General features: G+C 52.9%; 49 protein-coding genes, 3 tRNA genes and 2 pseudogenes (2 of these 54 running past the window's edge). 38 read left to right on the top strand and 16 right to left on the bottom strand.

The annotated features are described in order from the left end of the window. The 3 genes in view from hemX to hemC are tightly spaced (at most 20 nt apart) and all read right to left on the bottom strand, a layout consistent with a single transcriptional unit that may run on beyond the window. On the bottom strand, positions 1-581 hold the beginning of the coding sequence (hemX, locus tag JC793_RS18345) for a uroporphyrinogen-III C-methyltransferase (RefSeq protein ID WP_218426975.1). 772 nt of this gene lie to the left of the window's left edge; the window shows 581 of its 1,353 coding nt (coding positions 1-581); it begins with the start codon at positions 579-581; the stop codon falls past the left edge of the window. A 20-nt stretch (positions 582-601) separates the two neighbouring features. Then, positions 602-1,339, bottom strand: coding sequence for a uroporphyrinogen-III synthase (locus tag JC793_RS18340; protein ID WP_218426973.1), 738 nt, complete (start codon positions 1,337-1,339; stop codon positions 602-604). Beyond that, a complete protein-coding gene (gene hemC / locus JC793_RS18335) occupies positions 1,336-2,277 on the bottom strand; it encodes a hydroxymethylbilane synthase (RefSeq protein WP_166708799.1) in 942 nt (313 codons plus the stop codon). The genes JC793_RS18340 and hemC overlap by 4 nt, the downstream gene beginning before the upstream one ends. A 676-nt stretch (positions 2,278-2,953) precedes the next feature. Between hemC and JC793_RS18330 the strand changes: the two genes are divergently transcribed. Beyond that, the gene (locus tag JC793_RS18330; protein ID WP_218426971.1) at positions 2,954-5,554 is read left to right on the top strand and encodes a class I adenylate cyclase; all 2,601 of its coding nucleotides are present in this window, start codon (positions 2,954-2,956) and stop codon (positions 5,552-5,554) included. A 39-nt stretch (positions 5,555-5,593) separates the two neighbouring features. On the opposite strand, the gene cyaY is transcribed toward JC793_RS18330, so the two are convergent. After that, complete coding sequence (gene cyaY / locus JC793_RS18325) at positions 5,594-5,911, bottom strand: iron donor protein CyaY (RefSeq protein ID WP_046894227.1); 318 nt, start codon at positions 5,909-5,911, stop codon at positions 5,594-5,596. 79 nt (positions 5,912-5,990) lie between these two features. Here cyaY and lptM point away from each other — a divergent pair, with 79 nt between their 5' ends. The 7 genes from lptM to corA all read left to right on the top strand — a co-directional run bounded on the left by lptM (position 5,991) and on the right by corA (position 12,736). Then, positions 5,991-6,182, top strand: coding sequence for an LPS translocon maturation chaperone LptM (gene lptM, locus JC793_RS18320; RefSeq protein ID WP_046894228.1), 192 nt, complete (start codon positions 5,991-5,993; stop codon positions 6,180-6,182). 44 nt (positions 6,183-6,226) lie between these two features. Beyond that, positions 6,227-7,051 (top strand): diaminopimelate epimerase, encoded by an 825-nt coding sequence (gene dapF, locus JC793_RS18315; RefSeq protein WP_107680519.1) that lies wholly within the window; start codon positions 6,227-6,229, stop codon positions 7,049-7,051. 24 nt (positions 7,052-7,075) lie between these two features. After that, complete coding sequence (locus JC793_RS18310) at positions 7,076-7,786, top strand: DUF484 family protein (RefSeq protein ID WP_166708797.1); 711 nt, start codon at positions 7,076-7,078, stop codon at positions 7,784-7,786. Continuing rightward, a complete protein-coding gene (xerC, locus tag JC793_RS18305) occupies positions 7,783-8,700 on the top strand; it encodes a tyrosine recombinase XerC (protein ID WP_166708796.1) in 918 nt (305 codons plus the stop codon). The genes JC793_RS18310 and xerC overlap by 4 nt, the downstream gene beginning before the upstream one ends. Further along, on the top strand, positions 8,700-9,416 hold the full coding sequence (yigB, locus tag JC793_RS18300) for a 5-amino-6-(5-phospho-D-ribitylamino)uracil phosphatase YigB (protein ID WP_218426969.1): 717 nt from the start codon (positions 8,700-8,702) through the stop codon (positions 9,414-9,416). The genes xerC and yigB overlap by 1 nt, the downstream gene beginning before the upstream one ends. Before the next feature lie 94 nt (positions 9,417-9,510). Then, complete coding sequence (uvrD, locus tag JC793_RS18295; RefSeq protein WP_444980428.1) at positions 9,511-11,673, top strand: DNA helicase II; 2,163 nt, start codon at positions 9,511-9,513, stop codon at positions 11,671-11,673. Between the two features lie 112 nt (positions 11,674-11,785). After that, positions 11,786-12,736 (top strand): magnesium/cobalt transporter CorA, encoded by a 951-nt coding sequence (gene corA / locus JC793_RS18290; RefSeq protein ID WP_025154632.1) that lies wholly within the window; start codon positions 11,786-11,788, stop codon positions 12,734-12,736. Between the two features lie 9 nt (positions 12,737-12,745). On the opposite strand, the gene JC793_RS18285 is transcribed toward corA, so the two are convergent. Beyond that, complete coding sequence (locus JC793_RS18285) at positions 12,746-13,255, bottom strand: DedA family protein (RefSeq protein WP_218426967.1); 510 nt, start codon at positions 13,253-13,255, stop codon at positions 12,746-12,748. Positions 13,256-13,307: 52 nt separating this feature from the next. Continuing rightward, a complete protein-coding gene (rarD, locus tag JC793_RS18280; protein ID WP_218426965.1) occupies positions 13,308-14,204 on the bottom strand; it encodes an EamA family transporter RarD in 897 nt (298 codons plus the stop codon). A gap of 367 nt (positions 14,205-14,571) precedes the next feature. On the opposite strand from rarD, the gene recQ reads away from it, so the two are divergent. The 3 genes from recQ to yigL are packed head-to-tail and all read left to right on the top strand — an operon-like array spanning position 14,572 to position 18,236. Continuing rightward, entirely contained in the window at positions 14,572-16,398 is a 1,827-nt protein-coding gene (gene recQ / locus JC793_RS18275) for an ATP-dependent DNA helicase RecQ (protein ID WP_218426963.1), read from the top strand. Positions 16,399-16,409: 11 nt separating this feature from the next. After that, entirely contained in the window at positions 16,410-17,411 is a 1,002-nt protein-coding gene (gene pldB, locus JC793_RS18270) for a lysophospholipase L2 (protein ID WP_218426961.1), read from the top strand. A gap of 21 nt (positions 17,412-17,432) precedes the next feature. After that, positions 17,433-18,236: a sugar/pyridoxal phosphate phosphatase YigL gene (gene yigL / locus JC793_RS18265; protein WP_025154637.1), complete on the top strand. Its 804-nt coding sequence runs from the start codon at positions 17,433-17,435 to the stop codon at positions 18,234-18,236. 83 nt (positions 18,237-18,319) lie between these two features. On the opposite strand, the gene JC793_RS18260 is transcribed toward yigL, so the two are convergent. The 4 genes from JC793_RS18260 to rsgA all read right to left on the bottom strand — a co-directional run bounded on the left by JC793_RS18260 (position 18,320) and on the right by rsgA (position 24,459). Next, the gene (locus JC793_RS18260) at positions 18,320-18,760 is read right to left on the bottom strand and encodes a hypothetical protein (protein WP_218426959.1); all 441 of its coding nucleotides are present in this window, start codon (positions 18,758-18,760) and stop codon (positions 18,320-18,322) included. 249 nt (positions 18,761-19,009) lie between these two features. Further along, a complete protein-coding gene (mscM, locus tag JC793_RS18255; protein ID WP_218426957.1) occupies positions 19,010-22,372 on the bottom strand; it encodes a miniconductance mechanosensitive channel MscM in 3,363 nt (1,120 codons plus the stop codon). 12 nt (positions 22,373-22,384) lie between these two features. Beyond that, the gene (asd, locus tag JC793_RS18250; protein WP_218426954.1) at positions 22,385-23,320 is read right to left on the bottom strand and encodes an archaetidylserine decarboxylase; all 936 of its coding nucleotides are present in this window, start codon (positions 23,318-23,320) and stop codon (positions 22,385-22,387) included. Positions 23,321-23,409: 89 nt separating this feature from the next. Continuing rightward, positions 23,410-24,459, bottom strand: a complete 1,050-nt coding sequence (gene rsgA / locus JC793_RS18245; protein WP_046894238.1) for a small ribosomal subunit biogenesis GTPase RsgA — start codon at positions 24,457-24,459, stop codon at positions 23,410-23,412. A gap of 164 nt (positions 24,460-24,623) precedes the next feature. On the opposite strand from rsgA, the gene orn reads away from it, so the two are divergent. From orn to JC793_RS18225, 4 genes are all read left to right on the top strand, one after another. Continuing rightward, positions 24,624-25,169: an oligoribonuclease gene (gene orn, locus JC793_RS18240; RefSeq protein ID WP_025154642.1), complete on the top strand. Its 546-nt coding sequence runs from the start codon at positions 24,624-24,626 to the stop codon at positions 25,167-25,169. A gap of 214 nt (positions 25,170-25,383) precedes the next feature. Continuing rightward, positions 25,384-25,459: transfer RNA gene (locus JC793_RS18235), tRNA-Gly, on the top strand. A 35-nt stretch (positions 25,460-25,494) separates the two neighbouring features. After that, a tRNA-Gly gene (locus JC793_RS18230) sits at positions 25,495-25,570 on the top strand. Between the two features lie 34 nt (positions 25,571-25,604). Then, positions 25,605-25,680 (top strand) — tRNA-Gly (locus JC793_RS18225). Positions 25,681-26,378: 698 nt separating this feature from the next. On the opposite strand, the gene queG is transcribed toward JC793_RS18225, so the two are convergent. Beyond that, positions 26,379-27,536, bottom strand: a complete 1,158-nt coding sequence (queG, locus tag JC793_RS18220) for a tRNA epoxyqueuosine(34) reductase QueG (RefSeq protein WP_218426952.1) — start codon at positions 27,534-27,536, stop codon at positions 26,379-26,381. Between the two features lie 193 nt (positions 27,537-27,729). On the opposite strand from queG, the gene tsaE reads away from it, so the two are divergent. The 16 genes from tsaE (at position 27,730) to rplI (ending at position 43,509) form a co-directional block, all read left to right on the top strand. Continuing rightward, entirely contained in the window at positions 27,730-28,194 is a 465-nt protein-coding gene (gene tsaE, locus JC793_RS18215; RefSeq protein ID WP_046894241.1) for a tRNA (adenosine(37)-N6)-threonylcarbamoyltransferase complex ATPase subunit type 1 TsaE, read from the top strand. Between the two features lie 13 nt (positions 28,195-28,207). Further along, a complete protein-coding gene (locus JC793_RS18210; RefSeq protein ID WP_218426950.1) occupies positions 28,208-29,503 on the top strand; it encodes an N-acetylmuramoyl-L-alanine amidase in 1,296 nt (431 codons plus the stop codon). Between the two features lie 19 nt (positions 29,504-29,522). Next, the gene (mutL, locus tag JC793_RS18205; RefSeq protein ID WP_218426948.1) at positions 29,523-31,421 is read left to right on the top strand and encodes a DNA mismatch repair endonuclease MutL; all 1,899 of its coding nucleotides are present in this window, start codon (positions 29,523-29,525) and stop codon (positions 31,419-31,421) included. Next, a complete protein-coding gene (miaA, locus tag JC793_RS18200; RefSeq protein WP_112549901.1) occupies positions 31,414-32,352 on the top strand; it encodes a tRNA (adenosine(37)-N6)-dimethylallyltransferase MiaA in 939 nt (312 codons plus the stop codon). The genes mutL and miaA overlap by 8 nt, the downstream gene beginning before the upstream one ends. 106 nt (positions 32,353-32,458) lie before the next feature. After that, on the top strand, positions 32,459-32,764 hold the full coding sequence (gene hfq / locus JC793_RS18195; protein WP_046894245.1) for an RNA chaperone Hfq: 306 nt from the start codon (positions 32,459-32,461) through the stop codon (positions 32,762-32,764). 98 nt (positions 32,765-32,862) lie between these two features. Further along, on the top strand, positions 32,863-34,143 hold the full coding sequence (gene hflX, locus JC793_RS18190) for a ribosome rescue GTPase HflX (protein ID WP_166708787.1): 1,281 nt from the start codon (positions 32,863-32,865) through the stop codon (positions 34,141-34,143). 86 nt (positions 34,144-34,229) lie between these two features. Then, complete coding sequence (hflK, locus tag JC793_RS18185) at positions 34,230-35,507, top strand: FtsH protease activity modulator HflK (RefSeq protein WP_054425248.1); 1,278 nt, start codon at positions 34,230-34,232, stop codon at positions 35,505-35,507. 2 nt (positions 35,508-35,509) lie between these two features. Continuing rightward, positions 35,510-36,523: a protease modulator HflC gene (hflC, locus tag JC793_RS18180; RefSeq protein WP_046894248.1), complete on the top strand. Its 1,014-nt coding sequence runs from the start codon at positions 35,510-35,512 to the stop codon at positions 36,521-36,523. A 191-nt stretch (positions 36,524-36,714) separates the two neighbouring features. Next, positions 36,715-38,013, top strand: coding sequence for an adenylosuccinate synthase (locus JC793_RS18175; protein ID WP_127378461.1), 1,299 nt, complete (start codon positions 36,715-36,717; stop codon positions 38,011-38,013). Positions 38,014-38,217: 204 nt separating this feature from the next. Beyond that, positions 38,218-38,646: a nitric oxide-sensing transcriptional repressor NsrR gene (gene nsrR, locus JC793_RS18170; RefSeq protein ID WP_046894250.1), complete on the top strand. Its 429-nt coding sequence runs from the start codon at positions 38,218-38,220 to the stop codon at positions 38,644-38,646. 27 nt (positions 38,647-38,673) lie between these two features. Further along, entirely contained in the window at positions 38,674-41,112 is a 2,439-nt protein-coding gene (rnr, locus tag JC793_RS18165; protein ID WP_052926771.1) for a ribonuclease R, read from the top strand. 78 nt (positions 41,113-41,190) lie between these two features. Continuing rightward, complete coding sequence (gene rlmB, locus JC793_RS18160) at positions 41,191-41,925, top strand: 23S rRNA (guanosine(2251)-2'-O)-methyltransferase RlmB (protein WP_052926772.1); 735 nt, start codon at positions 41,191-41,193, stop codon at positions 41,923-41,925. Positions 41,926-42,076: 151 nt separating this feature from the next. Further along, positions 42,077-42,466, top strand: a complete 390-nt coding sequence (gene rpsF / locus JC793_RS18155; RefSeq protein ID WP_046894253.1) for a 30S ribosomal protein S6 — start codon at positions 42,077-42,079, stop codon at positions 42,464-42,466. A 5-nt stretch (positions 42,467-42,471) separates the two neighbouring features. Beyond that, positions 42,472-42,789 carry a primosomal replication protein N gene (priB, locus tag JC793_RS18150; protein WP_102831429.1) on the top strand — a complete coding sequence of 106 codons (318 nt, stop codon included), beginning with the start codon at positions 42,472-42,474 and terminating at the stop codon, positions 42,787-42,789. A gap of 4 nt (positions 42,790-42,793) precedes the next feature. Next, positions 42,794-43,021, top strand: coding sequence for a 30S ribosomal protein S18 (gene rpsR / locus JC793_RS18145; RefSeq protein ID WP_004234502.1), 228 nt, complete (start codon positions 42,794-42,796; stop codon positions 43,019-43,021). Positions 43,022-43,059: 38 nt separating this feature from the next. Next, on the top strand, positions 43,060-43,509 hold the full coding sequence (gene rplI / locus JC793_RS18140) for a 50S ribosomal protein L9 (protein WP_025154545.1): 450 nt from the start codon (positions 43,060-43,062) through the stop codon (positions 43,507-43,509). A gap of 75 nt (positions 43,510-43,584) precedes the next feature. Here the strand turns inward: rplI and JC793_RS18135 are convergent, their stop codons facing one another. After that, complete coding sequence (locus tag JC793_RS18135; RefSeq protein ID WP_166708786.1) at positions 43,585-44,166, bottom strand: LysM-like peptidoglycan-binding domain-containing protein; 582 nt, start codon at positions 44,164-44,166, stop codon at positions 43,585-43,587. Between the two features lie 221 nt (positions 44,167-44,387). Here JC793_RS18135 and bamJ point away from each other — a divergent pair, with 221 nt between their 5' ends. From bamJ to JC793_RS18120, 3 genes are all read left to right on the top strand, one after another. Continuing rightward, positions 44,388-45,008 (top strand): BamJ family beta-barrel-assembly machinery protein, encoded by a 621-nt coding sequence (bamJ, locus tag JC793_RS18130; protein ID WP_004241369.1) that lies wholly within the window; start codon positions 44,388-44,390, stop codon positions 45,006-45,008. Between the two features lie 138 nt (positions 45,009-45,146). Beyond that, positions 45,147-45,887, top strand: a complete 741-nt coding sequence (cysQ, locus tag JC793_RS18125; RefSeq protein ID WP_046894256.1) for a 3'(2'),5'-bisphosphate nucleotidase CysQ — start codon at positions 45,147-45,149, stop codon at positions 45,885-45,887. 331 nt (positions 45,888-46,218) lie between these two features. Then, the gene (locus JC793_RS18120) at positions 46,219-46,425 is read left to right on the top strand and encodes a DUF1107 domain-containing protein (RefSeq protein ID WP_004234508.1); all 207 of its coding nucleotides are present in this window, start codon (positions 46,219-46,221) and stop codon (positions 46,423-46,425) included. A gap of 35 nt (positions 46,426-46,460) precedes the next feature. Here the strand turns inward: JC793_RS18120 and paeA are convergent, their stop codons facing one another. Both paeA and msrA read right to left on the bottom strand, forming a co-directional pair. Then, positions 46,461-47,831 (bottom strand): polyamine export protein PaeA, encoded by a 1,371-nt coding sequence (paeA, locus tag JC793_RS18115; protein WP_166708784.1) that lies wholly within the window; start codon positions 47,829-47,831, stop codon positions 46,461-46,463. A gap of 178 nt (positions 47,832-48,009) precedes the next feature. After that, the gene (gene msrA / locus JC793_RS18110) at positions 48,010-48,675 is read right to left on the bottom strand and encodes a peptide-methionine (S)-S-oxide reductase MsrA (protein WP_046894258.1); all 666 of its coding nucleotides are present in this window, start codon (positions 48,673-48,675) and stop codon (positions 48,010-48,012) included. Positions 48,676-48,808: 133 nt separating this feature from the next. Between msrA and tamA the strand changes: the two are divergent. The 3 genes and pseudogenes from tamA (at position 48,809) to JC793_RS18095 (ending at position 54,689) form a co-directional block, all read left to right on the top strand. Beyond that, positions 48,809-50,552, top strand: a pseudogene (gene tamA / locus JC793_RS18105) (autotransporter assembly complex protein TamA). Next, positions 50,552-54,323 (top strand): annotated as a pseudogene (tamB, locus tag JC793_RS18100) (autotransporter assembly complex protein TamB). The pseudogenes tamA and tamB overlap by 1 nt, the downstream one beginning before the upstream one ends. Positions 54,324-54,326: 3 nt before the next feature. Beyond that, positions 54,327-54,689 (top strand): gamma-glutamylcyclotransferase family protein, encoded by a 363-nt coding sequence (locus JC793_RS18095; RefSeq protein ID WP_046894261.1) that lies wholly within the window; start codon positions 54,327-54,329, stop codon positions 54,687-54,689. A 67-nt stretch (positions 54,690-54,756) separates the two neighbouring features. Here the strand turns inward: JC793_RS18095 and ppa are convergent, their stop codons facing one another. Next, on the bottom strand, positions 54,757-55,287 hold the full coding sequence (ppa, locus tag JC793_RS18090) for an inorganic diphosphatase (protein WP_046894262.1): 531 nt from the start codon (positions 55,285-55,287) through the stop codon (positions 54,757-54,759). A 95-nt stretch (positions 55,288-55,382) separates the two neighbouring features. After that, a complete protein-coding gene (gene fbp, locus JC793_RS18085) occupies positions 55,383-56,396 on the bottom strand; it encodes a class 1 fructose-bisphosphatase (protein WP_046894263.1) in 1,014 nt (337 codons plus the stop codon). Positions 56,397-56,563: 167 nt separating this feature from the next. On the opposite strand from fbp, the gene mpl reads away from it, so the two are divergent. Next, positions 56,564-57,671: the 5' portion of a UDP-N-acetylmuramate:L-alanyl-gamma-D-glutamyl-meso-diaminopimelate ligase gene (gene mpl, locus JC793_RS18080; RefSeq protein ID WP_218426944.1), read on the top strand. The gene runs 245 nt beyond the window's last position; only the first 1,108 of its 1,353 coding nucleotides appear in the window; the start codon lies at positions 56,564-56,566; its stop codon lies off the right edge, out of view.

The raw sequence follows: 57,671 nt of genomic DNA, 5'->3' as shown, positions 1-57,671 counted from the left end.
ACCAGAAAATCAGCCTGAGCCAGCAGCCAGCTTTTCACATCAGCACTGGACAGCGCGGTGACACGGCTGCGCAGTAAATCCATTTCGTGTTTCAGTGCTGCTTCCTGCTGCTGATGCTGTGTGCTGAGAGCAGATTGCTGTGCGATAAATTCCTGCATCTGTTTTTGTGTCTGCTGCTGTTCCTGCTGCAATTGCGCCATCTGAGACTTCAGCTGTGCATTTTCCGCTTCCAGGTTTTTCGACAGCGTCTGGGTACCAGCCTGTGAGGCATACCAGACTCCGCCGCCGATCAGCAGGATAACCGCGAGTGCGATTGCGCCGCGCAGAAAACCGGATGCCTGTTTCTGCTCTGCCGCAGGTGCTGTTTTCGGTGACTGCGGAGCTTCAGCTGCGGATTTCGGCGCAGTATCTGCCGGTTTTTTCTCAGGAGCCGCTTTGTCAGTGACATTTTTGGCGGTCGCTTTTTTCCCGGCTGCGGCGTCTTTTTTCTCTGCCTGCGGATCGGTGCTGATTACGGTATCCTGTGTTTCAGGTGTCTCCGGTGTCTCAGCTGACCCGGGTTTTTTTTCGTGTTCCGTCATTCGTGGCGTCCCATGTCTGTTCATTGAAGAGCCTGAAGTAAGGCTTCATTATCTGCACCGGTGGCGATATCAATAGTGCGCCAGCCCAGTGATTGTGCGATAGCTGCCAGTCTGTCACTGACAACAATAATCCGGCATTGTAACAGCCAGCCAAGGTGTGCGGCCGGAATCATCTGCCGCAGCAGGTGCAGCATTTCCCCGCTGGTTACCACCAGCGTCTGAACCTGTTGCTGCTGCCACAACAGGGCGCATTTCCCGCCGTCGTACTTCACGGGTTCGCGGCGGTAGCATTCGCAATAATCCACAACCGCCCCCCGTTCGCGCAGTGTTTGTGCCAGATGTTCTCTGCCGCCGTTACCGCGCAGCAGAAGTACACGGCGACCGGTCATATCCTGCAAATCCGGCAGGGTCAGCAAATGCTCGCTGGTTTCCCCGCCGGGCATAAAAGCCGCGGGTAATCCGGTCAGTTGCTCAAAGCAACGGGCGGTTGACTGACCGATCCCATAATAGCAAAGCTTATCAGACCACAGGTAATTCTGTTGAATAAGCTGTTCATTTGCGTGATAAACCGCATTCTTTGACAGCAGAAAAAGGGCATCTCCGGGGGAAAGTGCGGCTGTTTTGGCAACCAGCAGCGGCAGCTCATGTCCCGGAGAAATGCGGATGAGCGGAGCAGAAAGGGCATTCTGTCCGCGTGAGCGCAGAGCGCTGACCAGGGCTTCACCGGCCGGTAAGGGACGGGTAACCAGGATGGTCATGCAGGAATGTGCCCCTGATAGACGTCCGTCAGGATAGCCCGGGCGCCGTTATCCAGCAGCTCCTCCGCAAGAGAAACCCCTGCGGCGGCGGCATCCTGCGGATCACACAGGCGCTCACCGCGGACAATCTCACTGCCGTCCGGTGCGCCGACAAGTGCCCGCAGCCAGATTTTATCTCCCTGCCAGATAGCATAACTGCCGATGGGCACCTGACACCCGCCTTCCAGCCGGGTATTCATGGCGCGCTCAGCCCGGACACAGATATCGGTTTGTGCGTGATTGAGGGCGCTGAGCAGCGAACGGGTGCGTTCATCATCCAGACGGCATTCAATCCCGACCGCCCCCTGGCCGACAGCGGGCAGCGATTCTTCCGGCGGCAGGGCACAGCGGATGCGTTCATCCAGCTTCAGGCGTTTCAGTCCGGCAACCGCCAGGATAATCGCGTCATAGTCGCCGTTATCCAGTTTACCCAGCCGTGTGCCCACATTGCCGCGCAAATCGCGGATCACCAGATCCGGACGGCGTTCACGTAACTGACACTGGCGGCGCAGGCTGGAGGTGCCGACGATACTGCCGGGCGGCAGAGCATCCACACTGTCATAATGATTGGAAACAAAGGCGTCACGGGGATCTTCCCGCTCACAGATAGTGACTAATCCCAGCCCGTCCGGGAAATCAACAGGGACATCTTTCATGGAATGTACGGCGATATCTGCCCGGTTCTCCAGTAATGCCAGTTCCAGTTCTTTGACGAACAGCCCTTTACCGCCGACTTTCGCCAGCGGGGTATCGAGAATAATGTCACCTTTGGTGACCATCGGGACGAGTTCAACGCGCAGCCCGGGATGAATCTGCTCCAGCTCATGTTTAACAAATTCAGCCTGCCACAGAGCAAGCGGGCTTTGGCGGGTGGCAATACGCAGAGATTGAGTGGTCATGATAATTATCAGGGATCCTTGTTTTTTTATCCGGTGTTTTTTTCAGATGAAACATGCCGGAAAAATAGGAAAAACTGCCTTTGTTTTATCATTTTGCTGATTATTTTTCCAGTTACGCGACGAGACCTGCCCGGCAGATAAGAACAAAAAAGGATGATCAGAGAATAAATAGCGTCAGGGTTGGCGGCTGGTACTTACCGGTAAATAATTAAAACATATTTTAAATAATAAAAATATTTAGTAATTATAAAAAAGTATTAATCAAATCGATTTAATTTAAATAACTATTTCATAGCATTATTAAAATAATTAAATACGCCATGTATGTGTAAGCGGTATTGTTTTTTTTGCTCAGAAAATGAGCGAAAATAGGGGGGCACATGATTTCCCGCATATTTCCTTAGATTTTTTGTGTGTATCCTGGTGATTTTCAACGAAAATATATAATTTACAATTAGTTATCGGACTAATAACAACTTTGAGTAATCGTGCCTTTTTTAGTGCGAAGCTTTACCCTTTGCCCCGAAGGTGTTAGATTGATCACGTTTCCGGCAATTTAACTTTGGCTCCGATTCTTATCATTTTCAGCATCACATTATCAGTCTGTATTCATATTACGTATAAAGCCGGGCATCAGGTCGTTTCCAGTTACATGAAATAAAATCAGGCGAATCCTTTGTATCTTTATATTGAAACACTCAAGCAGCGTTTGGATGCAATAAATCAGCTCAGATCAGAGCGCGCGACCATCGGGATGAGTCGTGCGTTTAAAGACGTGTACAGTCTGTTGCCGGTACTGTTGCACCATCACCATCCGGATATGCCGGGCTATGTGCCGGGTAATGTGCCGCACGGTGTCTGTTTCTGGGCGTCCGATGATGAACAGTCACACTGGCTGGCGGAGTTTTCCCGTCAGCACGGAGAGTGTCTGCCGTGCAATGCCGGCGGTGAATTACCGATTACCGGTATCTATTCTATGGGCAGCACATCGTCTGTCGGCCAGAGCCATTCTTCTGATCTCGATATCTGGGTCTGTCATCAGTCCTGGCTTGACCACGATGAAAAACAGAATCTGCGCCGCAAATGCACACTGATTGAAGAGTGGGCGGCGGCAAAAGGTATTGATGTCACGTTCTTCCTGATTGATGAAAACCGGTTTCGCCACAATGCCAGCGGCAGCCTCAACGGTGAGGACTGCGGCTCGACCCAGCATATTTTACTGCTCGATGAATTTTACCGGACCGCTGTGCGGATGGCCGGTAAGCGTCTGCTGTGGACCATGGTGCCGGCAGAGGAAGAACATCACTATGATGAATATGTCCTTTCCCTTTATGCGCAGGGTGTATTAACCCCGAATGAGTGGCTGGATCTGGGCGGGCTGGGTGAGTTGTCCGCGGAAGAGTACTTCGGTGCCAGCCTGTGGCAGCTCTATAAGAGTGTGGATTCCCCTTATAAAGCCGTGATCAAAAGTTTACTGCTCGAAGCGTATTCGTGGGATTACCCGAACGGACAGCTTCTGGCAACCGAGTTTAAAAAGCATCTGCATGCCGGTGAGATTGTCCATCACGGGCTTGATTCTTACGCCATGATGCTCGACCGCGTGACCCGTTATCTGAAAGCCATCAATGACGAAACCCGTCTTGATCTGATCCGCCGCTGCTTCTACCTGAAAGTGTGTGAAAAGCCGCCTGCGGATGTCAGTGAACGTGCGTCCTGCGGTTGCTGCGGCTGGCGTTGTCAGGTGTTATCCGAGATGGTGAAAGGCTGGGGCTGGTCCCCGGAGCGGTTGTCTGTGCTGGATCGCCGGAATTCGTGGAAAATTGAGCAGGTGCGGGATGCACATAATGAGCTGCTCGACACCATGATGCAGAGCTACCGTAACCTTATCCGCTTTGCGCGCCGTAATAATCTGAGTGTCAGCGCCAGTCCGCAGGATATCGGTGTGCTGACACGAAAACTGTATGCTGCCTTTGAGGCGCTGCCGGGGAAAGTCACCCTGGTGAATCCGCAGATTTCGCCGGATCTGTCAGAAGAGAATCTGACCTTTATTTATGTCCCGCCGGGCCGCGCCAACCGCAGCGGCTGGTATCTGTATAATCAGGCGCCGACTATCCACACGATCATCGGCCATCAGCCGCTGGAATATAACCGTTATCTGAATAAGCTGGTATCCTGGACTTACTTCAACGGCCTGCTGACAGACAGAACGCGCGTCTATATTCACAACGGTGAGTCACACTGTGACGAACAGAAACTGCACGAGCTGGTGCACGATGTGTCTCAGAATTTCCCTATCCGTCTGCCTGCCCCGACACCGCGTGCGCTGTACAGCCCGTGTGAAATTCGTCATCTGGCAATTATTGTCAACCTGGAGCAGGACCCGACCGCCGGTTTCGCCGAGCAGGTTGTGCATTTTGATATGAGCAAGCTGGATGTGTTCAGCTTCGGGCAGGAGCAGAAATGCCTGGTCGGCAGTATTGATCTGCTGTACCGCAACTCCTGGAATGAAGTGCGCACACTGCATTTCAGCGGTGAACAGTCTGTGCTGGAAGCCCTGAAAACGATTCTCGGCAAGATGCACCAGGATGCCGCACCGCCGTCCGGTGTCGAAGTCTTCTGTTACAGCCGCCATCTGCGCGGGCTGATCAGTACCCGTATCCGCCAGCTGGTTTCTGAATGCATTGAACTGCGGCTGACCACCAACCGCCAGGATCCGGGCCGCTTTAAGGCACTGCGTCTGGCCGGTCAGACCTGGGGGCTGTTCTTTGAGCGTCTCAACGTCTCTGTACAGAAACTGGAAAATGCCGTTGAATTCTACGGCGCTATCTCCAACAACAAACTGCGCGGGTTTCCGGTAAAAATCAGTACGGAAACCGGTCATCTTCCGGATGTGGTGGATGGTTATGCCAGTGAGGGGATTATTCAGTTTTTCTTTGAAAACCGTGATGATAACGGCTTCAATATTTATGTGCTGGATGAATCAAACCGGGTGGAAATCTATTCCGGCTGTGAAGGCAGTAAAGAAGACCTGATCCGGGATGTCAGCCGGTTCTATTCCTCTTCCCATGACCGCTTCACGTACGGCTCCAGCTTTATCAACTTTAATCTGCCGCAGTTCTATCAGATCCTGAAAACGGACGGTAAAACCCGGGTTACGCCGTTCCACAGCACGATGTTCTCCCCGTCTGTGACGGAAGAGACGCGTGATGCCGTGCATGCTGATTTCCGTTCGGATGTCAGACCGTTACAGTATCAGGCTGCTGGGCACCGCGGCTGATATGCGACGGCACAGTTTCTGTGCCGTCAGTCTGACAACTCAGAAGCTGAACGGTTCGCCGCTCTGTTCACTGACAGCCTGTGCCAGCATGGCAAACAACTCGCCGCCGCTGCGGTCGCAAATCCATTTATCTGATTTCAGATCAAAATGATAGCCGCCGTTACGCGCAGCCAGCCAGATCTGGTGAAACGCTTCCTGCTTGTTGATGATAATTTTTGAGCCGTTTTCAAAGCTCAGTGTCATCACACCGCCGTTGGTTTCGCAGTCAATATCCGCATCACCGTCGTAATCATCTAATTTTGCTTCAATATCCTGCAACAGCGCATCCGCCGTCTGGTGAAATTCTGTATCGTTCATCGTCATTTCCTATTTGCTTTTCGACATCTAACTGCGATTATAGAGGGTATTGACCGATGATTAACAGGCATGACTGTAAATGAAGAAAAAAATGATCTGCGCGGTATCCGCCGTGATGCTGCTGACCCTGTCCGGCTGCGGACTGAAAGGCCCTCTCTACTTCCCGCCGGAAGAGCCGGCCGCCGGAAAAAGTGCTCCTGCGGATAAGCCTGCAACGGAACAGTCTGCTGTACAGACAGACAACGCTGAGAACGGCAAAACGCAAAAATGACCGCCGGATAACCCCGGTTACTGAGGCGTAAACAGGATCTGAACATGCAGTTCACCAAAATGCACGGCCTGGGTAATGATTTTATGGTGGTGGACGCCGTCACCCAGAATATCTATTTTTCACCGGAGCTTATCTGCCGTCTGGCAGACCGGCACACCGGCGTCGGCTTTGATCAGCTGCTGGTGGTGGAAGCGCCTTATGATCCGGAACTGGATTTTCACTACCGCATCTTTAACGCGGACGGCAGCGAAGTGGCACAGTGCGGCAACGGTGCACGCTGTTTCGCCCGCTTTGTCCGTCTCAAAGGGCTGACTAATAAACGGGATATCCGTGTCAGTACACAATCCGGCCGTATGGTGCTCAGTATCGCGGATAATGATAATGTCCGCGTGAACATGGGCGTGCCGGAGTTTGAACCGGCGCTGGTGCCTTTCCGCGCGGTAAAAGAAGAGAAAACCTATATTATCCGCGCCGCGGAACGCACTGTCCTGTGCGGTGTGGTGTCGATGGGTAATCCGCATTGTGTTATCCAGGTGGAAAGCACAGAAACGGCGGAAGTTGAGGTTATCGGTCCGGTTCTGGAGAGCCACGAACGTTTTCCTGAACGGGCAAATATCGGCTTTATGCAGATCCTGTCACGTGATCACATCCGTCTGCGGGTGTATGAGCGCGGCGTCGGTGAAACACAGGCCTGCGGCAGCGGTGCCTGCGCGGCGGTCTCTGTCGGGATACGCCAGGGTCTGCTGGCAGAAAATGTGCAGGTGGATTTACCCGGTGGTACTTTGTTTATCAGCTGGGAGGGTGAGGGTAAACCGCTGTTTATGACCGGCCCGGCCACGCATGTATATGATGGTGTTATCCATCTTTAATCATCATAAAGAGGATAAATAGCAATGGACAGTCAACAGGATACCGCCGTATTCGCCCCGTCCGGAGAACCGGATGAAGCGGCGGTGCTGGCGTATCTGAAAGCGCATCCGGATTTTTTCATCCGTAATGCCGCGCAGATCACCGATATGACCATCCCGCATCCGGTAAAGGGTGCGGTGTCTCTCGTTGAGTGGCAGCTCGGACGCCAGCGTGAGCGGATTGGCACGCTGACGGATGATCTGATGCAGCTGATGATACAGGCCCGCGAAAACGAATATTTGTTCTCGCGCCTGCTGAAACTGCTGGCGTCGCTGTCTTCTGCCACCTCTCTGGATGATTTTTCCGAACGTCTCAATCAGTGGGCGAAAGGGCTGAAGCTCAGCCATGCCAAAATCCGTCTGTTTACCGACAGCTGGCGGCTGGGGGCACCGTTCCGTCATCAGGAACTGGCCTTATCCCGTGCTCACTTTGAAGCCATCCGCCTGTCCCGTTTCGGGGACCGCAATCACTATCTCGGGCAACTGACTGCACCGGAAATACAGCTGTTACTGCCGGACAGTGCCTTTGTCGGCTCGGCATCGGTGTCGCTGCTGGGCGGGCAGCATGATCTCGGTGTGGTGATTTTTGTCAGCCGCGATAAACAGCATTATCAGAAAGATATGGGCACCGCGATGCTGGAGCAGGTCGCGTATTTCCTGCCGCAGCTGCTGCAACGCTGGGTGGAGCTGGCATGACGGATAGTGCGGCAGACGACCTGCTGGTCACGGCAGAGCAGTTTCTGCAGTATCTGCGGGTGGAGCGCCGGTTAAGTCCGGTGACTATTACCAATTACCGCCGTCAGCTCACCACACTGGCAGAGATGATGGTCAGCAGCAAAATCCGCAGCTGGGCACAACTGGAACCGGCAACGGTACGGATGCTGGCCGCGAAAAGCCGCCGTAACGGTTTGCAGCCGGCAAGCCTGGCACTGCGTCTTTCCGCCCTGCGCTCCTTTCTTGACTGGCAGGTCAGTAACGGGTTGATCCCCGCTAATCCGGCCAAAGCCGTCAGTGCCCCGAAACAGGGGCGGCACCTGCCGAAAAATATGGATGTGGATGACATTGCCCGGCTGATGGATATCAGCGGTAATGACCCGCTGGCAGTGCGTGATCGCACCATGCTGGAAGTCATGTACGGCGCGGGGCTGCGTTTATCGGAACTGGTCGGGCTGAATACCGGGGATTTTGACCTGGTTACCGGCGAGGTGCGGGTTCTCGGGAAGGGCAGCAAAGAGCGTAAAGTGCCGCTCGGCAAAACAGCCGTGGCTTGCCTGGAACGCTGGCTTCCGTTGCGTGAACTGTATGATCCTGAGGATAAAGCTGTTTTTATCTCCACCAAAAGCGGTAAGCGGATCTCGGCGCGCAATGTGCAGAAACGGTTTGAATACCGGGGCCTGCATCAGGGGCTGAACAGCCATCTGAATCCGCATAAGTTGCGTCACTCCTTTGCGACACACATTCTGGAATCCAGCGGCGACCTGCGTGCGGTGCAGGAATTGCTGGGGCATGCTAATCTGTCCACCACGCAAATCTATACCCATCTGGATTTTCAGCATCTTGCCAATGTGTATGATGTTGCACATCCGCGGGCCAAACGAGGAAAATCGTAATGCGTTTCTACCGCCCCCTTTCGCCTGTCCGCGCCATGACATTCGATCTTGACGACACGCTGTATGACAATCGTCCGGTGATGGATAGAACCGAGGAGGAGGTGATTGCGTTTATCCGTCAGTATGATCCGCGTTTCCGTGACTTACCGGCTGATTACATTAATGTATTCCGTGATCGTATTCGCCGTCAGCAGCCGGAGATTTTTCATGACGTCAGCCGCTGGCGTCTGCTCTCCTGGCGCACCTTTTTCCTGCATTACGGCTATACCGCTGCCCGTGCACAGACCGGGGCGGATGCGGTTATGGCGCATTTCGCACAGTGGCGCAGTCGTATCGACGTGCCGCAGTCCACGCATGATACCCTGGCCGCGCTGGCGGCAAATATTCCGCTGGTGGCTATCACCAACGGTAATATGGAGCCGGAGAAATGCGGGCTGGCGGATTATTTTGCCTTTATCCTCAAAGCCGGTCCGGACGGACGTGCAAAACCGTTCTGCGATATGTACCGCACGGCGGCGCAGCGGCTGGCCATCCCGGCAGAAAATATCCTGCATGTCGGTGATAACCTGAATACGGATGTGGAAGGTGCGCTGTGCAGCGGTATGCAGGCCTGCTGGATAAACCTTGACGGACGCGATGTTTATCACGACCCGGAAACCCGCCTGCTGCCGCATATTGAAATTACACAGTTGGATTCTTTAACCGGACTGTTATAATTTTATCTGTATAAAAAACCAGTTCTTCCGGAACCGGCTGTCCGGAAGTCGCTTTTTCTTTCGCGGCGCTGCCGCACAACCACTGATGGAAATTATGGACGTCTCTTATCTGCTTGAAAGCCTTAATGATAAACAGCGCGAAGCGGTGGCGGCTCCCCGCTCAAACATGCTGGTGCTGGCGGGTGCCGGTTCCGGAAAAACCCGGGTGCTGGTGCACCGTATCGCCTGGCTGCTGGCAGTGGAGAACGCCTCTCCGTTTTCGGTGATGTCAGTGACCTTTACCAATAAGGCGGCGGCGGAAATGCGCCACCGTATTGAAGAACTGGTCGGTACCAGTGAGGGCGGGATGTGGATCGGGACATTCCACGGTCTGGCACACCGCCTGCTGCGCGCGCATCACCTCGATGCCGGGCTGCCGCAGGATTTCCAGATCCTCGACAGCGAAGATCAGATCCGCCTGATCCGCCGTCTGATCAAAGCCATGAATCTCGATGAAAAACAGTGGCCGGCCAAACAGGGCTGCTGGTATATCAACGGCAAAAAAGATGAGGGGCTGCGGCCTCAGCACGTTGAGAGTTACGGCAACCCGGTGGAAGCCACCTGGCTGCGGATCTACCAGGCCTATCAGGAAGCCTGTGATCGCGCGGGACTGGTGGATTTTGCCGAACTGCTGCTGCGGGCGCATGAGCTGTGGCTGAACAAACCGGCGATTTTACAGCACTATCGTGATCGTTTTACCAATATCCTCGTGGACGAATTCCAGGACACCAACAGCATCCAGTATGCCTGGGTACGCATGCTGGCGGGCGATACCGGTAAAGTGATGATTGTCGGTGATGATGATCAGTCTATCTACGGCTGGCGCGGCGCGCAGGTGGAAAACATCCAGCGCTTCCTGAAAGACTTCCCCGGCGCGACCACCATTCGTCTCGAACAAAACTACCGTTCCACCAACAATATTCTGAAAGCGGCGAACGCCCTGATCTCCCATAACAGCGACCGGCTGGGGAAAAACCTCTGGACGGATGGCGAGGACGGCGAACCTATCTCCCTGTACTGTGCTTTTAATGATCTGGATGAGGCGCGTTACGTGGTCGGACGGATCAAACAGTGGCATGAGAACGGCGGTGCGCTGGCGGACTGCGCCATTCTCTACCGCAGCAACGCCCAGTCACGTTTACAGGAAGAGGCGCTGTTACAGGCTGCATTACCGTACCGTATTTACGGCGGTCAGCGCTTCTTCGAGCGCCAGGAAATCAAAGATGCTCTTGCGTATCTGCGGCTGATTTCAAACCGTCATGATGACGCGGCATTTGAACGTGTGGTAAACACCCCGACCCGCGGAATCGGCGACCGTACCCTGGACGTGGTGCGCCAGACTGCCCGTGAGCGCGAACTGACCCTCTGGGAAAGCTGCGGTGTACTGCTGGAAGAAAAAGCACTCGCGGGGCGCGCTGCTTCTGCGCTGGGGCGTTTCCTCGAGCTAATCAATCTGCTGGCACAGGAAACGGACGGCATGCCGTTGCACGTGCAGACTGACCGCGTGATCCGCGATTCCGGCCTGCGGGCACACTATGAGCAGGAAAAAGGGGAAAAAGCCCAGGCGCGGATTGAAAACTTAGAAGAACTGGTCACCGCAACCAATCAGTTCAGTTATCAGGATGCTGACGAAGGGCTGACGCCGTTACAGGCATTTCTGTCCCATGCCGCGCTGGAATCCGGCGAAGGCCAGGCGGACAGATATCAGGATGCGGTTCAGCTGATGACGCTGCACTCCGCCAAAGGACTGGAGTTCCCGCAGGTCTTTATCGTCGGGGTGGAAGAGGGCATGTTCCCGGGCATGATGTCGATGGAGGAGAGCGGGCGCCTGGAAGAAGAGCGGCGTCTGGCCTATGTCGGCGTGACCCGTGCCATGCAGAAGCTGACACTGACTTATGCTGAAACCCGCCGTCTGTACGGCAAAGAGGTGTATCACCGGCCGTCCCGTTTTATCGGTGAACTGCCGCCGGAGTGTGTGGAAGAGGTGCGTCTGCGCGCCACGGTATCACGGCCGGTCAACCACCAGCGGCTCGGTACGCCGATCACCGCCAATGACAGCGGATATACCCTCGGACAGCGTGTCCGTCACCCGAAATTCGGCGAAGGCACCATTATCAATATGGAAGGCAACGGCGAACATACCCGCTTACAGATAGCGTTTCAGGGGGAAGGGATCAAATGGCTGGTGGCCTCCTACGCCAAACTGGAAAAACCCTGATCTTCCGCAGAGTAAGGTGTTAACCGGAGAATAACCGGTTGACACCCTTTTTCATCTGCGCATAACATGCGCACACTTTTTCTTTTCCTTTCGTTTCCGGAGGCCGCACACTATGCTGAGCGCATTTAAAGTTGACAATAAGCGTTTGCAACGTCTTGATTTAGAAGAGGGCGACGCCCTGACAGATGCGCTGTGGGTGGATATTTCGGAGCCGGAAGAGCATGAACGGCAGCTGATTCAGACGCAGTTTAACCAGGAACTGGCAACCAGTCCTGAGCTGGACGATATCGAAGCCTCCGCACGCTTCTTTGAGGATGACGACGGTCTGCACGTCCACTCCTTTTTCTATTACGAAGATGCGGACGACCATGCCGGGAACTCCACGGTGGCATTTACCCTGCGTGACGGGCGTTTATATACGCTGCGTGAGCGGGAACTGCCCGCTTTCCGGCTGTACCGCATGCGTGCCCGCAAACAGACCATGCAGGACGGCAACGGCTATGAAATCCTGCTGGATCTGTTTGAAACCAAAATCGAGCAGCTGGCGGATGAAATCGAAAACATCTACAGCCATCTGGAAACACTCAGCCGGGCGATTATGAAAGGCAAACAGGATGATGAGTTCGATAAAGCCCTGTCGGCTCTGGCCGAACAGGAGGATATCGGCTGGAAAGTCCGTCTGTGTCTGATGGATACGCAGCGTGCGCTGAATTTCCTGGTCCGCCGCACCCGTCTGCCGGCCAATCAGCTGGAGCAGGCGCGTGAGATCCTGCGCGATATTGAATCCCTGCTGCCGCACAATGAATCCCTGTTTCAGAAAGTGAACTTCCTGATGCAGGCGGCGATGGGCTTTATCAATATCGAACAAAGCCGCATTATCAAAATCTTCTCAGTGGTATCCGTGGTGTTCCTGCCGCCGACGCTGGTGGCATCCAGTTACGGGATGAACTTCAAATTTATGCCGGAGCTTGACTGGTCGCTGGGCTATCCTGCCGCGATCGGGGTGATGGTTGCTGCTGCACTCGCGCCGTATCTCTACTTCAAACGCAAGAACTGGCTGTAACATCCTTCCTCAGAAAAATGTGAATTCAATGCCCTTTGCAATCAGCATGTAAAGGGCTGTCCAGACCCCGGCAGAGAGCAGACAGGTTACCAGCACGCGGGTTTGTGTGAAACGCAGCAATCCGGCGGCCATCGGGATCAGATACCGCAGCACCGCAATAAACCGTGAGGTAAACAGGATCAGCAGCCCGCTGGTCTGAAGCCGTGCCTGAGCTTTGCCGAGGGCGGTTTTGTATTTCACCATCAGCCCCGGAAAATAATTGCGGGTGACAATCAGACGCCCGAGATAATACGAAATCATTGAGCCACAGGCCGCTCCCAGCGTAATCACCAGCCAGATAATCACGACCGGTACAACCGGAAATGCCAGAGTCACCACGGTCATCAGCATGACGGAGGCAGGCGGCAGGACAGATGAGAGAATAATCGTGGATTTGCTCAGGGCGATACAAAACAGAATGGCCAGCAGCCAGAGCGGATGGTTGTGCAATATTGCCAGATGATGCGTGATCCAATCCATGTTTATCCTCCCGGAGACAGCACCGGCAGACCCGGCGCTGTCTTACAGAGTATCACGCTTTTTTGTAACGGTGGCGCTGGGTGTAAAGTGCATCCAGTGTAAAGACAATCAGTCCCGCCCAGATAAAGGCAAACGTGATCAGCCGTTCGGCGGAAATGGCCTCGCCATACGCGGTGGTTGCCAGCACAAACATCAGGGTCGGGCCGATATACTGGAAGAAGCCGAGCGTGGAGAGACGCAGATGATTAGCGGCCTCAGTAAACAGCAGCAGCGGTACGGTGGTGATAATCCCGGCCGCAATCAGCAGCAGATTCAGCGTCAGACTGTTCATGGTCATATTGCTGGTGGCGCTGTTGGCGAAGAAAAGCAGATAAATACCGGCAACCGGCAGCAGCCACAGGGTTTCCACCAGCATACCCGCCTGGGCATCCACCCCCAGCTTTTTACGCAGCAGACCATACAGACCGAATGTCATGGCCAGACTCAGCCCGATCACCGGCACGGTGCCGAACTGCCAGAGCTGGATCAATACGCCGGTAAAGGCGAGACACACCGCAAACCATTGCAGGCGGCGGAAACGTTCACCGAGAAAGAGCATCCCGAACAGAACGTTGACCAGCGGGTTAATAAAATACCCGAGACTCGCTTCCAGCATATGGTTGTGGTTCACCGCCCAGATATAGATCAGCCAGTTTGAGGCGATAATACAGGCGGTCAGCGCGAGGATCATGATTTTCTTCGGCTGGCGGATAATCTGACGGATACGCGGCCACTGGCGTGATACGCTGATCAGCAGGATCATAAAAAAGAATGACCAGATAATCCGGTGGGTCAGGATCTCATCCGCCGGTACCTGTTGGATCATTTTGAAGTATACCGGGGCAATACCCCAGATAAAGTAAGCGCCGAGAGCACAAAGGACGCCTTTTACGGTCTGTTGCTGGCTCATGATAGTCCAAGTCTGAAAGAAAAAAGGAAAGAAGATACCTGCCGGTGCGATCACTTTCACATTGAAATCACATCGCCTTGAAATTATATAGTTACAACGTGATTAATCACGTCATTAATTAATTATTCGTAAAATGTGATCGCCTGCGATACGCCGGATAGCAGTAAAGACGTTAAAAAGATGTGAAAGTCTAACGTGCATCACAAAATTACACCAGCAGGTGTGCGTAAAAAAACTCAGCACCGATCGAATATTATCACCGTCCGTGCGGATAGTCTGTTATCTGATGGCAAACTGAGCTAGCATAGAAGCATCTTTTCACCGGCAGAATGCACTGCCCGGATTTCTGTTTCACCTGAGGAGCTGCGTGTCTACCGCTGAAGTCATCAATACCCTGCCCGACGCTGACGCTATCCTGCGCCAGGTCTTTGGTTATCAGCAATTCCGTGCCGGACAATCCGATATTATCGATACCGTGACCGGCGGACGCGATTGTCTGGTGGTCATGCCGACGGGGGGCGGGAAATCACTGTGTTACCAGATTCCGGCACTGATGCTGCCGGGGCTGACAGTGGTGGTGTCACCGCTGATTTCCCTGATGAAAGATCAGGTCGATCAGCTGCGCCTGCTGGGCGTGAATGCCGGTTATCTGAACTCGGCGCAGACCCCGCAGGAACAGCAGAAGGTACTGGAAGGGTGTCACAGCAACCGCATCAAACTGTTGTATGTGGCGCCGGAACGCCTGCTGATGAGCAGCTTTATCCGCCAGTTACAGCAGTGGCAGCCGTCGCTGCTGGCAGTGGATGAAGCGCACTGTATCTCACAATGGGGTCATGATTTCCGTCCGGAATACTGCGCGATAGGTGAATTACGCCAGCATCTGCCGGGTGTGCCGGTGATTGCCCTGACAGCGACTGCTGATAACACCACGCGCTCTGATATCTGCTCGCGGCTGCGTTTAAGCGACCCGCTGATCCACATCAGCAGCTTTGACCGCCCGAATATCCGTTACACGCTGGTGGAAAAATATAAAGCGTTTGATCAGCTCTGGATGTTTGTCCGCGGTCAGAAAGGCCAGTGCGGCATTATTTACTGTAACAGCCGTAATAAAGTGGAAGATGTCGCCGCCCGCCTGCAAAAACGCGGGCTGAGTGTTGCGGCGTATCATGCCGGCCTGGATAATTCACAGCGTGAATGGGTTCAGGATGCCTTTCTCAAGGACAACTTGCAGGTTGTGGTGGCCACGGTGGCGTTTGGTATGGGGATTAACAAATCCAACGTCCGGTTTGTCGCGCACTTTGATATCCCGCGTAATATTGAATCCTATTACCAGGAAACCGGCCGCGCCGGACGTGACGGCGTCAGTGCGGAAGCGGTTCTGTTTTATGATCCGGCGGATATGGCGTGGCTGCGCCGCTGTCTGGATGAAAAACCGGCCGGACCGCAGAAAGATATCGAGCAGCACAAACTGAATGCGATGGGCGCTTTTGCCCAGGCTCAGACCTGCCGCCGTCTGGTATTACTGAATTATTTCGGCGAGAACCGCCAGACGCCGTGCGGTAACTGCGATATCTGTCTTGATCCGCCGAAACAGTATGACGGGCTGCTTGAGGCTCAGCAGGCGTTATCCTGTATCTACCGCGCCGGACAGCGCTTTGGTCTGGGGTATATTGTGGATGTGCTGCGCGGCTCGAATAACCAGCGGATCCGCGAATACGGGCACGATAAACTCGCGGTTTACGGTATCGGTAAAGACAAAAGTCAGGAGCACTGGGTCAGTGTGCTTCGTCAGCTGATCCACTTAGGGCTGATAACGCAAAACATCGTCAATTATTCTGCGTTACAATTAACCGAATCCGCCCGCCCGGTGCTGCGGGGTGAAGTTCCGCTGCAACTCGCGGTACCACGGATACAGAATATCAAACCACGCCAGACCGCCCGCAGTTACGGTGGTAATTACGACAAAAAACTGTTCGCGAAACTGCGCAAGCTGCGCAAATCCATCGCTGACGAAGAAAATATCCCGCCGTTTGTGGTCTTTAACGACGCCACACTGATTGAAATGGCGGAGCAGTGCCCGGTCAGGGCAAATGATTTACTCTTGATAAATGGCGTCGGAGAGCGGAAACTGGAACGATTCGGCGATGCATTTATGGCCCTTATCCGCGAGCATCTTACCGGATTCGATGACTAGAGGAGCACCCTATGCTGCCACCGGACACCCTGAAAGCAAGCTGGCTGGAACGCGAAGCGGAGTATTCGGCTTTCGTTAACGGCCCGTTACTTGATTTCTGGAACCGGCGGGATGAGCGGACATTTCAGGGCACGGATGATGTCACTATCCGTTATGTGCAGTTTACTGATCCTGTGCATGACAAAGTGCTGGTCATCAGTTCCGGGCGCAGCGAAAGCTACGTCAAATATCCGGAAGTGCTGTACGATTTTTTCCACCTCGGTTTTGATGTCTTTATTATGGATCACCGGGGGCAGGGGCTTTCCGGCCGGATGCTGGATGATCCGCAAAAAGGCCATGTCGAACGTTTCGACGACTATATTGATGATTTTTCTCAGTTCACGAAAATCGCGCTGGCGGAGAAAGATTATGCGTACCGCTATGCACTGGCACACTCGATGGGCAGTGCGATACTCGGCGGTTATCTGTTACGCGAGCCGGATACTTTCCGTGCCGCGGTGTTATGTGCCCCGATGTTCGGCATTAATTTACCGATGCCGATGTGGCTGGCCAATATGATTGTGAACCGCGCCGATAAACGGCCGTCGGAACGCAATGAGTATGCGGTATCAACCGGGAAGTGGCAGCCGTTGCCGTTTTTAATCAACATGCTGACCCACAGCTACCCGCGGTACCGGCGTTACCTGCGCTGTTATGCTGACTATCCTGCTTTACGTCTCGGCGGACCCACGTATCACTGGTTACGCGAAAGCATTGATATCGGACAGAAGATAATTGCGCGGGCGGGAGAGATAAACACCCCGCTGATGGTGCTGATGGCATCAGAAGATAAGGTGGTGGACAATCGGGAGTTGCTGGCTTTCTGCGAAAACCGCCGTAAAGCCCGGACAGGACAAGAAGAAGAACATATGCCTCTGACGTTTGAGGGAGCTTATCACGAGATCCTGTTCGAAGAAGACGCGTTGCGCGCTGTCGCGCTCAATGCGATTTGTCATTTTTTCGGACTCCACTAATCAATTTTCAGGAATTTGCATATGTATCATGTGGTTGCTTCAGATTTAGACGGAACGTTATTATCACCTGCCCACAGTTTAACCCCCTACACCAAGGAAACCCTCCGCCTGCTGACCATCAATAAAGGCGTGCATTTTGTTTTTGCCACCGGCCGCCATCATGTGGATGTGGCGCAGATCCGTGATGCGCTGGGAATTGATGCGTTTATGATCACCTCCAATGGCGCGCGGGTACACAACACCAAAGGTGAGCTGGTATTCAGTCATGATGTGGACCCGGATGTGGTCCGCGAGCTGTGCCTGATGGAGTTTGATAATCCGGATATCCTCACCAACTATTACCGCGGTGACGGCTGGATGATCAACCGGGAAAGCCCTGAACAGAAAGAGTTTTTCCAGGAATCTGTTTTTATGTATGAACTGTTCGACCGCAATGATTTTCCGGTGGATCAGGTCTGCAAAGTCTACTTCACCTGTGATGACCACGAGAAACTTGTCGCGCTGGAAGCAAAAATCCGTGTGCGTTTCGGTAACAGAGTGAATGTCAGTTTCTCGCTGCGCAGCTGCCTGGAAGTGATGGCCGGCGGTGTCTCAAAAGGTGAGGCACTGCAGCAGGTCGCAGAATCACTGGGTTACCGTCTGAATGACTGCATCGCTTTCGGTGATGGTATGAATGACCGCGAAATGCTGGAAATGGCAGGAAAAGGCTGCATTATGGCGGGAGCGCATCAGCGTCTGAAAGATATTCTGCCGGAGATGGAAGTGATCGGTTCTAATGCGGATGACGCCGTCGCCCATTACCTGCGCCGGTTATATCAGCAGTAAATCGTATATTCAGATACACAGAAAACCGCCGGATGTTATTCTTCCGGCGGTTTATTTCTTTCAGATTGCAATAATCGGTAGTATTAATAATCTGCATCTTTACCATTAAATAAATTAGCCATAGCCATTGCTGTTTCGGGTGTAGTTAAAATATCTTTTAATGTTGACTTTAAAATATCTATTGTATTACAAGAAAATTCTTCGTTTTTATATCGTACTGTTACCGGAAATCCGGTTGATTTACTTAATGAATATTCACATAAAAGATGTTTTATCTTTGGGTTAGTTTCACTTTTCAGATAAATAGCTTTATCATATATTGCATATGCTGAAATCATGTTTAATAGTATATCATCTTTATCAATGTTTTTAATTTCCGGATATACAATGTTACTTGTTGATTCTTTAACTAAGTTAAGTATATAAAATACTTCAGATTCAATGTTTTCCTTTATCGCTACAATATTTAATGCACTTTGAAACGAACTTTTAATTGAATTCAGGATATCGTCGTTATCACTCATAATGTAATCAGAAAAAAAATAGCTCTCGCTGCTGAATGAACTGCGTTATATAATTACCTGCTAAAGTAATAGCGTCAGTTCTTTTTGTCTCATGGGAGCGTATTGGCGGAGATATACCAATATTCCACCATCCTAAATTTAACTTACTTGTATTCATTTTATTTAAAATGGTTGCCAGATAATCTATTTAAGATGAAGAATCACTGTCAGCAGTATATCTTAAATTTTATTATCTGGCTTTACCGGTTATCACAACCCGCCTGATTTCCGCATCGGGTTACGGCCCGACAGGTTTTTAGTGCCGCTGCGCAGGATGTTACCCACCATATCCACACGCGCCTCAAACGGCGGGAACGGCAGAATGATGTTGTTTTCCGCGAAGCTGCGCAGGATATTCTGATGAATTTCATGACGTGCCGGCAGGCGGTGTCCCATTTCAGCTGCGTAAGCACGCAGTTCGAAGATCTGAATACCCTGTTGCAAATCAACCAGGTAGGCTTCCGGGTTTGGTGTATCCAGAATCATCGCGGAGTCCTGTGCTGCCATCAGCAGCAGAATAGTGACCTGTTCCGGATTGGCTTCCGCCGGTACCGGGATCGTCAGGACGATACGGGTGACGGTATCCGAGAGCGACCAGTTAATAAACTGTTCGGTGATAAAGGCTTTGTTCGGGACGATAATCTCTTTGCGGTCCCAGTCTGTCAGCGTGGTGGCACGGGTGTTGATACGTGTGATGCTGCCGGTCAGGTCACGGATAGTCACGGTATCGCCGATACGGATTGGTTTTTCAAACAGGATCATCAGACCGGAAACGATGTTGGCGAAAATTTCCTGCAAACCAAAGCCCAGCCCGACACCCATCGCTGTTACAAACCACTGCATTTTCGACCATTCAATACCGATCAGCGAGAATCCGACAATCCCCCCGACCAGCGTTATCGCGTACTTGGTCAGGGTGGTGATGGCGTACCCGGTACCCGGTGTCAGATCCAGGTGCTGTAACAGCGCCAGTTCCAGCAGGGCGGGGAGGTTTCGTACCAGTTGCGTGGTGATGATAATCACCAGAATGGCGACAAAGACAGAGCCGAGTGTGATGGGCTGGAGAGTATCCACGCCGTTAATACTGCTGCTGACATCCCACAGCCGGATATTTTCCAGGAAGGAGAACGCGGTGTGCAGTTCTGACCAGAGCAGAATACAGGACACCAGGGCAATCATCGTCAGGATGGAGCGGACCAGCCCGACAGACTGCGCACTGATAGTGTCGAGGTCAATGACCTGCTCTTCAATATCAATCACGCCTTCAGCACTGTTGGCATTGCTGTTCACGCTGCTGTCGTCATCACTTTTTGCCCGCTGCGCCAGGATTTCAGCACGGCGCTGTTTGGCGCGTTCAAAGGCAATCCGGCGGCGCTGGATCAGCATCCAGCGGGTGATGATGTTATAGACCACCAGCAGCATAAACCAGATAGCAACCGACGTTTCCAGACGGCCCAGCAGTGCCTGTGAGGTTGCCAGATAGCCGAGCAGAGCCGAAATGGCCGCCACAACCGGTGCCAGCAGAAGCAGCCACCACATACCTTTGCTGACCGCATTGTCACCGCTGCCGTGACGGTCAAGATAGAGCGGAACCCCCGCGCGGCGCAGGCTGCTGGTAATAATAAACAGTGCGGCACACAGCAGCAGGAAGCAGAGGCGGCCGAGTGTCGGGGCGAATTCCCGGTCATTAAAGTATTCGAAGGTGGTCATTGCCATCATCAGCGGCACAATGACAAAAATAGAAAGCTGATAGAAGCGCATCGCCCGTTTGACACGGGCTTCCGGCCAGCGGAACTGTGCGGTAAACAGGCCGTTCGGACGGGCAAAGGTTGCACAGAACATAAACAGCCACAGAACCGGTGTGGTGGCGCTGACACCGTCGCCGATTGCTTTTGCCATCGGATACTGCCAGGCATTCTGTAATCCGTAGCCGATAGCCGACCACAGCACCGGCAGCGGCAGAGAGACAAGTACAGACCAGAACAGGGTACGCAGCGTGATGGAGAAGCGATCCAGTGTCACTTTACCGATGCGCTGGCTGGTTCTGTCCAGAAATGCCTGGTAATGACGGCGGTAGTTCAGGCCGAAAATAGCCAGCAGCAGGGTACCGATAATATAGAGTGAAATCTCTTTGTTCTGCCATGAGAACATCGTTTTGAACGCACCGCCGAGCTGCGCCAGGGTATCCAGAGACAGCAGTTTGGTCAGGCTGGTCAGTACTTCAATCGGGTAATTGAGGGAAACCGGGGTGGCATCCGCCACCCAGAACAGATAACGGTGTGTATCATCGCGGACTTCAGCCAGTACATCACTGAGCTGGCTGGTGGTCACTTTGAGCTTGGTCAGCTCCAGAATTTCGGTGTCGTAACCGGAGAGCAGGGAGCCGAGCAATTCTTTGCGGTTGTCAACCAGCTGCTGATACAGCGAGGCCTGATCAGCCGGGAGCGAGGTTGTCTGTGAAGTATCCGGTTCATTATTATCACCGGACAGGGCATCAAGCATATTTTCATATTTCAGACGCTCAACGCGCAGGTCGGTGATTTCTTTATCCAGCTGCTGGGGTTTCGGCATATCCGGCAGACGGCTGAGCTGCGCCCGCAGGGCTTCCCCCAGTGCTGTTGAGCCGTTCAGCCACTGCGCCTGTTCCTGAATGGTACCGAGAACCTGGCGTGCTTTCTGGATATCGGTTGCCGCCTGGCGCTGCATTTCCCCGATATCACTCATGTGCACGGCCTGATCATTCAGTACCTGCGACAACTCGCGGTTGATATCAACCTGTTCTTTCAGGAACGGCGGTAAATCACCGGCCTGTTCAGCCAGCAGTTCGGTACGTTCCAGAGCCAGCTCGGCTTTCTGCTGGCGTTTACCGTTCAGTACACTGCGCAGTTGCTGAAGCTCGAGATCCAGCCGCTGATAGCGTTTACGCAGCAGTTCGAGGCGGATACGGGTCAGTTCCTGGCGGTTATTGGCAGAAAGCTGTGCCAGTTCCAGCTCATTGACTGTCGCTTTGCGCGCCTGTACTTCAGCTGCGGCCAGCGTGGACTGAGCCTCGGCAAGCGGTGTCAGCGGGGTTGTCAGTCCCTGCTGGCGGGACGTGGCTTCATTGAGCAGACGGCGGGCTTCGGACTGCTGCTGAGGCAGAAGCGTCAGGGAATCGCTGATTTCGCGGTTTTTATCCTGTTCCTGCTGTAACTGCCGTCCCTGCTCCAGTAACTGTCCGCTGAGCTGGATAGTCTGCTGCTCGAGGTCGCTGATAGGGCGGGTGGTCAGAATTTTGGCCGGAGAATCACTCTCTTCCAGCAGTTGCTGGCGCAGTTCCCTGACCAGCTTCGGGAAGTTATCAATGGTGTCCTGATAGCTCTGTGCCCGCTCATCCGCGGCTTTACTGTCTGCAAGCCAGTTCAGGGTCGCCTGTAACGCCTGAGCCATCTCAATATCTTTCGGATCTTTGCTGCTCTCAATCCGCTTGAGTTCCTGGCGGATCTGCGGCTCGTTAATATCCGATGCCGCATATACCGCTGTCAGCGGGGAGAAAAGAAAAACCGCCAGTAAAAATGAGATAATCAGGCGCACAGGGAAGAGTCCTCAGTTAGTGGCAGCGGCGTCAGGTTGCGGCGGGCAGTCAGGGCTGTCTTCTGCGTGAGTGTCATCATCCGTTGTGATACAGGTAGCCAGCAGTTCCCCCATGCGGGTGGAAACACCGTTTGCCAGTGCACTGTTCAGTGCAACAGTATCCGCCGGGAACAGGTTGATAACGGTGGAACCGAGTTTAAAGCGGCCCATCTCTTCGCCTTTCTTCAGGTTTACCGCACAGACACTGTCATGTGCCGGATAGGTCCAGCGGCGGACAATGCCTTCACGCGGCGGCGTGACCATACCGCACCAGACGGTTTCCATACTGCCGACAATAGTGGCACCCACCAGAATCTGCACCATCGGGCCGAAAGCGGTATCAAACACACAGATCAGGCGCTCGTTACGGGCAAACAGGTTCGGTACATTGGCAGCAGTCAGCGGATTGACGGAGAACAGATCGCCCGGAACATAGATCATTTCGCGCAGATGGCCGTCACACGGCATATGCACGCGGTGGTAATCACGCGGAGATAAGTAAGTGGTTACAAACTGCCCGTTGCGGAACTGATCCGCCAGTTGCCAGTTTCCGGCGAGGAGGGCTTCCAGGGTGTAATTATGCCCTTTGGCCTGTAAAATCTGATCGTCACGGATAAGCCCCAGCTGACTGATAGTACCGTCAGCCGGCAGCGCCAGAGTTTCACTGCCCTGTACGATCGGACGGACTTCCTCTTTCAGTGCGCGGATAAAGAATTCATTGAAGGTACTGTAAGCGATAAATTCGCTTTCTTTCGCTTCCTGCATATCCACTTTATAGGCTTTGGCGAATGCTTTGATCGCCAGCTGTGTCAGCCAGCCAAGTTTTTTGTTGGCAAAGCGGCCTGCCAGCTGAGTAAGACACTGTTTAGGCAGCAAATATTGTAATTTTATTTTAAGAGTATCCAGCACATCGACCTCTGGTATTGTTTGTTATCTGCCGGTTTTTCCGGCGAATTCTGAACAAAAGGGGGCTATTGTACCTGTGCTTATTGCGCTTGTCAGTCTTCACCGGCCGTAAAATTACGGCGTGGTTTGACTTGCGCCATACTTTCCAGAATGCGGTGATAATTTTCAAAGCGTTCCGCGCTTATTTTGCCGTTTTCCACAGCGTCGCGCAGTGCACAGCCCGGGTCGTCCCCGTGTTTGCAGTCACGGAATTTACAGCCGCCGAGATAATCGCGGAATTCTGTAAATCCCTGAGTAACCTGCTCCGGTGTCAGGTGCCACAAACCGAATTCACGCACCCCCGGTGAATCGATCACATCGCCGCCGTGCGGGAAATGATACAGCCGTGAGGCGGTGGTGGTGTGCTGACCCAGCCCGGAAACATCAGAAACATTATTAACCAGAATATCTGCGGTTTCCGGCAGCAATGTATTGAGCAGGCTTGATTTTCCGACACCGGATTGTCCGGCGAAGATAGAAATCCGTCCGGCCAGTGCCGCAGTCAGTGCATCAATCCCCTCACCAGTGTGGCCGGACACTTCCAGCACACGGTATCCGATATTACGATAGATATTCATTAAATCATTGACCAGGGCGCGGCTTTCATCATTCAGCAGGTCAATTTTGTTGAGGACAATCAGCGGCTCCACACCCAGTGTTTCGCAGGCGACCAGGTAGCGATCAATAATATTGAGCGATAACTCCGGTAAAATGGCGGAAACAATCACGATCTGGTTGATATTGGCAGCGATCGGTTTAAGACCGTCATAAAAATCCGGGCGGGTCAGTACGGATTCGCGCTCATGTACCGCCTCGACAATCCCGTTAACACGGCCTTCCTCGTTATTCTGCAATGCCGCACGCCAGACCACGCGATCACCGGTGACCAGTGATTTGATAGTGCGGCGCAGGTTACAGCGCTGTACAGAGCCGTCTGCCGCCTCAATATCCGCATGCTGCCCGAAGCGGCTGATTACCTGTCCTTCCTGAGCCTCACCGAACAGGCTGTCTTCAGGCTCCGGCCGGTTCTCTCTGCGCAGTTTGCGCTGCTGGTTTGCCTGAACACGCCGTACCTGACCTTTGGAAAGTTTTTGTTTAGCCAACGAAACCTCGTCTGTTTTGACACCACGTAAAGAAGAAAGTGCCCGCCGGGGTGACTCGCAGCAGGGCTGATTACGCGCTATGATACACCATTCATTTTACCCGTCATCATTCAATCCGTATGAATAAAAAACAGGCGGATGCTCAGGTAACTATAGGATACAACATGGCTAAAAGTGAACAGAACCTTATCTGGATTGATCTGGAAATGACCGGACTTGACCCGGAACGTGACCGGATTATCGAAATCGCCACCATTGTGACGGATGCAAACCTGAACATTCTGGCGGAAGGCCCGGTTCTGGCGGTACATCAGTCAGATGAACAATTAGGTCTGATGGATGACTGGAATGTCCGCACACACGGTGCCAGCGGGTTAACTGAGCGGGTCCGTGCCAGTACATACTCCGATGCGCAGGCAGAGCAGGCCACTATCGCGTTTCTGGAACAGTGGGTACCGCAGGGGGTATCACCTATCTGCGGTAACAGTGTCGGCCAGGATCGCCGTTTTCTGTTCCGCTATATGCCTGCCCTGGAACAGTATTTCCACTATCGCTATCTGGATGTCAGCACGCTGAAAGAGCTGGCCCGCCGCTGGAAACCGGAAGTGCTGGATGGCTTTACCAAGAAAAATACCCATCAGGCGCTGGATGATATCCGCGAGTCGATTGCTGAACTGGCATACTACCGTGAAACCTTTATCCGTCTGTGATAAAACGTGGCACATGATTTTCAGCCGCAGACAGGTTAATATTAACGCAGGTTGCGTATTTTATAGCAGAATTGCCGGTTTTATCGGCATCTGAACAAAAAAATTCATTTTTTCGTGCCGGAGGGCTTGCCAGAAAATGAATTTTTCGTATAATGCGCTCCCCGTACCGAGATAGATTTTCAATCGAAAGCGGTGCGGGCAAATTGCAAAATATGCGGGAATAGCTCAGTTGGTAGAGCACGACCTTGCCAAGGTCGGGGTCGCGAGTTCGAGCCTCGTTTCCCGCTCCAATTTTCAGTTTGTCAGGTAATATACCGGTTGTGATGCGGGAATAGCTCAGTTGGTAGAGCACGACCTTGCCAAGGTCGGGGTCGCGAGTTCGAGTCTCGTTTCCCGCTCCAATTTTCAGATTGTCAGGTATATACCGGTTGCGACGCGGGAATAGCTCAGTTGGTAGAGCACGACCTTGCCAAGGTCGGGGTCGCGAGTTCGAATCTCGTTTCCCGCTCCAATTTTTTCTTCTCTTTTATTATCTCCCCCTGAAGTATCATTATCCTGAAGTTTACCTTTGCTGTTTTCTGTTACCGGTTACACCGGGAAAATTGTTGTGCAGTGCAAATAAGCATCAGTCACAGTCATCGGCAGCACAAAACGGACCAGACCGGATTTTTGCTGATATTTTAATCGGTTAGATGATTTTTTTCGTAATTACAGGGAAAAAACTTGCTAATCCCGGCGGGGTGAAATAGAATTTGCGCCCTCTCCGACGAAGGGGCAGATGAACGATCACCAGCGGTGATTATTCAGACAGTGAAAGATTATCACCGGTACTTTCCGGACTATCTTTATATCAGTTTCTGCTTTTCATCACCTTTCACAGGGTGATTAAGTCAAACCGGGGCCATTTTTCTGTCCTGATGTCATTTTTTATCCACAGCGCTGCGGGGCATGTTATTCACATCCCGGGTGTTCTGACACACTTTTCTGCACAGAGTTATCCACAGGCTGGTTTTGTCGGCTGAATCACAGAATTACGCTGAATACCGGAATAACACCTGTTTAATATATTGATATTTATATGTTAATTTAATTTATGTGAATTGTGTGACAGCTCTCTTGTATTTTTTCTTCACATTGATAGGCAAGGTCTTTTTATATTATTCACAACACTGAACATTGTGGATAACTTAACGGGATAATCAGGCGGGATCAGGCGTCGCGGGGCAAACCTTTGGAAATAGCGCGGATCAGCCGTTTTTGTTGTGAAGTCTGTATTTCGATACCTGACTCATCTCTTTTGGCATACTGACGGGCAACCGCCCAGCGGATATGTTCATCAAGCCAGTCAGCCAGTCCGGTTTTTTCTGTCAGTGCGATAATAATCTTATCTTCATACGGGGCGTTACCGAGCGCGACACTGATATTTCTCAGCCAGCGCAGATATCCGATGCGCCGGATAGCCGAACCCTCCGTCACCCGCAGGAAAGTCGCTTCACCCCAGGCAAATAACTCCAGCAGCTCCGGCGTATGCAGGCGCTTGCGCGGTGAGAAATCTTCCTCGTCAGTCAGTTGTGAGAAGCGGTTCCACGGACAGATCAGCTGGCAGTCATCACAGCCGTAAATGCGGTTTCCCATCAGCGGGCGGAATTCTTCGGGGATGGCACCCTCCAGCTCAATGGTGAGGTAGGAGATACAGCGGCGTGCATCGACAGTATAAGGCGCGACAATCGCCTGAGTCGGACAGGTGGTCATACAGGCAACACAGCGGCCGCACAGCTCCTCAACAGGGGTATCAACCGGCAGCGGCAGGTTAATCAGCAGTTCGCCGAGGAAAAACCAGGAACCGGCTTCACGGTTTAATATAAGTGAGTGCTTACCAACCCAACCGAGACCGGCTTTGGCCGCCAGCGGGCGTTCCAGTACCGGGGCAGAGTCGACAAACGGACGGTAACTGAGGGTATTTCCCAGAGCGAGCTCATCACACTCAGCCTGAATCCGCTCTCCCAGCTGCTTCAGGCGCTGGCGCAGAAGTTTGTGATAATCCCGTCCCAGCGCATAACGGCTGATATAGCCTTGTTCCGGGTTTTGCAGCACAGCAGCAAAGGCCGCTTTGGCCGGAAGATAGTTCATCCGCACGCTGATCACCCGCAGCGTGCCCGGCAGCAATTCATGAGGGCGTGCACGCATCATGCCGTGACGCGCCATCCAGTCCATCTCACCCTGATAGCCCGCATCCAGCCATGCCTGTAACTTCGGCTCTTCCGCGCTGAGATCCGTATCGCAGATACCGACCTGCTGAAAGCCGAGTTCGTGCCCCCATTGTTTTATCCGGGCGGCAAGCTGATGTAATACGGAGTCAGTGCTCATGAGTGAGTGTTTACTTACATTGCAGGGGTGATGGTGAATGGTGCGGAGTTTATCACAGAGTGTCCGGCACAAAAACTGCGCATTATTGTCGTTTTTTCGCACGCCGTTATGCAGGTATATCACCGGAATGTGGTATGTTTAACGGATTACACGCTCAATTATTTCAATAAAATAACCTGTGACGACAACGAGAATGAAAGAACGTCTGTTTACGCTGGCAGATGAAGCTGCCACTGTCGCGCTCGGCCGTGCACTGGCACAGCAGAGTCAGCGCGGATTTGTCCTGCATCTTTTCGGCGATCTGGGTGCCGGAAAAACCACTTTCAGCCGCGGTTTTCTTCAGGCACTGGGCCATCAGGGGCATGTGAAAAGCCCGACTTACACCCTGGTGGAACCGTACGAGCTCTCACCGCGCCCGGTCTATCATTTTGACCTGTATCGTCTGGCCGATCCGGAAGAGCTGGAATTTATGGGTATCCGCGATTATTTCGGGGAAAACACCGTGAGCCTGGTCGAATGGCCGCAAAAAGGCGCCGGTTTTCTGCCGGATGCAGATTTGGAATTGCACTTACGGTATGATGGGGAAGGACGGGAAGCGCGTTTTACCGCCCGCTCGCCTTATGGTGAAGAACTCCTGGATAAGTTAGCGGAGATGTGAGGAATTACCGAGAATGAATGCATATCTGACACGGAAATCTGATGTGGCCGCTGTATCGTGGCTGACAGCGCTGCTTTTCTGCATGGGCCTGCTGTTCAGCACAGCCGGGCACGCCGCATCCCTGACGGGAATCAATGTAAGTAATAACGGCTCTCAGGGAACATTACAGCTCAGTTTTGACGGTAAACCACAGTACAAACTGTTTCCGCTGCACGACCCGGAGCGTCTGGTCATCGACATCCGTCAGCCGCAGAAAATTACCGGCCTGCCGATCAACCTTGATAACGGGCTGATTAACGTCGTCAGAGAGAGCCGCGCCCCGGATGCTCAGCATCAGCGTATTGTGCTGGAACTGGCGGAAAAGAGCACTTTCCGTGATTCAGCGGATAACGGCGGGCTGACTATCACCCTGACCGGCAAAAACAGTTATACCGCAGCCCCGGTGGCTGCCGCACAACCGGTAACGACCACAACCGGCAAACCACTGCGCATGAACGGCAGCACACAGTCAGCACCGGTTGCAGCTGCCCCGGCCGCGGTGCCGGCACAGGCAAAAATCCCGGTTGTACCGACAGGTAAACTGCCGAAAAACAGCCGTCAGGTGGTGGTGGCGATTGATGCCGGACACGGCGGGAAAGATCCGGGTGCTATCGGGCAGAATGGTCTGAGAGAGAAAAACGTCACTATCAGTATCGCCCGTAAGCTGGAAAAGCGTCTGAAAAATGACCCGATGTTCAAACCGGTTCTGACCCGTGACGGCGATTATTTTATCTCCGTTGCCGGACGCTCAGAAGTGGCGCGCAAATTCGGTGCCAATATGCTGGTCTCCATCCATGCGGATTCCGCACCAAACCGCACCGCGACCGGTTCATCGGTCTGGGTGCTCTCTAACCGGCGGGCAAACAACGAATTAGGTAACTGGCTGGAACAGAGCGAGAAGCAATCGGAACTGCTCGGTGGTGCCGGTGATGCGCTGGCAAACGGTGCGGACCCGTATCTCAGCCAGGCCGTGCTGGATCTCCAGTTCGGTAACTCCCAGCGTGTCGGTTATGCCGTGGCGCAGGATGTGATCCGCCAGTTGCGCAAGATAGGTAAAGTTCACAAAGGCACACCGGAACACGCGAGCCTGGGTGTACTGCGCTCGCCGGATATTCCGTCCATTCTGGTGGAAACCGGTTTTATCAGTAACAGCACTGAAGAACAGCTGTTAGGGTCCGATACTTATCAGGAACAGGTGGCTGCCGCGATTCACGGCGGGTTACGCGAATATTTTACCGCGAATCCGTTACAGGCGGCACCGTCCAAATAACAGGAGAACGGGGGCAATTATGGCGATCCGGATTTTACCGCCGCAGCTGGCAAACCAGATAGCCGCAGGCGAAGTGGTTGAGCGCCCGGCATCGGTGGTGAAAGAACTGGTGGAAAACAGCCTGGACGCCGGAGCCACCCGTATCGATATTGATATTGAGCGCGGCGGTGAAAAGCTGATCCGTATCCGTGATAACGGCTGCGGTATTGCCAAAGACGAGCTGGCACTGGCGCTGGCCCGACACGCCACCAGTAAAATCGCCACGCTGGATGACCTTGAAGCTATCATGAGCATGGGATTCCGCGGCGAGGCACTCGCCAGTATCAGCTCGGTATCCCGCCTGACCTTTACTTCCCGCACCCGCGAACAGAGCGAAGCCTGGCAGGCGTATGCCGAAGGGCGGGAAATGGACGTGACGCTGAAACCGGCGGCACATCCGGCGGGCAGTACCGTGGAAGTACTGGATCTTTTTTTCAATACCCCGGCCCGCCGGAAATTCCTGCGCACCGAAAAAACCGAGTTCGGCCATATTGATGAAGTGGTCCGGCGCATCGCGCTGTCCCGTTTTGATGTGGCCATTAATCTCACCCACAACGGTAAACTGATGCGCCAGTACCGCCCGGTCAAAGCGGAAGATCAGCAGGAACGCCGTCTGGGGGCGATCTGCGGTACGGCTTTTATGCAGCAGGCGCTGGCAGTGACCTGGTCTCATGAGGAACTGGCGATCCGCGGCTGGGTGGCTTCACCGGCGGATTACAGCGGCCCGGCTGATTTACAGTATTGTTATGTTAACGGGCGGATGATGCGTGACCGCCTGATCAACCACGCGATCCGTCAGGCGTATGAAGACCGGCTGAACGGCGATCAGCAACCGGCCTACGTTCTGTATCTGACCATTGATCCGCGCCAGGTGGATGTGAATGTGCATCCGGCCAAACATGAAGTGCGTTTTCATCAGGCGCGGCTGGTGCATGACTTTATTTATCAGGCAGTGCTCAGTGTGCTGAAGCAGCATGAGCAGCCGGCTTCCCTGTTTGAGCCGGCACCGTCAGTACCGCAGACACAGCATGTGCCCGAAAACCGCGCGGCGGCCGGTAAAAATATTTTTGAACGGGAGGAAGTGTGTACTCCTTCCCCGCACCGGGAAACGGCGGCAGGTACCGCATCTTACAGCGGCCGTAACAGCGGGAAACCGGTATATTCTGCGGATAAACCCGTATACAGCCCGAAAGAAGCCGGAATATATCAGTCACTGATACAGACTCCGGCGGAAAACCGGCCGCAGCTGTTTCCGGAAAAAAGTACTTTTCTGTCAGAAAGCCGGATCAGTGCCGCAGGTGAGGCGGTGACGGAAAAAAGTGAGCGTGTAAGTTTTGGTAAAATCCTTACGCTTTATCCGCCGTGTTATGCGTTAATTGAGACAGATGCAGGTATTGCGCTGTTTTCCCTCAGTAAAGCGTCACATTATCTGCGGTGTCAGCAACTGATTCCGGGAGAGCAGGGACTGAAATCCCAGCCGCTGATGATCCCGCTTCAGATGGCATTAAGCGCACAGGAATGTGAGACATTTACGCGGTTTGCCGGGGTATTGCGTACTTTCGGCATAGAAGGTTCAGTTTCCCGTGGAAAAGCGACGATTCGTACGGTATCGTTACCGCTTCGTCAGCAAAATTTACCGCACCTTATCCCTGAATTACTGAACTTTCTGGCTGATAACCCGGATGCGGGTGAACACGCTGTTGCGGCGTGTCTGGCCGGTATGCTGACCGGCGAATCGCCGGTTCAGAGCAAAGCGCAGGCGGTGCAACTGCTGGCAGATGTGGAGCGGCTGTGCCCGGAACTGGTGCGCAGGCCGCCGGAAGATTTAGTGCAATTAATTGATTTAACTGAGGTCGTTGCAGCATTACGTCATGAGTGAACAGAATCATCATAAACCCGCAGCCCTGTTTCTGATGGGGCCGACGGCTTCAGGAAAAACCGCGCTGGCAATTGAACTGTGTCAGCGGCTGCCGGTGGAAATCATCAGTGTGGACTCCGCGCTGATTTACAAGGGGATGGATATCGGGACCGCAAAGCCCGACGCTGCCGAACTGGCGCTCGCCCCGCACCGGCTGATTGATATTCTCGATCCGTCAGTGGCCTATTCCGCTGCCGATTTCCGCCGTGATGCACTGGCGGCGATGACAGATATCACCGCGCAGGGAAAAATTCCGCTGCTGGTCGGCGGAACCATGATGTATTTCAAGGCATTACTGGAAGGATTATCGCCGCTGCCGTCCGCTGACCCGGAAATCCGGGCGCAGATTGAGGCTCGGGCAGCGCAGGATGGCTGGCAGGTTCTTCATGACGAACTGAGCCGGATTGACCCCGTCGCCGGGGCACGAATCCATCCGAATGATCCGCAGCGGCTCAGCCGGGCGCTGGAGGTATACTATATCTCCGGGAAAACGATGACAGAACTGACGGAAACCGCAGGGGAGAATTTGCCCTTTAATGCTTATCAGTTTGCCATTGCACCGGCAGATCGTAAAATATTGCATCAGCGAATTGAAATGCGTTTTCAGATGATGCTGAACGCCGGTTTTGAGGACGAAGTCCGTGCGCTGTATCAGCGCGGGGACCTTCATCCGGATTTGCCGTCGATCCGTTGTGTCGGCTACCGCCAGATGTGGTCTTATCTGGCCGGTGAAATCAGTTATGACGACATGGTGTATCGGGGCATTTGCGCCACCCGCCAGCTTGCCAAGCGGCAGCTGACGTGGTTGCGGGGTTGGGAAGGTGTTCACTGGCTTGACAGTGAACAGCCTGAACAATCTCTTAAAGCCGTTATGCAGGTTCTTCGTGCATAGCGCCGTTGATTGTGTACAATTAACGGGTTACGAAAGTTTTGAGTAGTTATTTTTCGAACCCAGTTTGGGTTTCATTTAAAAAACAACAAAATAAGGAAAATACAGAATGGCTAAGGGGCAATCTTTGCAAGATCCGTTCCTGAACGCATTACGTCGCGAAAGGGTTCCGGTTTCTATTTATCTGGTCAACGGTATTAAATTGCAGGGTCAGATCGAATCATTCGACCAGTTTGTTATTCTGCTGAAAAACACGGTCAGCCAAATGGTTTATAAACACGCGATCTCTACCGTCGTACCTTCCCGTCCGGTTTCTCACCACAGCGGTGGCGCAAACCCGGGAACCGGCAGCAGCAATTACCACCAGTCAGCCGGTAACGGTGGTGCGCAACAGGATACTGATGGCGCTGAATAAGTCAGTGTGCAGTTATCAATCGCGGAAAAACATAGGTAGGGAGACTTTACCTGTGTTTTTTCCTGCGTGTTTTTCACTCAGCCTGAGAGGTTCTGCTGTTGTTTGACAGGTATGAAGGCGGTGAACGGGCCGTACTGGTCCATCTGTTTTTCTCACAGGATAAAAACACTGATGATCTCAGTGAGTTTGAATCCCTTGTGACATCCGCGGGTGTGACACCTGTCCGGATAGTGACCGGCAGCCGCAGCGCTCCCCATCCGAAGTATTTTGCGGGTGAAGGGAAAGCTGAAGAGATTGCTGACGCTGTGATGGAAAGTGACGCCGATGTGGTGCTCTTTAACCATGCCTTAAGTCCGGCGCAGGAACGCAACCTCGAGCGTTTGTGCCAGTGCAGGGTGGTTGACAGAACCGGGGTTATCCTCGATATCTTCGCCCAGCGGGCACGGACACATGAAGGTAAATTACAGGTGGAACTGGCGCAGTTACGCCACCTTTCCACACGTCTGGTCCGCGGCTGGACGCACCTTGAACGCCAGAAAGGCGGGATTGGTCTGCGGGGGCCGGGTGAGACTCAGCTTGAGTCCGACCGCCGGATGCTGCGGGATAAAATCAAACAGATTTCAGGGCGTCTGGAAAAAGTGGAACGCCAGCGCGGACAAGGCCGTCAGGCGCGCAGTAAAGCGGATATTCCGACGGTGTCTCTGGTCGGTTACACCAACGCCGGGAAATCCAGTCTGTTTAATCACATAACTGATGCGAAAGTCTATGCGGCGGATCAGTTATTTGCGACACTCGATCCGACCCTGCGGCGGATTGATGTTGATGATGTCGGTACTGTGGTACTGGCAGATACGGTCGGGTTTATCCGCCATCTGCCGCACGACCTGGTGGCGGCATTTAAAGCCACGTTGCAGGAAACCCGTGAAGCGACACTGCTGCTTCATGTGGTGGACGCGGCGGATAATCGTATTGATGAAAATATTCATGCGGTTAATACAGTTCTGGAAGAGATTGATGCACATGAAATTCCGGTTCTGATAGTCATGAATAAAATCGATATGCTGGATGATTTTGAACCGCGTATCGACAGAAATGAGGATAACCTGCCGGTCAGGGTCTGGCTTTCAGCACAGACCGGAGCAGGAGTCCCGTTGTTGTTCCGGGCACTGACAGAACGCCTTTCCGGTGAGATCGCACACCTGGAATTGTGTCTGCCTCCGTCAGAGGGTCGTCTGCGCAGCCGTTTTTATCAGCTTCAGGCGATTGAACGCGAGTGGCTTGATGACGATGGCCGGATTTGCCTTGAAATCAGGCTGCCGGTTGTTGACTGGCGCCGTCTCTGCAAGCAGGAACAACAGTTAGCCGATTACGTTATCTGATTATCAGCGGCGTAATATATTGATTGAGAGCGCGTTTTTGTGCTCTTAGCCCTGAAAAACCGATCATAAAAGAGTGGAGCGAAGGCATGGCGTGGAATCAGCCCGGTAATAACGGACAGGACCGCGACCCGTGGGGGAGCAGCAATAAAGGCGGCAACTCCGACGGTAACAAAGGCGGCCGGAACCGTGGGGCATCTGATCTCGACGATCTGTTCCGGAAAATGAGCAGAAAACTCGGTGGTCTGGGTGGCGGTAAAGGCGGAAATAATAACGGACAGTCCGGCGGGAACAATCGTCCTCCGGTACAGTTCGCCGGCGGACGTATTATCAGTCTCGCTATTGCCGCCGTTGTTGTTGTCTGGGCCGCAACCGGCTTCTATACGATTAAAGAAACGGAACGCGGTGTGGTTACCCGTTTCGGTAAATTCAGTCATGTGGTGCAGCCGGGTCTGAACTGGAAACCGACATTTATTGATCGCGTCACCGCGGTTGATGTGGCGACCGTCCAGGATCTGGCGACCAACGGGATGATGTTAACGGCTGACGAAAACGTCGTCCGCGTCAATATGAACGTCCAGTTCCAGGTTGTGAACCCGGAAGAGTATCTCTTCAGCGTCACCAACCCGGGCAACAGTCTGCGTCAGGCGATGGACAGTGCGGTGCGCGGGGTTATCGGTAAGTTCACCATGGAGAAAATCCTGACGGCGAACCGTACCGTGGTCCGTAACGAAACCCAGAAAGTTCTCGAAGAGACAATCAGACCTTATAAAATGGGGATCGCGATTGTCGACGTCAACTTCCAGGAAGCCCGTCCGCCGGCTGAAGTTCAGGCCTCATTCGATGACGTGATTGCCGCGCGTGAAAACGAACAGCAATCTATCCGTGAAGCGGAAGCTTACTCAAACGAAGTTCTGCCGCTGGCAAAAGGTAACGCGCAAAGCATGATCGAAAGCGCGCAGGCCTATAAAGCCAGTATCGTGCTGAAAGCACGCGGTGAAGTGGCAAGCTTCTCGAAAATGCTGCCGGAATACCGTGCGGCACCGGATATCACCCGTGAACGTCTGTACATTGAGACAATGGAACGTGTGCTGAGCAATACCCGTAAAGTGATTGCCAATGATAAAAGCAACAGCATGATGGTGCTGCCGCTGGATCAGATTATGCGCGAGCAGAGAGCAGCCTCTCAGACTGCACCGGCGAAATCCGCTGCCTCGTCATCATCCGCGCCGGCAACACAGGCACCGTCAGGCCGTCAGGCACAAAACAGCACCCGGAATCCGAATGTACCCGCTGAATACAACAACACGTATGATCTCAGCAGTTCGGGTATCCGTGGTAACACTGAACGCACAGGGAGACAATAATCATGCGTAAGTATTTAGCCGTTATTGTTATTCTGGTTTTAGGCGTTCTGTATGCGTCTGTCTTTACTGTTCAGCAGACCGAGCGCGGTATTGTGCTGCGCTTTGGTAAAGTTCTGCGTGATGCGGAGAACAAACCGATTGTCTATGAACCGGGCCTGCATCTGAAAGTGCCGTTTATTGAAACCGTTAAAATGCTGCCTGCCCGTATCCAGACACTGGATATCCAGGCTGACCGTTTCCTGACAAACGAAAACAAAGACCTGATCGTCGATTCTTACCTGAAATGGCGGATTAGTGATTTCAGCCTGTATTATCTCGCAACAAACAGCGGTAATATTAATCAGGCTGAAAACCTGCTGAAACGTAAATTCAGTGACCGTCTGCGTTCTGAGTTCGGTCGTCTGAGCGTGAAAGAGATTGTGACGGATTCCCGTGGTACATTAACGACGGAAGTCAAAAATGCACTGAACGAAGGGAGCTCCGGTAACGATCCGCAGGCAACTGATGCTGATAACGCTATTGCCGATGCGGCAGCGCGTGTTCAGGAAGAAACCAAAGGCGCACAGCCTCAGGTGAATCCGAACAGTATGGCAGCGTTAGGTATCGAAGTGGTGGACGTCCGTATCAAGCAGATCAACCTGCCGGCGGAAGTCTCCGAAGCTATCTTCCAGCGTATGCGTGCAGAACGTGAAGCTGTGGCACGTCGTCACCGCTCACAGGGTCTGGAAGAAGCCATGAAGATTCGTGCGGTGGCAGATAAAACCCGTACTGAAATCCTGGCCGAAGCGGAGCGCCAGTCACTCTCCCTGCGTGGTGCGGGTGATGCGGAAGCCGCTAAACTGTTTGCGGATGCATTCAGTCAGGACCCGGATTTCTATGCGTTTATCCGAAGCCTGCGTGCTTATGAGCAAAGCTTCAAACCCGATGGCAACGACATTATGGTGTTAAGCCCGGATACGGATTTCTTCCGTTACATGAAGGCACCGACATCATTGCGTCCGGCTTCAGGCCAGTAAGTCCGGTAACCGCATAACCGGTACTGACAAATCGTCAGCATGCTGATGGTCGCACTCTGATGAAGAAAGCCCGCTTAGGCGGGCTTTATTATGGACATAGATCAGGTGACTTTCATAAAGTGGATAAAAAGTGCTGAAAGGGCGGTCATGAGATGCTAGAATCCTTTTTTAAGCAACCAGGTAAAAACGAAATGGGTAAGAACGTTGTCGTATTGGGCACCCAATGGGGTGACGAGGGCAAGGGCAAAATCGTCGACTTGCTGACTGAACGGGCTAAGTATGTTGTTCGTTATCAAGGTGGCCACAACGCTGGTCACACTCTGGTTATCAACGGTGAGAAAACCGTCCTGCATTTAATTCCGTCAGGTATTCTCCGCGAAAACGTCGTCAGCATCATTGCTAACGGTGTTGTACTCGCACCCGATGCACTGCTGAAAGAAATGACTGCACTGGAAGAGCGTGGTATTCCGGTGCGCGAACGTCTGCTGATTTCTGAAGCATGTCCGCTGATCCTGCCTTATCATGTTGCGCTGGATAATGCCCGTGAGAAAGCACGCGGCGCGAAAGCTATCGGCACAACCGGGCGCGGTATCGGACCTGCATACGAAGATAAAGTTGCCCGTCGCGGTCTGCGCGTGGGTGATCTCTTCGATAAAGAAACTTTCGCTCAGAAACTGAAAGAAATCCTTGAGTATCACAACTTCCAGTTAGTGAACTACTACAAAGAGCCTGCGGTTGACTATCAGAAAACCCTGGACGAAATCATGGCAGTTGCAGATATCCTGACCGGTATGGTTGTGGATGTGTCTGATCTGCTGTACAAAGCCACCGTTAACGGTGAGCTGGTGATGTTTGAAGGTGCACAGGGTACACTGCTGGATATCGACCACGGTACCTATCCGTATGTGACCTCCTCAAACACCACTGCCGGCGGTGTTGCCACCGGTTCCGGTTTAGGTCCGCGTTATGTGGATTATGTCCTGGGTATCATCAAAGCTTACTCCACCCGTGTGGGTGCCGGTCCGTTCCCGACCGAACTGTTTGATGAAACCGGTGAATACCTGCGTACCAAAGGCCAGGAGTTCGGTGCAACCACCGGACGCAGCCGTCGTTGCGGCTGGCTGGACATCATTGCTATCCGCCGTGCTGTGCAGATTAACTCCCTGTCAGGGTTCTGCATGACCAAGCTGGATGTGCTGGATGGTCTGAAAGAAGTGAAAGTGTGTGTCGGTTACCGTTTACCGAATGGTGAAATCATCGAAACCACACCACTGGCTGCGGATAACTGGGAAGGCATCGAGCCTATCTATGAAGTGATGCCGGGCTGGACTGAAACCACCTTCGGGGCGAAGAGCCGCGAAGCACTGCCTCAGGCAGCACTGGATTACATCCGCCGCATTGAAGAACTGACAGGCGTTCCTGTTGATATTATTTCAACCGGTCCGGATCGTTCTGAAACGATGATCCTGCGCGACCCGTTCGACGCATAAGATCGTTCAGTTGATACCAGTCAGGGCCGGGCATGTTTGTCCGGCTTTTTGTTTTCTGACGCCGGAATTTCTGACTGCGTGAGCGCAGGAAATCCGGCGTTTTTAACGACAAATTTTGCTTAATAAGCAAAAGACACACATAATGATTATCCATTACTTATCATGTGATCCCCGCGCGGGATAACAGAATTTCCGGGGTAAAATGTGCAGTTAACCAGTTTTACAGATTATGGCTTGCGGGCGCTGATTTATATGGCGTCACTTCCTGATGGTAAAATGACCAGTATTACGGAAGTGACGAATGTCTACGGTGTATCCCGTAACCATATGGTCAAGATAATTAACCAATTGAGCCATTTGGGTTATGTCGAGGCGATTCGCGGCAAAAATGGCGGGATCCGCCTGGGAAAACCTGCTAATACTATAGGTATCGGTGAGGTTGTCCGCGCGCTCGAGCCGTTAACACTGGTGAACTGCAGCGGTGAATTCTGTCACATTACCCCGGCTTGCCGGCTGAAATCGGTACTGAACAAAGCCATACGGGAGTTTCTGCAGGAACTGGATAAACACACGCTCGCTGATATGGTGCAGGACAATCAGCATCTTTATAAATTGTTACTGACGGACGAATAACGCTCGTCAGAAACCACGGAGGATATAATGTCAGTGGAAAAACAATCAAACGACCCTTACCGTGAGCGCGAAGCGGAAAAATACGAATCTCCGATCGCGAGCCGTGAATTTATTCTTGAAACTGTCCGCCGTCACACCAAACCGGTGAGCCGCGACGATATCGCACAGGAACTGGGGATCAGCGGTGAAGAGGCTCAGGAAGCCCTGCGCCGCCGCCTGCGCGCAATGGAACGTGACGGGCAGCTGGTCTTTACCCGCCGTCAGTGCTACGCCTTACCGGAACGCCTTGATTTAATTAAAGGAACCGTGATCGGCCATCGTGATGGCTTCGGGTTCCTGCGTGTCGAAGGACAAAAAGACGATCTCTACATCCCGCAGGATCAGATGAAATTATGCATCCACGGGGATGTGATCCTGGTTCAGGTGATGGGAGCTGATCGCAAAGGCCGCCGCGAAGCGCGCGTTGTGCGTGTCGTTGAGCCAAAAACCGGCCAGATTGTCGGCCGTTACTTTACCGAAGAAGGCATGGGATTTGTCGTGCCGGATGACAGCCGCCTGTGCTTTGATATTCTGATCCCGAAAGAGTCGATTAACGGCGCACGGATGGGAAATATCGTGGTGGCGGAACTGACCCGCCGTCCGGGCAAACGCGTGCAGGCGCTCGGTGTTATCACTGAAGTGCTGGGCGAGAAAATGGGCACCAGCATTGCTGTGGATATTGCCCTGCGCAAACATGAAATTCCGTTTACCTGGCCTGAACAGGTGGAACGCCAGGTTGCGGATATCCGCGAGGAAGTACCGGAATCCGCTAAAAAAGGCCGTGTTGATTTACGCGACCTGCCGCTGGTGACTATCGACGGCGAAGATGCCCGTGACTTTGATGACGCCGTACACTGCGAAGCCAAACGCGGCGGCGGCTGGCGTCTGTGGGTGGCAATTGCTGACGTCAGTTATTATGTGCGTCCGCAGACGGCGCTGGATGATGAAGCCCGCAGCCGGGGAACCTCTGTTTACTTCCCGTCACAGGTTGTACCGATGCTGCCGGAAGTACTGTCGAACGGTGTCTGCTCACTGAACCCGCAGGTTGACCGCCTGTGTATGGTGTGTGAAATGACGATTTCGGCGAAAGGTAAGCTTTCCGGTTACCGTTTCTATGAAGCGGTAATGAGCTCACACGCCCGTCTGACCTACACCAAAGTGTGGAAAATCCTCGAAGGCGATGAAGAGCTGCGTGAGCATTACGCGCCGCTGGTCAAACACCTGGAAGAGCTGCATAAACTCTATAAAGCACTGGCGGAAGCCCGTGACGAGCGCGGCGCGATTGCCTTTGAATCCGAAGAAGCGAAATTTATTTTCAATGCGGAAAAACGCATTGAACGTATCGAGCCGGTACTGCGCAATGATGCGCACAAACTGATCGAAGAATGTATGATCATGGCGAACGTTGCCGCAGCCCGTTTCGTTGAGAAAAACAATGAACCGGCGCTGTACCGTGTGCATGATCGTCCGAAAGAGGACAGCGTTACCAACCTGCGTACTGTCTTTAATGAACTGGGTCTGACCCTGCCGGGCGGCCTGACACCGGAGCCGAAAGATTACGCCCGTGTCATGCTGGAAGTGGCGGAACGTCCTGACCACGAACTGTTACAGACCATGCTGCTGCGCTCGATGAAACAGGCGATTTATGATCCGGATAACCGCGGCCACTTCGGCCTGGCGTTACCGGCGTATGCCCACTTTACCTCACCGATCCGCCGCTATCCGGATCTGAGCCTGCACCGTGCGATTAAGTACCTGCTGGCAAAAGAGCGCGGCGAGGCGAAATCGCAGACCGGTGCATGGCATTATGATATGCAGAGTATGCTTCAGCTGGGTGAGCACACCTCCATGACGGAGCGCCGTGCTGATGAAGCCACCCGCGATGTGGCGGACTGGCTGAAGTGTGACTTTATGCAGGATCAGGTGGGGAATGTCTTTACCGGGCTTATCACCAGCGTGACCGGTTTCGGTTTCTTTGTCCGTCTCAATGATCTGTTTATCGATGGTCTGGTACACGTATCAACACTTGATAACGATTACTACCGCTACGATAATGTCGGCCAGCGTCTGATTGGTGAATCGTCCTCTAATGTATACCGCCTGGGTGATGAAGTTGAAATCCGGGTGGAAGCCGTGCATATGGATGAGCGCACCATTGATTTCGCGCTGATTTCAACCACCCGCCGTGCCCGTAATGAAGGCAAAACCGCGAGAACCCGGGCGAAAGCCGGTGACAGAGGGGACAAGCGCCGGGATGGTAAGAAAGCTGATCCGCGCCGTGACAAAAACTTCGAACCGGACAGTGCGTTCCGCAAGAAGAAAAAAGAGGACGGCCCGAAAGCACCGAAAAGTAAGAAATCAGCCCGGACCAAAAAAATCGAAGCCAATATAAAGGCGAAACGCGCGAAGAAAAAAGCTGCGAAGTAACTGCCTTTGGTTTATATCTTCCCGTAATGAGGCGGTAACGCCTCATTACGCTTATTGTCCCGCAACAAACGGAACGTTATGAGTGAAATTATTTATGGTATCCACGCCGTGGATGCTCTGCTGGCGCGTGATCCCAGCCGTTTTCTTGAAGTTTTTGTTTTAAAAGGACGTGAAGACCGCCGTCTGACTCCGGTTGTGCATGCTCTGGAAGCCGCGGGTGTCCGCGTCCAGGTGGCCAGCCGTCAGTGGATGGACGGCCAGACCGAAGGGGCTGTTCATCAGGGTATTATTGCCAAAGTCAAAGGCGGCCGTCAGTATCAGGAGCAGGATCTGCCTGATCTGCTGGCAGAGCATGAAACACCGTTTCTGCTGGTGCTCGACGGTGTGACGGATCCGCACAACCTCGGTGCCTGTCTGCGTACCGCAGATGCCGCCGGTGTGCATGCGGTGATCATTCCGAAAGACCGTTCCGCGCAGCTGAATGCGACGGCGAAAAAAGTCGCGTGCGGCGCGGCGGAAAGCGTACCGCTGATCCGTGTCACTAACCTGGCCCGCACACTGCGCCAGCTGAAAGACGAAAATATCTGGGTTGTCGGTACGGCCGGTGAAGCGACTCATGATCTGTATCAGAGCAAAATGACCGGCCCGGTGGCGCTGGTGATGGGTGCGGAAGGAGAAGGCATGCGCCGCCTGACCCGCGACCTGTGCGATGAACTGATCAGCATTCCGATGGCCGGAGCGGTATCCTCCCTGAATGTCTCGGTGGCAACGGGCGTCTGCCTGTTTGAGGCTGTGCGTCAGCGCGGAAAATAATCCCGCATCACACACTTATTACCTTGTCTTTTGAGGCGGGTATGAGTATAGTTATGCGTCAAATTTTTCAGCCGCACTTAAACAAGTTCCTTGCCTCTCAGGGTTGCGGTTGCCCGGACAGGAGGCTAATAATCCGTAAGGAGCACTACTAATGCGTCATTACGAAATCGTCTTCATGGTTCATCCGGACCAGAGCGAACAAGTACCGGCAATGATCGAGCGTTATAAAACTGCTATTACTAACGCAGAAGGTCAGATCCACCGTCTCGAAGACTGGGGTCGTCGCCAACTGGCTTACCCAATCAACAAACTGCACAAAGCACACTACGTTCTGCTGAACGTTGAAGCTCCGCAGGAAGTGATTGACGAGCTGGAAACTATTTTCCGCTTCAATGATGCCGTTATCCGCAGCATGGTTATGCGCGTTAAGCACGCGGTGACTGAACCTTCTCCAATGGTTAAAGCGAAAGACGAACGTCGCCCGCGCGACATGTCTGACGACGTTGAAGAAAATGATGAAGCTGAGGAAACTGAAGAGTAATAACGGTGTCCGCTAACCGTCTGGTGTTATCCGGCACAGTGTGCAGGGAACCCACCCGGAAAGTCAGCCCGGCCGGAATTCCGCATTGTCAGTTTGTGCTTGAGCACCGCTCACAACAGCAGGAAGCCGGACTTACCAGGCAGGCATGGTGCAGAATGCCCGTGGTTGCCAGCGGACAGACGATCCAAACCATTACTCGCAGTATAACGGTCGGCAGTCAGATAACCGTTCAGGGATTCATCAGCACCCATCAGGGGCGAAATGGATTATCGAAACTGGTTCTTCATGCCGAACATATTGAATTGATAGATTCTGGAGACTAGCCATATGGCACGTTATTTCCGTCGTCGTAAATTCTGCCGTTTCACCGCAGAAGGCGTTCAAGAGATTGATTATAAAGACATCGCTACGCTGAAAAACTATATCACTGAAAGTGGTAAAATCGTACCAAGCCGTATCACCGGTACCAGTGCGAAATATCAGCGTCAGCTCGCTCGTGCTATCAAGCGTGCACGCTACCTGTCTTTACTGCCTTACACTGATCGTCATCAGTAATCGGCACAGTCCATTAATGACTTTAAGAGGATAAGGTAATGCAAGTTATTCTGCTTGATAAAGTAGCAAACCTGGGCAGCCTGGGCGACCAGGTAAATGTTAAATCTGGTTATGCACGTAACTTCTTAGTACCGCAAGGTAAAGCAGTTCCTGCAACCAAGAAAAACATCGAATTCTTCGAAGCGCGCCGCGCAGAACTGGAAGCTAAATTAGCTGACGTTCTGGCCGCAGCACACGCTCGCGCAGAGAAAATCAATGCCCTGGGCGTTGTGACTCTGTCTTCCAAAGCGGGTGACGAAGGTAAACTGTTCGGTTCTGTCGGTACCCGTGACATCGCTGATGCTGTAACTGCAGCCGGCGTTGAAGTGGCGAAAAGCGAAGTTCGTCTGCCAAACGGCGTTCTGCGTACTCTGGGTGATCACGAAGTTCACTTCCAGGTTCACAGCGACGTGTTTGCAGAACTGAATGTGAAGATTGTTGCTGAGTAATCTCTGATTACACGGTAAACATCTTTGAAAGACGCTGGCTCAGGCCAGCGTTTTTTTTATGTGACAAAACAACGGTTAAGAGCGGCGGTAACTGCCGTCTTTCTGTCGTTTAAAGGTGGCGGACTGCCCGTTGGCCTTATCAATTCTCAGCACTGAGACCGTGTTTCCCTTTCCTTTGGTCACGCTGATTTTATCCCCGGATTCCACCTGATTCAGCGGTTTCTGCGGCCCTTCAACCGCCGTCATGCGGAATAAGTCATCGACCGGCAATCCGTTGCTGCGAAATACCTGAGCTAATGTCTGACCTTTTTTGAGGGTGAAACGCAGTGTACTGTCCTGTACAGGTGCAGGAGTCTGTTCTGCGCTGGCCGGAGGTTGTTCGGTAACGGGCTGGGGAGCCGGTCCGGTGTTCAGTGCGCCCGGCGGGAGGTTATCCGGCAGCGGTAAATCGGGAGTAACAGCTGCGGTATCCGGTGGTGTACCGGTCTGCTCTGCTATCAGGTCACCCAGCGGATCAGCCGGCGGCGTCAGCGTGATATTCTGCGAAGGCACGATCACCGGGGGCTTCTGTGCGGCAGGCCAGAATATCAGGACAAGCATGACAATCAGCGCAATAGCGGTGATGGCGTAAAGATGGCGCTTTGGCAGTAGTCTCATCAGAATCTCCCGCTTTTCAGCATGAATAATTATCCTCCGGTATTATTCCAGTGTAGCAGCAGACGTACTGAAATTATTCGGAATTAGTCTTGTTTTATAAATTGATTATGCTGTTTTCCGGTAATCACAGGGTTGCATCAGCTTTCACTGATTATCGGGTTTACCGGGGTACATCCTGCTGTTATGCTTATCCGTCTTAATTTATTAATCAGGTATCTCTCATGACACAACCGACTTTTGACACGATGGAAGCACAGGCAAGCTACGGAATCGGCTTACAAATCGGCCAGCAATTACAGGAATCAGGACTGAGCGGATTAGTACCGGAAGCCATTCTGGCCGGTATCACTGATGCACTGGAAAATAATCAGCCTGCTGTGGCGGTGGATGTTCTGCATCGTGCCCTGCGTGAAATGCATGAGCGTGCTGATGCTGTCCGCAATGAAAAACAGGCTGAACTGGTCAAAGACGGAATGCGTTTCCTGGAAGAGAATGCGAAGAAAGAGGGCGTTTCCACTACTGAAAGCGGCCTGCAGTTCTCTGTCATCAATCAGGGCGACGGTGCGATCCCGGCGCGTACTGACCGTGTCCGTGTTCACTACACCGGTCGTCTGATCGACGGTACTGTGTTTGACAGCTCCGTACAGCGCGGTCAGCCTGCTGAATTCCCGGTAAACGGCGTGATCGCGGGCTGGATTGAAGCACTGACCCTGATGCCGGTCGGCTCCAAGTGGGAACTGTATATCCCGAGCAACCTGGCGTACGGTGAGCGTGGTGCCGGTGCGGCAATCCCGCCGTACAGCACACTGGTATTCGAAGTGGAGCTGCTGGAGATCCTGTAATACTCTCTTTGCTGACAAAAACAGAATATGCGAAATGGCCGGTTTTCACCGGCCATTTTTATTTCTATACTCAGGTCTCCGGAGACGTGAACAGGATTACGACGCGACTCACTAACCGTTCTGTGAAAGAGGTGAAGGATGCTCAATCAAATTTGTCTGCTGGCCCGGCGGGCGGGCGACGCAATCATGGATATCTACCATCATCCCGACACACTGACCATCTCCGCCAAAGCGGATAACTCCCCTTTAACCGCCGCGGATTTAGCCGCGCACCACATCATCGTGCAGGAACTGAACGCCCTGACACCGGATATCCCGGTGCTTTCAGAGGAAGATCCGCAGCCGTGGTCTGAGCGGCAGCACTGGACCCAATACTGGCTGGTGGACCCGCTTGACGGCACCAAAGAATTTATCAGCCGCAACGGCGAATTTACGGTCAATATTGCCCTGATTTCCGGCGGCGTGCCCGTACTCGGTGTGGTGTATGCGCCGGTACCGGATATTCTCTATCTGGCGGAAGGTAAACACGCCTGGCGCGAGCGGGGCGGGCAGCGAATGGCAATCAAAGTGGTTAATACGGATCTGCCGATGGTGGTGATCAGCCGCTCACATCAGGATGCGGAACTGGCAGATTATCTGGAACAGCTGGGACCGCATGAAACCCGGGCTATCGGCTCATCCCTTAAGTTCTGTCTGGTGGCAGAAGGTAAAGCCCAGCTCTATCCGCGCTTTAACCCGACCCATATCTGGGATACCGCGGCAGGACATGCCGTCGCACTCGCGGCGGGAGCGCATATCACGGACTGGAGTGGTAAAACGCTCGACTATACACCACGTGAATCACTGATAAACCCGGGATTCCGTGTCAGCAGTTTCTGATTGCCATTTTATTCCTGAATAACAGTGTAATTTGCATGGTTATGCAAATTACACTGACTTTTCTCCGCCCGGAAAATCTCCTGCCTGATAATGTCAGTTCCTGTATTTCACCCTGAAATTATTTATAAAACTTATAGTAATTATGGGGTTATTATTTCACTTTTATAGTGTGACGGGGATCGTTTTTCGTGATGATTTGTGAAGTAAGTCGTAGTGAAGTGTCATTTTATGTAAAAATAGTGATTAAATCATTTGATTAATGAACCCGGGTGGTAGAATCGGGTCATACCTTAGGCATGAAAGAAAAGGTAAAGGGGAGGACATAAGTACGATGAAAATTTTCGCCCGTTACAACCCGGCTCAGATCGCCCGCTACGTGAAGACATTATTCCGCGGCCGCCTGTATATACAGGGAATGGGCGCGTTTGAATTTGACTACGGCAAGATTTTACCGCCGAAAATCAGAGACAAACGCCACCTGAGTGCAATGAGTGAAATTAATCAGCAGGTATCGTTGCTGCAGGCGCAGCTGGCATAAATCACAATACCTGACTGATTGAAGAAGGGTTAGTTTTACGGTTTTTGGCGCTGTTCGCTGTGTGCCACGTCAGACTGACCCTCTTTACTGCTTTCCGCCGCTGACGGACGCGGCATTACCGGTGTATCCGCAATACGTGTGACCAGCAGCTGGTCAATCTTGTAGTTATCGATATCAACCACTTCAAATTTGTAGCCTGAGAATTTCACGGAATCTGTCCGTTTCGGGATGCGACGCAGTTTGTACATCAGGAACCCGGCGATGGTTTCATAATTACTGTCATCCGGGAACTCATCGATATCCAGTACCCGCTGTACATCCTCAATGGGGGTGCCGCCCTCAATCAGCCAGGAATTTTCATCACGGGCAACAATCTGTTCTTCCTGCCCCTGACCGACCAAATCCCCCATCAGCGTAATCATCACGTCATTGATAGTGATGACACCCATCACCATGGCGTATTCATTCAGAATGATAGCGAAGTCTTCCCCGGCATTTTTAAAGCCTTCCAGGGTATCTGACAGGCTCAGCGTATCCGGTATCATCAGTGCCGGGCGGATTTGCACACCTTCGCGCAGATTCAGGCTCTGGCCGTTCAGTACGCGGTTCAGCAGATCTTTAGAATCGACATAGCCGAGCACATGATCCAGCCCGCCGTCACACACCAGGAATTTCGAATGTGGCTGCGTGGAGATCTTCTCTTTGATGCTCTCTTCGTTTTCCTGTTTGTCGAAATAGACCACGCTCTCGCGGGAAGTCATGGCTGACGGTACAGTCCGGGATTCCAGCTCAAACACGTTTTCGATCAGTTCGTGTTCCTGCTTGCGCAGCACACCGGCCACGGCACCCGCTTCCACCACCGCGTAAATATCATCAGAAGTGATATCTTCATTACGGGCCAGCGGAATTTTGAATAATTTAAAGAACAGGTTAGATAACCCGTTAAACAGCCAGGCCAGCGGACGCAGAACTGTCAGACAAAAACGCATCGGCTGGACAATCCGGATGGCGACCGCTTCCGGTTTGATCATGCCGAGACGTTTCGGGGTCAGATCCGCCAGCAGGATAAACATGGAGGTCACGATAATAAATGACAGTATTGAGCCGAGCTGTTGTGCTGCGGCGTCGGCCATAAAATTGCCGAACAGGGTGCGGAGTGCCGGTGAAAAGGCAGATTCGCCGACAATACCGGCGAGGATAGCCACGGCGTTCAGGCCGATTTGCACCACGGTGAAGAACATTCCCGGCGCTTCCTGTAAGCGGAGCACGTGGGCGGCATTGGTATTGCCTTCGTCAATCATGACCTTGAGTTTGATACGCCGTGAGGCGGCCAGTGATATTTCAGATAACGAAAAGAATGCGCTGATCGCGCACAGTAACAGGACGATTAATAAACTATTTAACATATAAGTTCCGAATGGCCGGCACGATTGCCTCCTGGCACGCTGTTCTTGATTATGCGTGGCGACCGGTTATTTTAGATATATAGAGCATAAGTATCGGATATAAAAAAAGAAAGGCGCACAGAGCATCCAATTTGTCTGTGCGCGGATGTGCAGTATAGCACCGGAACGGGAAAAACGACTAGTTTCTCAGCGAAGGCGGCAGACAAACACCGATCCCGCCGAGTCCGCAATAGCCTTCCGGGTTCTTATCCAGATATTGCTGGTGGTAATCTTCAGCCACATAAAACGGGCCGAGAGGGCGGATGGCCGTGGTGATACTGCGGCTGTCCTGACTCTCATTCATCGCCTGCTGATACTGCTCACGCGAAGCAAGGGCCTGCACGCGCTGGCTGTCAGACTGGGTATAAATCGCGGAACGGTATTGTGATCCGATATCGCCGCCCTGTTTCATGCCTTGTGCCGGGTCGTGGTTTTCCCAGAACAGACGCAGCAGATCGGCATAGCTGATGACGGACGGGTCATAGACCACCCGGACGGCTTCGGCATGTCCGGTTCTGCCGGTGCAGACATCGTCGTAGGTTGGGTTCTTTGTCGTGCCGCCGGTATACCCGGCAGTTGTGCTGTACACACCCGGCTGTTGCCAGAACAGACGCTCCACGCCCCAGAAACAGCCCATGGCGAAATACGCAGTATCAAAGCCGTCAGGCACATGGTTCACATCATGGCCGGTCACGGTATGGCGCGGGCTGATAGTCAGCGCCACGGCGCTGTCAGGCAGTGCATCGGCGGCGGAAACAGGAGATACAATGGTGTCCTGCGGGTATTGAGTGGTGTTTTGTGTCATTTGCGGTGGCTCCTGTTTTAAGAATAATCGGTGCATTATCAGCAGATTTCAGGTTATTTATCTTATGTATCTATAGTAAACTTCAAATAATTTTCATTTATCTCAGTCAAATCTCAGAAATTCAGGAGTTGATGTGATCCGGTACCCTCTTGTTTGTGTTGTCGCTGTGTCTCTCACATCCCCTCTGGCCTATAGTGCAAATCTTCGCTTAAAAGTGGAAGGGCTCGACGGGCAACTTGAAAAAAAATGCAAGAGTCCAGCTTTCCACTATCACGACCGATGAAGTCGTGGCTGACGGCCGTTTTCGTGCCAGGGTGGAAAAAGCCATCAAAGAAGGGCTTCGTCCGCTGGGGTATTATGAGCCGGTAATCACGTTTGATTATCAGGATAATACACCACCTGCGCGTCCGGTATTGTATGCCCGGGTGGTTCCGGGGGAACCGGTTAAAATTGCCGGGGTTACCGTGGATATCAAAGGTGCGGCAAAAACTGATCCGGCGTTCAAAAAATTTATTACTAAAAATACACCGGAAACCGGGACTGTCGTCAATCACGGCGAGTACGAAAGTTTTAAAAGCGGATTATCCGGGCTGGCCTTAAAACGCGGCTATTTTGATGCGGAGATGGAAAAAAGCCAGCTCGGCATTGCCCTTTCCCGTCACGCAGCCTACTGGGACTTTGTGTTTAACAGTGGCAAACGATACCGTTTCGGTAAGGTAAATTACCAGGGATCGCAAATCAGAGATGCCTATCTGGAAGGTCTGGTGCCCTTTAAAGAGGGGGATTATTACACCTCGGAGCAGCTGGCGGAATTTAACCGTCTGCTGGCGGAAACCGGCTGGTTCCAGTCAGCGATCGTCACCCCGGATATTGCACAGGCGCGGGCGGATAACAGTGATTATCTGACCATGGATGCGTCTTTCACCCCGCGTGCGCAAAACTTCGTTGAGCTGGGTGGTGGTTTTGCCACCGATGTGGGGCCGCGTGTTCAGGCGAAATGGAATAAGCCGTGGGTGAACTCAAGAGGCCACAGCCTGACCTCCAGTATCAGCCTGTCCGCCCCGGAACAGATCATTGATACCTCTTACCGCATCCCGCTGAAGGTTAATCCGATCGAGCAGTATTACGCCGTTTCCGGCGGGTATAAACGGACCGATCTGAACGATACCAAAGCCGATACCGCCACCGTCAGTGTTTCCCGTAACTGGGATTTATCCACCGGCTGGCAGTACGGCATCAATATGCGCTGGAGCCTCAGCCACTTTACCCAGGCGGATATCACGAACACCACTATGCTGCTCTATCCGGGCGTGAATGTCAGCCGCGTCCGTTCGCGGGGCGGGATGATGCCGTCCTGGGGGGACAGTCAGCGTTACTCGGTGGATGTTTCCAATGAAATGTGGGGCTCGGATGTGGATTTTTCCATTTTCCGCGCCCGTAACGTCTGGATACGGACACCGTGGGATGGCCACCGCTTTGTGATGCGCGGTAATCTCGGCTGGATTGAAACCAATAATTTTGACAAAGTCCCGCCGGATCTGCGTTTCTTCGCCGGTGGCGACGGCAGCATCCGTGGTTATCGTTACAACAAAATCTCACCGGAAGATTCTGACGGCAAACTGACCGGCGGTTCGCGGATGGTCGTCGGTTCGCTGGAATATCAGTACAACGTGACCGGTGACTGGTGGGGTGCCGTATTTGTTGACAGCGGTGAAGTGGTGAATGATATCAAACGAAGTAATTTCAAAACCGGTGCCGGTGTCGGGGTGCGCTGGGCATCGCCGGTCGGGCCAATCAAGTTTGACCTTGCCGCGCCGGTAGGGGATGACCAGACGAAAAATATCCAGTTTTACATCGGCTTGGGGGCAGAACTCTGATGAAATGGCTGAAGTATCTGAAGTGGCCGGCAATCATTCTGCTGGTACTGATCCTGATGATTGGCGGTACACTCGGCTGGGTACTGGGTACACAATCCGGGCTGCACTTTGCCCTGAATCTCGCGCCGCGTATGGTATCCGGCCTGACTATCGGCCAGGTTGAGGGCGATCTGCGTAATCTGACCCTGAAACAGGTGAAGTACACCATGCCCGGTATTGATGTCAGTGTGGATAAGGTTGATCTGGCGTTGCGCCTGAGCTGCCTGAAAGACATGACACTCTGTGTTGAAAACCTCAGCACGGACGGCACACGGGTTGCTGTCGATACCGCAAAACTGCCGCCGTCAGAAGAAACCCCGCCGTCAGAGCCGCTGACAGAGCTGAATGCACCGCTGACCATTTTCCTTGATTCGCTTTCCGTGACTGACACACAGGTTACCGTGGATGACATGGCGGTGAATCTGGATACTTTCCGTACCGCCATGACCTGGCAGGGCGATCAGCTGACGCTGAAACCAACGGTGATTAATGCCCTTTCTGTTGTGCTGCCGAAAAGTGACCCGGCTGCGGCAGAAGAACCGGCACCGGCAACGGATGCACCGGAGAAGCCGTTAGGTGAAACCATCAGTGAGATTTTTGCTCAGCCGATGCTGGCAGAACTGCCGGAGGTTATTCTGCCGCTGAATATCTCAGTGGAAGGTATTTCCGGTGAGAACTGGCAGGTGAGCGGTGATGCACCGGTAACTCTCAATTCCCTGCATCTGGCGCTGTTTAACAAAGGTCAGGTGCTGACCCTCAGCGATCTGTCTGCCGATGCACCGCAGGGCAATATCGCGATCAGCGGGGAAGTGGCGCTCAGTGAAAAATGGCCGGTGGCGCTGTCTGTTAAAGGCCATGTCCGTGATTTTGATAAATTCAGCGGGCAGGATCTTGATCTCAGCCTGAACGGCGGACTGCTGGATGAACTGAAACTGGCACTGGCGCTGAAAGGGCCGGTTAATGCCACGCTGGATGCACAAACCAATCTGACACAGGCTGATCTGCCGCTGCTGCTGACACTGGAAAGTCAGAAAGTCAGCTGGCCGCTGACCGGAGAGGCGGACTATCAGCTTGATGGTGTGAAACTGCGTCTTAACGGAAAAGTGAGTGGTTACGATCTCTCCCTGCGTTCAGATATCAAAGGTAAGGACATCCCCCCCCGCTCTGCTGACCCTGGATGCCAAAGGGAATACAGAACAGCTTAATCTCACCCGCCTGCGTCTGAATGCGTTACAGGGCTTTGCGGAAGTGACCGGGGTGGCGGACTGGCAGAAAGCCATCAGCTGGCAGGCAGTACTGACACTTTCCGGGCTGAATACCGCAAAAGCTTATCCGGAATGGCCGGCCAAAGTGGACGGTAAAATCAGTACCCGGGGCAGCCTGTACGGCGGTAACTGGGAGCTTGAAATCCCGGATATCACCCTTGACGGCAAAGTGAAAACCTATCCGCTGAAAGCGCGCGGTAATGTGAAAGGTAACGCGGGTGGTCAGTGGACGATCCCCGATCTGAAACTGGCGCTGGGTAACAATAAACTGGATGTCCGCGGACAGCTGGCGGATAACTGGAAGCTGGATGCCGATATCAATGCACCGGCGCTCGGCGGGCTGGTTCCGGGTCTGGCGGGAACCATCAAAGGGAAGCTTAATGTCCGCGGTAATATGGAAAAACCGCAGATCCTTGCTGATCTGACGGTTAACAGCCTGAAATGGCAGAACGATCTGTCCGTGGCGGATGCCAAAATCAAAGGGGATATCACTTCTGCGGAACAGATCAAAGGTCAGCTGGATGTCACTGTGAATCAGCTGAAACAGGCGGATCTGGTGATCAGCAATCTGACCCTGAATGCCAAAGGCACAGAAGCACAGCATCAGTTGAAACTGACCATGAAAGGCGAACCGGTCTCCGCACAGCTGATGCTGAACGGCGGATTTGATCGTAAAACCGAAACCTGGAAAGGCACGCTGAATAATACCCGCTTTGACACACCGGTGGGTGAGTGGTCACTCAGTAAGGCGATGGCACTGACCTATCTGAATGAAAAACAGGAAGTGACCATCGGCACCCATTGCTGGGTGAATCCGGATGCCCGTATCTGTGTGCCGAAACCGATCACTGCCGGGGCTTCCGGTAATGCGTCTGTAGCCCTGGAACGTTTTGACCTGGCGATGATTAAACCGTTCCTCGGCCAGGATACCCGGCTGGACGGCGTATTCAGCGGTAATGCCAATGTCCGCTGGTTTGCGGACGGCTCACAGCCGGTGATTGACGCGTCCCTGAAAGGTAACGGCGTGAAGGTGGTGCAGAACCTGGAAGGCACGAATCTGCCGGTCGCGTTTGATACTCTGACACTGACCGCCGCCATGAAGAACGGCAAACTGAATCTTCAGTGGCTGATTGCCATTGCCGGTAACGGGAAGATTAACGGTAATGTCCAGATTACTGATCTGGAAAAACGCCGTCAGCTGAGCGGCAATGTCGGTATCGACAATATCTCGCTGGATCTGCTGAAACCGCTGCTCGGCAAAGGCGATAAAGCCACCGGTCGGCTGAATGCCGCGCTGCGTCTGGGCGGTAACGCGGCATCGCCGCTGCTGTTTGGTCAGCTGGGATTATCTGACCTCGCGGTCAGCGGACGTCTTCTGCCGTTCGATATCACGACCGGCGGACTGAATGTGAATTTCGACGGCGCCCGCTCTGATCTCAGCGGAAACATCAAAACACCGGAAGGGTATCTCAACCTCAGCGGTAACGCGGACTGGCGCAGAATGGATGCCTGGAGTGCGAAGATTTTTGCACAGGGTGACAAACTGCGTGTTTCGCTGCCGCCGATGGTGCGGATTGATGTCAGCCCGGATCTGGTCTTTGAGGCCACGCCATCCATGCTGAAACTGGACGGTACGGTCAATATTCCGTGGGCACGGATCACAGTACATGAAGTCCCGGATTCCGCCGTCAGTGCCACCTCTGATGAAGTGATGCTGGATGATAATTTACAGCCGATCCATGAAAAACAGACCAGCATTCCGATCCTGAGTAATCTGCGTATCCATATCGGTGATGATGTGCTGCTGGATGCTTTTGGTCTGAAAGCAAAACTGACCGGGGATCTGAAAGTCGCTCAGGATAAGCAGGGACTGGGACTTAACGGCCAGGTGGATATTCCGCGCGGACGCTTCCATGCTTACGGGCAGGATCTGCTGGTACGTAAAGGACAGATCCTGTTCTCCGGTCCTGCTGACCAGCCGTTCCTCAATCTGGAAGCGATCCGTAACCCGGATAACACCGCCAACGGCGTGATTGCGGGGGTTCGCGTGACCGGGCTTGCTGACAGACCGAAAGTGGAAATATTCTCTGATCCGGCGATGTCTCAGGAAAATGCGCTCTCTTACCTGCTGCGTGGTGAGGGGCTGGATACCGGGGATGCGGACAGCTCGCAGATGACCTCCATGCTGATCAGCCTCGGTGTGGCACAAAGCGGGCAGTTAGTCGGAAAAATCGGTGAGACATTCGGTATTTCGGATCTGGCGCTGGATACCCAGGGCGTGGGCGATAAGTCGCAGGTTGTGGTCAGCGGTAAGATAACCAATGATCTGCAGGTAAAATATGGTGTCGGTATATTTGACTCCTTAGCGACCTTAACGTTACGCTATAGGTTAATGCCCAGGTTATATCTGGAAGCGGTGTCTGGTGTTAACCAGGCGATCGATCTGCTTTATCAGTTTGAGTTTTAATATATGCGAGTGATCGTTTATGGCAGTTTGCGGCAGAAACAGGGCAACCATCATTGGATGACCTATGCCGCCCTGCTGGGAGAATATACGCTTGAAGGCTATGACCTGTATGATTTGGGACACTATCCTGCGGTGGTGCCGGGAACCGGTTCGATCGAATGTGAAGTGTACCGGATCTCCTCGTCGATCCTGACTGAGCTGGATGAATTAAAAAAAGATGGTCAGGATTACCGGCGTGAACTGGTTTCAACGCCGTACGGCAGTGCCTGGATTTACTTATATCAGCGTCCGGTGGACGGACTGGTGAAGATAAATTGCGGGGACTGGCTGAAACGGCACGAGGAAGCAGACCCGGAAAGCGAATGATTTCCCTGTGAATAAAAAAACCGCTGTGAAAACAGCGGTTTTTTTTGTCTCTGAAACGGACTGCGGATTATTTTTTTGCAGCGCGTTCGAAAGAAGCGATGATTTCAGCTTTTGCTGCTGCGGCATCTTCCCAGCCGTCAACTTTTACCCATTTGCCTTTTTCGAGATCTTTGTAGTGCTCGAAGAAATGCGTGATCTGAGCTTTCAGCAGTTCAGGCAGGTCGTTCACATCGTTGATGTGATCGTATTCTTTGCTCAGTTTGGTGTGCGGAACCGCAACCAGTTTGGCATCTTCACCTGATTCGTCAGTCATTTTCAGCACGCCGACAGGACGGCAGCGGATCACTGAACCCGGCTGTAACGGATACGGAGTCGGTACCAGCACGTCTACCGGGTCACCATCCAGAGATAAGGTGTGGTTGATGTAACCGTAGTTGCACGGGTAGAACATGGCGGTTGACATGAAACGGTCAACAAACAGTGCGCCGGATTCTTTATCAACTTCATATTTAATCGGATCTGCGTTGGCAGGGATTTCGATAACAACATAGATATCTTCCGGCAGATCTTTACCTGCAGGAACATTATTCAGGCTCATGAACGGATTCCTTAATCTTCAGAACAAATAGCGTGGCGGATATTATAACGAAAAAAAGGCGGTGGTATACCGCCTTTTCCTTCTCTTACTCTTGCTTACTTCCCGTTTTCGTCCGGGAATTCCGCCATAAAGCTTTCTGCTTTCTCTACCATTGAGCGGGTACCGACAAAGTACGGTGAACGCTGGTGGAGTTTTTCCGGAATGATATCGAGGATGCGGTTCTTACCGTCACTCGCTTTACCGCCTGCCTGTTCCGCGAGGAATGACATCGGGTTGCACTCGTACAGCAGGCGCAGTTTGCCGCTCGGATGGCTTGCGGTGCTCGGATAGATGTAGATCCCGCCCTTGAGCAGGTTGCGGTGGAAATCCGCTACCAGCGAGCCGATATAACGGGTGGTGTACGGGCGATCTGTCGCAGGATCTTCTTCCTGGCAGTATTTGATGTATTTTTTCACGCCGACAGGGAAACGGATGTAGTTCCCTTCGTTGATGGAATACATTTTGCCGTTCTCCGGGAATTTCATATCAGCCTGACACAGGCAGAACACACCCAGGGACGGATCATAGGTGAAGGCGTGAACACCGTTACCGGTTGTGTAAACCAGCATGGTGGATGAGCCGTACACCACGTAACCGGCAGCGACCTGGCGGTTGCCCGGCTGGAGGAAGTCAGCTTCGGTGACCGGCTGGCCCAGCGGGGTGATACGGTGATAAATAGAGAAAATAGTACCGACTGACACATTCACATCAATGTTGGATGAGCCGTCGAGCGGGTCCATCAGAACCACATATTTGGCGTTTTCCGCACGGCCGCCTTCAAAAACAACAATGTCGTCTTCTTCTTCAGAGGCAATACCGGCAACTTCACCACGGGCTTTCAGCGCGGCTTTCAGTTTCTCGTTGGCGTAAAGATCCAGTTTCATCTGGACTTCGCCCTGCACGTTTGAGATACCATTAGTACCAAGGATATCAACCAGCCCGGCTTTGTTGATATCACGGTGAATAATCTTAGCGCCTAACTTAATCGCGGAGAGGAGTGCAGTCAGTTCTCCGGTGGCGTGAGAAAAGTCCTGCTGTTTTTCGACGATAAATTCGCCTAATGTTTTCATGACGTACGTCCTGAAGTGGGTGAAATAAAAGTATTACGAAAGCGGTTGCCCGTAAACGCGGGTGCAAGTTTAGCCAAAGAAAATCATAATTGATAGGCTAATCCGTTTCAGTTCTTTTGAGAGATGGTTAGAATAGTGACCAACGTCATGCTATTGGATAAAAAATAATGCATATTCATATTCTCGGTATCTGCGGCACCTTCATGGGCAGCCTGGCTATCCTGGCCCGCGCACAGGGGCACAAAGTGACCGGCTCGGATCAGAACGTCTACCCGCCGATGAGTGATTTACTGACAGAGCAGGGGATCGAACTGATCACCGGTTACGACCCGGCACAACTGACGCCGCGTCCGGATATGGTGGTGATCGGCAATGCCATGAAGCGCGGAAATCCGTGTGTTGAAGCGGTGCTGAACCTGGGAATCCCTTACACCTCCGGCCCGCAGTGGCTGCATGACCATGTCTTACCGGAACGCTGGGTGCTGGCGGTTGCCGGTACTCACGGGAAAACCACCACAGCCGGTATGCTGGCCTGGATTCTGGAAGACTGCGGTTATCAGCCGGGCTTCCTGATCGGCGGTGTTCCGGGGAACTTTGATGTCTCCGCCACACTGGGTAACAGTCCGTTCTTTGTTATTGAAGCCGATGAATATGACTGTGCATTCTTTGATAAACGCTCGAAATTTGTGCATTACAGCCCGCGTACACTGCTGCTTAACAACCTCGAATTTGATCACGCGGATATCTTTGAAAACCTCGCGGCAATTGAAAAACAGTTCCATCATCTGGTGCGTGTGGTGCCGGGTGACGGCAAAATTATTGCACCTGCCCAGGACGCCAATCTTAAACAGGTGATCGGTATGGGCTGCTGGAGTGAAGAAGAGTATACCGGCGATAATGCCCGCTGGCAGGCAGAGAAAATCACTAATGACTGCGGTGAGTTCGATGTGCGCTATGACGGCGAAATCAGCGGCCGTGTGACCTGGGGACTGGTGGGTGAGCATAATATGCAGAATGCCCTGATGGCGGTTGCTGCCGCACATCACGTCGGCGTGCCGGTGGCGGAAGCCTGCCGTGCTCTGGGTAAATTTATCAACGCCCGCCGCCGCCTTGAGCTGCGCGGTCAGGTAAACGGCATCAGTATCTACGATGACTTTGCACATCACCCGACGGCGATTCTGGCCACATTACAGGCACTGCGCAGTAAGGTCGGGGGTACCGCCCGTATTCTTGTGGTGCTGGAACCGCGCTCAAACACCATGAAAATGGGGATCA

The organism is Morganella morganii (assembly GCF_019242955.1).
GTDB lineage: Bacteria > Pseudomonadota > Gammaproteobacteria > Enterobacterales > Enterobacteriaceae > Morganella > Morganella sibonii.
Note: the sequence above shows the minus strand (reverse complement) of the source record. Positions and strands in the feature narration are given on the sequence as shown.

Bases quoted from the DNA above. Each gene is read 5' to 3' on its own strand.
- uvrD (WP_444980428.1), top strand. From the start codon at position 9,511: ATGGACGTCTCTTATCTGCTTGAAAGCCTTAATGATAAACAGCGCGAA.
- lptM (WP_046894228.1), top strand. From the start codon at position 5,991: ATGAAGAAAAAAATGATCTGCGCGGTATCCGCCGTGATGCTGCTGACC.
- queG (WP_218426952.1), bottom strand. From the start codon at position 27,536: ATGAGCACTGACTCCGTATTACATCAGCTTGCCGCCCGGATAAAACAA.
- cyaY (WP_046894227.1), bottom strand. From the start codon at position 5,911: ATGAACGATACAGAATTTCACCAGACGGCGGATGCGCTGTTGCAGGAT.
- dapF (WP_107680519.1), top strand. From the start codon at position 6,227: ATGCAGTTCACCAAAATGCACGGCCTGGGTAATGATTTTATGGTGGTG.
- mutL (WP_218426948.1), top strand. From the start codon at position 29,523: ATGGCGATCCGGATTTTACCGCCGCAGCTGGCAAACCAGATAGCCGCA.
- corA (WP_025154632.1), top strand. From the start codon at position 11,786: ATGCTGAGCGCATTTAAAGTTGACAATAAGCGTTTGCAACGTCTTGAT.
- hflK (WP_054425248.1), top strand. From the start codon at position 34,230: ATGGCGTGGAATCAGCCCGGTAATAACGGACAGGACCGCGACCCGTGG.
- hfq (WP_046894245.1), top strand. From the start codon at position 32,459: ATGGCTAAGGGGCAATCTTTGCAAGATCCGTTCCTGAACGCATTACGT.
- paeA (WP_166708784.1), bottom strand. From the start codon at position 47,831: ATGTTAAATAGTTTATTAATCGTCCTGTTACTGTGCGCGATCAGCGCA.
- rplI (WP_025154545.1), top strand. From the start codon at position 43,060: ATGCAAGTTATTCTGCTTGATAAAGTAGCAAACCTGGGCAGCCTGGGC.
- rpsR (WP_004234502.1), top strand. From the start codon at position 42,794: ATGGCACGTTATTTCCGTCGTCGTAAATTCTGCCGTTTCACCGCAGAA.
- bamJ (WP_004241369.1), top strand. From the start codon at position 44,388: ATGACACAACCGACTTTTGACACGATGGAAGCACAGGCAAGCTACGGA.
- JC793_RS18095 (WP_046894261.1), top strand. From the start codon at position 54,327: ATGCGAGTGATCGTTTATGGCAGTTTGCGGCAGAAACAGGGCAACCAT.
- yigL (WP_025154637.1), top strand. From the start codon at position 17,433: ATGTATCATGTGGTTGCTTCAGATTTAGACGGAACGTTATTATCACCT.
- JC793_RS18135 (WP_166708786.1), bottom strand. From the start codon at position 44,166: ATGAGACTACTGCCAAAGCGCCATCTTTACGCCATCACCGCTATTGCG.
- rpsF (WP_046894253.1), top strand. From the start codon at position 42,077: ATGCGTCATTACGAAATCGTCTTCATGGTTCATCCGGACCAGAGCGAA.
- JC793_RS18175 (WP_127378461.1), top strand. From the start codon at position 36,715: ATGGGTAAGAACGTTGTCGTATTGGGCACCCAATGGGGTGACGAGGGC.
- rnr (WP_052926771.1), top strand. From the start codon at position 38,674: ATGTCAGTGGAAAAACAATCAAACGACCCTTACCGTGAGCGCGAAGCG.
- miaA (WP_112549901.1), top strand. From the start codon at position 31,414: ATGAGTGAACAGAATCATCATAAACCCGCAGCCCTGTTTCTGATGGGG.
- ppa (WP_046894262.1), bottom strand. From the start codon at position 55,287: ATGAGCCTGAATAATGTTCCTGCAGGTAAAGATCTGCCGGAAGATATC.
- xerC (WP_166708796.1), top strand. From the start codon at position 7,783: ATGACGGATAGTGCGGCAGACGACCTGCTGGTCACGGCAGAGCAGTTT.
- JC793_RS18285 (WP_218426967.1), bottom strand. From the start codon at position 13,255: ATGGATTGGATCACGCATCATCTGGCAATATTGCACAACCATCCGCTC.
- tsaE (WP_046894241.1), top strand. From the start codon at position 27,730: ATGAAAGAACGTCTGTTTACGCTGGCAGATGAAGCTGCCACTGTCGCG.
- msrA (WP_046894258.1), bottom strand. From the start codon at position 48,675: ATGACACAAAACACCACTCAATACCCGCAGGACACCATTGTATCTCCT.
- fbp (WP_046894263.1), bottom strand. From the start codon at position 56,396: ATGAAAACATTAGGCGAATTTATCGTCGAAAAACAGCAGGACTTTTCT.
- JC793_RS18340 (WP_218426973.1), bottom strand. From the start codon at position 1,339: ATGACCATCCTGGTTACCCGTCCCTTACCGGCCGGTGAAGCCCTGGTC.
- orn (WP_025154642.1), top strand. From the start codon at position 24,624: ATGGCTAAAAGTGAACAGAACCTTATCTGGATTGATCTGGAAATGACC.
- JC793_RS18210 (WP_218426950.1), top strand. From the start codon at position 28,208: ATGAATGCATATCTGACACGGAAATCTGATGTGGCCGCTGTATCGTGG.
- rlmB (WP_052926772.1), top strand. From the start codon at position 41,191: ATGAGTGAAATTATTTATGGTATCCACGCCGTGGATGCTCTGCTGGCG.
- JC793_RS18310 (WP_166708797.1), top strand. From the start codon at position 7,076: ATGGACAGTCAACAGGATACCGCCGTATTCGCCCCGTCCGGAGAACCG.
- hflC (WP_046894248.1), top strand. From the start codon at position 35,510: ATGCGTAAGTATTTAGCCGTTATTGTTATTCTGGTTTTAGGCGTTCTG.
- rarD (WP_218426965.1), bottom strand. From the start codon at position 14,204: ATGAGCCAGCAACAGACCGTAAAAGGCGTCCTTTGTGCTCTCGGCGCT.
- pldB (WP_218426961.1), top strand. From the start codon at position 16,410: ATGCTGCCACCGGACACCCTGAAAGCAAGCTGGCTGGAACGCGAAGCG.
- cysQ (WP_046894256.1), top strand. From the start codon at position 45,147: ATGCTCAATCAAATTTGTCTGCTGGCCCGGCGGGCGGGCGACGCAATC.
- yigB (WP_218426969.1), top strand. From the start codon at position 8,700: ATGCGTTTCTACCGCCCCCTTTCGCCTGTCCGCGCCATGACATTCGAT.
- JC793_RS18260 (WP_218426959.1), bottom strand. From the start codon at position 18,760: ATGAGTGATAACGACGATATCCTGAATTCAATTAAAAGTTCGTTTCAA.
- JC793_RS18120 (WP_004234508.1), top strand. From the start codon at position 46,219: ATGAAAATTTTCGCCCGTTACAACCCGGCTCAGATCGCCCGCTACGTG.
- hemC (WP_166708799.1), bottom strand. From the start codon at position 2,277: ATGACCACTCAATCTCTGCGTATTGCCACCCGCCAAAGCCCGCTTGCT.